This window comes from Paenibacillus sp. CCS19 (genome assembly GCF_033239625.1).
GTDB lineage: Bacteria > Bacillota > Bacilli > Paenibacillales > Paenibacillaceae > Paenibacillus_T.
In genome coordinates this window covers 346,030-403,700 of the sequence record NZ_BTCK01000001.1, presented here as the reverse complement: position 1 = coordinate 403,700, position 57,671 = coordinate 346,030, and the positions used below count along the sequence as shown (strand labels likewise).

53 protein-coding genes, 1 pseudogene and 1 other annotated feature (2 of these 55 only partly in view) are annotated in these 57,671 nt (G+C 49.8%); of the genes and pseudogenes, 8 read left to right on the top strand and 46 right to left on the bottom strand.

The window, feature by feature from the left end:
* On the bottom strand, nt 1-638 hold the 5' portion of the coding sequence (locus SBI19_RS01920) for an arylsulfotransferase family protein (protein WP_317964509.1). The gene continues 841 nt to the left of window position 1, outside the view; the window shows 638 of its 1,479 coding nt (coding positions 1-638); it begins with the start codon at nt 636-638; its stop codon lies beyond the left edge, outside the window.
* 131 nt (nt 639-769) lie between these two features.
* Complete coding sequence (locus SBI19_RS01915; protein WP_317964508.1) at nt 770-1,525, bottom strand: cyclase family protein; 756 nt, start codon at nt 1,523-1,525, stop codon at nt 770-772.
* A 215-nt stretch (nt 1,526-1,740) separates the two neighbouring features.
* Here SBI19_RS01915 and SBI19_RS01910 point away from each other — a divergent pair, with 215 nt between their 5' ends.
* Nucleotides 1,741-3,363, top strand: coding sequence for a phytoene desaturase family protein (locus SBI19_RS01910; protein ID WP_317964507.1), 1,623 nt, complete (start codon nt 1,741-1,743; stop codon nt 3,361-3,363).
* A gap of 60 nt (nt 3,364-3,423) precedes the next feature.
* Here the strand turns inward: SBI19_RS01910 and SBI19_RS01905 are convergent, their stop codons facing one another.
* From SBI19_RS01905 to SBI19_RS01885, 5 genes are all read right to left on the bottom strand, one after another.
* The gene (locus SBI19_RS01905; RefSeq protein ID WP_317964506.1) at nt 3,424-4,551 is read right to left on the bottom strand and encodes a Ger(x)C family spore germination protein; all 1,128 of its coding nucleotides are present in this window, start codon (nt 4,549-4,551) and stop codon (nt 3,424-3,426) included.
* Nucleotides 4,548-5,648: a GerAB/ArcD/ProY family transporter gene (locus tag SBI19_RS01900; RefSeq protein WP_317964505.1), complete on the bottom strand. Its 1,101-nt coding sequence runs from the start codon at nt 5,646-5,648 to the stop codon at nt 4,548-4,550. The genes SBI19_RS01905 and SBI19_RS01900 overlap by 4 nt, the downstream gene beginning before the upstream one ends.
* Complete coding sequence (locus tag SBI19_RS01895) at nt 5,645-7,084, bottom strand: spore germination protein (protein ID WP_317964504.1); 1,440 nt, start codon at nt 7,082-7,084, stop codon at nt 5,645-5,647. Before SBI19_RS01895 ends, SBI19_RS01900 begins: the two co-directional genes overlap by 4 nt.
* A 139-nt stretch (nt 7,085-7,223) precedes the next feature.
* Entirely contained in the window at nt 7,224-8,006 is a 783-nt protein-coding gene (locus SBI19_RS01890; protein WP_317964503.1) for an alpha/beta fold hydrolase, read from the bottom strand.
* A gap of 112 nt (nt 8,007-8,118) precedes the next feature.
* Nucleotides 8,119-8,598 carry a DUF2798 domain-containing protein gene (locus SBI19_RS01885; RefSeq protein WP_483312217.1) on the bottom strand — a complete coding sequence of 160 codons (480 nt, stop codon included), beginning with the start codon at nt 8,596-8,598 and terminating at the stop codon, nt 8,119-8,121.
* 116 nt (nt 8,599-8,714) lie between these two features.
* On the opposite strand from SBI19_RS01885, the gene SBI19_RS01880 reads away from it, so the two are divergent.
* Both SBI19_RS01880 and SBI19_RS01875 read left to right on the top strand, forming a co-directional pair.
* Nucleotides 8,715-8,936 (top strand): hypothetical protein, encoded by a 222-nt coding sequence (locus SBI19_RS01880; protein ID WP_317964501.1) that lies wholly within the window; start codon nt 8,715-8,717, stop codon nt 8,934-8,936.
* Between the two features lie 438 nt (nt 8,937-9,374).
* Nucleotides 9,375-10,289, top strand: coding sequence for a tyrosine-type recombinase/integrase (locus SBI19_RS01875; protein WP_317964500.1), 915 nt, complete (start codon nt 9,375-9,377; stop codon nt 10,287-10,289).
* A gap of 161 nt (nt 10,290-10,450) precedes the next feature.
* Here SBI19_RS01875 and SBI19_RS01870 read toward each other — a convergent pair whose 3' ends face one another.
* The 6 genes from SBI19_RS01870 to SBI19_RS01845 all read right to left on the bottom strand — a co-directional run bounded on the left by SBI19_RS01870 (nt 10,451) and on the right by SBI19_RS01845 (nt 15,290).
* Nucleotides 10,451-11,491, bottom strand: coding sequence for an NADH:flavin oxidoreductase (locus SBI19_RS01870; protein ID WP_317964499.1), 1,041 nt, complete (start codon nt 11,489-11,491; stop codon nt 10,451-10,453).
* 43 nt (nt 11,492-11,534) lie between these two features.
* Nucleotides 11,535-12,557, bottom strand: coding sequence for an NADH:flavin oxidoreductase/NADH oxidase (locus SBI19_RS01865; RefSeq protein WP_317964498.1), 1,023 nt, complete (start codon nt 12,555-12,557; stop codon nt 11,535-11,537).
* Between the two features lie 148 nt (nt 12,558-12,705).
* Complete coding sequence (locus tag SBI19_RS01860) at nt 12,706-13,131, bottom strand: MarR family winged helix-turn-helix transcriptional regulator (protein WP_317964497.1); 426 nt, start codon at nt 13,129-13,131, stop codon at nt 12,706-12,708.
* 135 nt (nt 13,132-13,266) lie between these two features.
* A complete protein-coding gene (locus tag SBI19_RS01855; RefSeq protein WP_317964496.1) occupies nt 13,267-14,124 on the bottom strand; it encodes an SDR family oxidoreductase in 858 nt (285 codons plus the stop codon).
* 25 nt (nt 14,125-14,149) lie between these two features.
* Complete coding sequence (locus tag SBI19_RS01850; protein ID WP_317964495.1) at nt 14,150-14,917, bottom strand: DODA-type extradiol aromatic ring-opening family dioxygenase; 768 nt, start codon at nt 14,915-14,917, stop codon at nt 14,150-14,152.
* Between the two features lie 19 nt (nt 14,918-14,936).
* Nucleotides 14,937-15,290, bottom strand: a complete 354-nt coding sequence (locus SBI19_RS01845) for a DoxX family protein (protein WP_317964494.1) — start codon at nt 15,288-15,290, stop codon at nt 14,937-14,939.
* 161 nt (nt 15,291-15,451) lie between these two features.
* On the opposite strand from SBI19_RS01845, the gene SBI19_RS01840 reads away from it, so the two are divergent.
* Both SBI19_RS01840 and SBI19_RS01835 read left to right on the top strand, forming a co-directional pair.
* Complete coding sequence (locus tag SBI19_RS01840) at nt 15,452-15,823, top strand: winged helix-turn-helix transcriptional regulator (protein WP_317964493.1); 372 nt, start codon at nt 15,452-15,454, stop codon at nt 15,821-15,823.
* Nucleotides 15,824-15,961: 138 nt separating this feature from the next.
* Nucleotides 15,962-16,570: a hypothetical protein gene (locus tag SBI19_RS01835; RefSeq protein ID WP_317964492.1), complete on the top strand. Its 609-nt coding sequence runs from the start codon at nt 15,962-15,964 to the stop codon at nt 16,568-16,570.
* A 62-nt stretch (nt 16,571-16,632) separates the two neighbouring features.
* Here SBI19_RS01835 and SBI19_RS01830 read toward each other — a convergent pair whose 3' ends face one another.
* The 3 genes from SBI19_RS01830 to SBI19_RS01820 are packed head-to-tail and all read right to left on the bottom strand — an operon-like array spanning nt 16,633 to nt 20,388.
* A complete protein-coding gene (locus SBI19_RS01830) occupies nt 16,633-17,217 on the bottom strand; it encodes a GNAT family N-acetyltransferase (RefSeq protein WP_317964491.1) in 585 nt (194 codons plus the stop codon).
* 59 nt (nt 17,218-17,276) lie between these two features.
* Nucleotides 17,277-18,596 (bottom strand): VOC family protein, encoded by a 1,320-nt coding sequence (locus SBI19_RS01825; protein WP_317964490.1) that lies wholly within the window; start codon nt 18,594-18,596, stop codon nt 17,277-17,279.
* Nucleotides 18,597-18,612: 16 nt separating this feature from the next.
* Entirely contained in the window at nt 18,613-20,388 is a 1,776-nt protein-coding gene (locus SBI19_RS01820) for an RNA polymerase sigma factor (RefSeq protein ID WP_317964489.1), read from the bottom strand.
* 223 nt (nt 20,389-20,611) lie between these two features.
* On the opposite strand from SBI19_RS01820, the gene SBI19_RS01815 reads away from it, so the two are divergent.
* Entirely contained in the window at nt 20,612-21,037 is a 426-nt protein-coding gene (locus SBI19_RS01815; RefSeq protein WP_317964488.1) for a hypothetical protein, read from the top strand.
* Between the two features lie 360 nt (nt 21,038-21,397).
* Here SBI19_RS01815 and SBI19_RS01810 read toward each other — a convergent pair whose 3' ends face one another.
* From SBI19_RS01810 to SBI19_RS01735, 17 genes are all read right to left on the bottom strand, one after another.
* Entirely contained in the window at nt 21,398-22,099 is a 702-nt protein-coding gene (locus tag SBI19_RS01810) for a response regulator (RefSeq protein ID WP_317964487.1), read from the bottom strand.
* Entirely contained in the window at nt 22,096-23,619 is a 1,524-nt protein-coding gene (locus SBI19_RS01805; protein ID WP_317964590.1) for an ATP-binding protein, read from the bottom strand. The genes SBI19_RS01810 and SBI19_RS01805 overlap by 4 nt, the downstream gene beginning before the upstream one ends.
* Before the next feature lie 35 nt (nt 23,620-23,654).
* On the bottom strand, nt 23,655-25,967 hold the full coding sequence (locus SBI19_RS01800; protein ID WP_317964486.1) for a universal stress protein: 2,313 nt from the start codon (nt 25,965-25,967) through the stop codon (nt 23,655-23,657).
* A gap of 100 nt (nt 25,968-26,067) precedes the next feature.
* On the bottom strand, nt 26,068-26,643 hold the full coding sequence (gene kdpC / locus SBI19_RS01795) for a potassium-transporting ATPase subunit KdpC (RefSeq protein ID WP_317964485.1): 576 nt from the start codon (nt 26,641-26,643) through the stop codon (nt 26,068-26,070).
* Between the two features lie 20 nt (nt 26,644-26,663).
* Nucleotides 26,664-28,694 (bottom strand): potassium-transporting ATPase subunit KdpB, encoded by a 2,031-nt coding sequence (gene kdpB, locus SBI19_RS01790; protein ID WP_317964484.1) that lies wholly within the window; start codon nt 28,692-28,694, stop codon nt 26,664-26,666.
* A 27-nt stretch (nt 28,695-28,721) separates the two neighbouring features.
* Nucleotides 28,722-30,401, bottom strand: coding sequence for a potassium-transporting ATPase subunit KdpA (gene kdpA / locus SBI19_RS01785; protein ID WP_317964483.1), 1,680 nt, complete (start codon nt 30,399-30,401; stop codon nt 28,722-28,724).
* Between the two features lie 18 nt (nt 30,402-30,419).
* Nucleotides 30,420-30,497, bottom strand: a complete 78-nt coding sequence (locus SBI19_RS29545; protein ID WP_350340444.1) for a potassium-transporting ATPase subunit F — start codon at nt 30,495-30,497, stop codon at nt 30,420-30,422.
* 353 nt (nt 30,498-30,850) lie between these two features.
* Entirely contained in the window at nt 30,851-31,276 is a 426-nt protein-coding gene (locus SBI19_RS01780) for a hypothetical protein (RefSeq protein ID WP_317964482.1), read from the bottom strand.
* Nucleotides 31,277-31,409: 133 nt separating this feature from the next.
* Nucleotides 31,410-32,621, bottom strand: coding sequence for an MFS transporter (locus tag SBI19_RS01775; protein ID WP_317964481.1), 1,212 nt, complete (start codon nt 32,619-32,621; stop codon nt 31,410-31,412).
* Between the two features lie 288 nt (nt 32,622-32,909).
* A complete protein-coding gene (locus SBI19_RS01770; protein WP_317964480.1) occupies nt 32,910-33,197 on the bottom strand; it encodes a DUF3817 domain-containing protein in 288 nt (95 codons plus the stop codon).
* 49 nt (nt 33,198-33,246) lie between these two features.
* Nucleotides 33,247-34,155, bottom strand: coding sequence for an aldo/keto reductase (locus SBI19_RS01765; protein ID WP_317964479.1), 909 nt, complete (start codon nt 34,153-34,155; stop codon nt 33,247-33,249).
* A 21-nt stretch (nt 34,156-34,176) separates the two neighbouring features.
* Nucleotides 34,177-34,665, bottom strand: a complete 489-nt coding sequence (gene coaD / locus SBI19_RS01760) for a pantetheine-phosphate adenylyltransferase (protein ID WP_317964478.1) — start codon at nt 34,663-34,665, stop codon at nt 34,177-34,179.
* 1 nt (nt 34,666) lies between these two features.
* Nucleotides 34,667-35,176, bottom strand: a complete 510-nt coding sequence (locus tag SBI19_RS01755; RefSeq protein ID WP_317964477.1) for a phosphoesterase — start codon at nt 35,174-35,176, stop codon at nt 34,667-34,669.
* 145 nt (nt 35,177-35,321) lie between these two features.
* Nucleotides 35,322-36,593 carry an erythromycin esterase family protein gene (locus SBI19_RS01750; RefSeq protein WP_317964476.1) on the bottom strand — a complete coding sequence of 424 codons (1,272 nt, stop codon included), beginning with the start codon at nt 36,591-36,593 and terminating at the stop codon, nt 35,322-35,324.
* A 139-nt stretch (nt 36,594-36,732) separates the two neighbouring features.
* On the bottom strand, nt 36,733-37,821 hold the full coding sequence (gene asd / locus SBI19_RS01745) for an aspartate-semialdehyde dehydrogenase (RefSeq protein WP_317964475.1): 1,089 nt from the start codon (nt 37,819-37,821) through the stop codon (nt 36,733-36,735).
* Between the two features lie 153 nt (nt 37,822-37,974).
* Nucleotides 37,975-38,239 (bottom strand) — a binding site (T-box leader).
* A 110-nt stretch (nt 38,240-38,349) separates the two neighbouring features.
* Entirely contained in the window at nt 38,350-38,844 is a 495-nt protein-coding gene (locus SBI19_RS01740; protein ID WP_317964474.1) for a hypothetical protein, read from the bottom strand.
* A gap of 55 nt (nt 38,845-38,899) precedes the next feature.
* Complete coding sequence (locus SBI19_RS01735) at nt 38,900-39,793, bottom strand: TetR/AcrR family transcriptional regulator (protein WP_317964473.1); 894 nt, start codon at nt 39,791-39,793, stop codon at nt 38,900-38,902.
* A gap of 189 nt (nt 39,794-39,982) precedes the next feature.
* On the opposite strand from SBI19_RS01735, the gene SBI19_RS01730 reads away from it, so the two are divergent.
* Nucleotides 39,983-41,335 (top strand): MATE family efflux transporter, encoded by a 1,353-nt coding sequence (locus SBI19_RS01730; RefSeq protein WP_317964472.1) that lies wholly within the window; start codon nt 39,983-39,985, stop codon nt 41,333-41,335.
* A 189-nt stretch (nt 41,336-41,524) separates the two neighbouring features.
* Here SBI19_RS01730 and SBI19_RS01725 read toward each other — a convergent pair whose 3' ends face one another.
* The 11 genes from SBI19_RS01725 to SBI19_RS01675 all read right to left on the bottom strand — a co-directional run bounded on the left by SBI19_RS01725 (nt 41,525) and on the right by SBI19_RS01675 (nt 54,246).
* A complete protein-coding gene (locus SBI19_RS01725; RefSeq protein ID WP_317964471.1) occupies nt 41,525-42,994 on the bottom strand; it encodes a protein adenylyltransferase SelO in 1,470 nt (489 codons plus the stop codon).
* Nucleotides 42,995-43,088: 94 nt separating this feature from the next.
* Nucleotides 43,089-43,958: a tetratricopeptide repeat protein gene (locus tag SBI19_RS01720; protein ID WP_317964470.1), complete on the bottom strand. Its 870-nt coding sequence runs from the start codon at nt 43,956-43,958 to the stop codon at nt 43,089-43,091.
* 28 nt (nt 43,959-43,986) lie between these two features.
* A complete protein-coding gene (locus SBI19_RS01715) occupies nt 43,987-44,943 on the bottom strand; it encodes an ATP-binding protein (protein ID WP_317964469.1) in 957 nt (318 codons plus the stop codon).
* A 163-nt stretch (nt 44,944-45,106) separates the two neighbouring features.
* Nucleotides 45,107-46,318, bottom strand: a complete 1,212-nt coding sequence (locus tag SBI19_RS01710; protein WP_317964468.1) for an MFS transporter — start codon at nt 46,316-46,318, stop codon at nt 45,107-45,109.
* A gap of 54 nt (nt 46,319-46,372) precedes the next feature.
* A complete protein-coding gene (locus tag SBI19_RS01705) occupies nt 46,373-47,023 on the bottom strand; it encodes an SDR family NAD(P)-dependent oxidoreductase (protein ID WP_317964467.1) in 651 nt (216 codons plus the stop codon).
* A gap of 14 nt (nt 47,024-47,037) precedes the next feature.
* On the bottom strand, nt 47,038-48,738 hold the full coding sequence (locus SBI19_RS01700) for an ABC transporter substrate-binding protein (protein ID WP_317964466.1): 1,701 nt from the start codon (nt 48,736-48,738) through the stop codon (nt 47,038-47,040).
* A gap of 75 nt (nt 48,739-48,813) precedes the next feature.
* Nucleotides 48,814-49,782, bottom strand: coding sequence for an oligopeptide ABC transporter permease (opp4C, locus tag SBI19_RS01695; RefSeq protein ID WP_317964465.1), 969 nt, complete (start codon nt 49,780-49,782; stop codon nt 48,814-48,816).
* Between the two features lie 11 nt (nt 49,783-49,793).
* Nucleotides 49,794-50,744, bottom strand: coding sequence for an ABC transporter permease (locus SBI19_RS01690; RefSeq protein WP_317964464.1), 951 nt, complete (start codon nt 50,742-50,744; stop codon nt 49,794-49,796).
* Between the two features lie 36 nt (nt 50,745-50,780).
* Nucleotides 50,781-51,797 (bottom strand): ABC transporter ATP-binding protein, encoded by a 1,017-nt coding sequence (locus SBI19_RS01685; RefSeq protein ID WP_317964463.1) that lies wholly within the window; start codon nt 51,795-51,797, stop codon nt 50,781-50,783.
* On the bottom strand, nt 51,794-52,816 hold the full coding sequence (locus tag SBI19_RS01680; protein ID WP_317964462.1) for an ABC transporter ATP-binding protein: 1,023 nt from the start codon (nt 52,814-52,816) through the stop codon (nt 51,794-51,796). The genes SBI19_RS01685 and SBI19_RS01680 overlap by 4 nt, the downstream gene beginning before the upstream one ends.
* Nucleotides 52,813-54,246, bottom strand: coding sequence for an amidohydrolase (locus SBI19_RS01675; RefSeq protein ID WP_317964461.1), 1,434 nt, complete (start codon nt 54,244-54,246; stop codon nt 52,813-52,815). Before SBI19_RS01675 ends, SBI19_RS01680 begins: the two co-directional genes overlap by 4 nt.
* Before the next feature lie 515 nt (nt 54,247-54,761).
* On the opposite strand from SBI19_RS01675, the pseudogene SBI19_RS29540 reads away from it, so the two are divergent.
* Nucleotides 54,762-54,974: pseudogene (locus tag SBI19_RS29540) on the top strand (hypothetical protein); the annotation flags it as partial.
* Here SBI19_RS29540 and SBI19_RS01670 read toward each other — a convergent pair.
* Together SBI19_RS01670 and SBI19_RS01665 are read right to left on the bottom strand one after the other, a co-directional pair.
* Entirely contained in the window at nt 54,902-56,647 is a 1,746-nt protein-coding gene (locus SBI19_RS01670) for a class I mannose-6-phosphate isomerase (protein WP_317964460.1), read from the bottom strand. The pseudogene SBI19_RS29540 and the gene SBI19_RS01670 sit on opposite strands and share 73 nt — an antisense overlap.
* Before the next feature lie 68 nt (nt 56,648-56,715).
* Nucleotides 56,716-57,671, bottom strand: partial view of a glycoside hydrolase family 38 N-terminal domain-containing protein gene (locus SBI19_RS01665; RefSeq protein ID WP_317964459.1) — the end only. The gene runs 1,408 nt beyond the window's last position; the window shows 956 of its 2,364 coding nt (coding positions 1,409-2,364); its start codon lies off the right edge, out of view; the stop codon is at nt 56,716-56,718.

The following is a 57,671-nucleotide window of genomic DNA, read 5'->3' as shown; positions in this document are numbered from 1 at the left end:
GCTGCCGACGATGCGGGAAGCATCGAATCTGCAGGGTCAACATGAGTAAGTACATCCCAGAAGAACACAAGCTGTCCCGTCTCTAGATCAATTTCCTGCACGGAGTAATTATCGAAGAAACCATTCGCCGGTCCGCCATATGGCGTCAAATCGCCTGGCACTTGCTTTAATGCGGTGAGCAAGGCGGTATTCCGCTTCGTAATGGTAAACTCATGCAGATCGGATGTATAGCCGTTCTGAGCGGATACCTTATGATTCACATGGTAGTTCTGATCGAATATCAAGTAGAACGCACCAGGCTCAGCATCGCCATCCGGCAAATTCGGATTAGCCGATTGCGTGCCCGATATGGTCCCTTCCCACATCGTAAGTACGGGCTTGCCTTTATATAACTGAACTCGAAAGTCTGCATTCTGAACGAATCGATTCGGCAGCGGCCTGAACCAGACCGGATTTCCTGCCTGATCCATAATAAGTGAACCTGTCTGTCCAATCATCTCTGCTCCGAAGAAGGTGTAAGGTGAGACGAATAGAAACCCTGGTGCCGTTCCAGACTTCTTCACCTTGATCATCACTTGCATCGGATGCAAGTTCGGAGCTGAGACGAAGCTCCATGCGCCATTCACCGTGATCGTCATTATCGCATGTCCTCCCTATCGCCCGATACATCGATCTTTAACCTATGTGTATCGCATGCCAGGTGGATTCATGACACACAAAAAGCCGCGGGTAAGCGCGGCTTTCACTCTTTTGCTTCTTCTTATCATTATTATTCGAAAATCGCTACAGGCCGCGCCCAGCCGCCGCTTGCCTTCTCCACTTTGACCGGGAAGCAGCTGATCTTGAACCCGAATGGCTGAGGCAGCTGATCGAGATTCGCCAGCTTCTCGATCTGACAGTACTCACGGTCCTTGCCGACGTAGTGGGCAGCCCACAGCACGCCTTCTTTCGGTTCTTTCTTGAATGCATCCGCTTGCAGGTTGAGCGGAATATCCCATCCCCAGCCATCGGTTCCGACCACTTTGATTCCCTGATCGAGCAGCCACAACGTGGCTTCAGCGGAAACGCCTGCATGCAAGAACGCATAATGCTCATGATACAGCCGCTTGTCTGCATCGCTGCGGATCAGGACGATATCGAACGGCTTCAACGTATAACCGATCCGGTTCAGTTCACCGATAAGGTCTTCCGTCGTAATCTCGTAACCTGGCGGTTTCGAGCTGAAATCAAGGACAACGCCATCTGAATAAAACCATTCCAACGGCAGCTCGTCGATCGTTCTTGCCGGCTTTCCTTCCGATGTCGGCCAATAATGCCATGGCGCATCGACATGAGTCCCGGCATGCGTGTTTAAGGTGACAGTCTCCGTCGCCCATGCTTTGCTTTCCGGGAAGTCTGCTGGATTCAAGCCGAGAATTGCGGCAGCCTGCTTAGCGCCATCTTCATGACTCGCATATTCAATCCGTGCTGGCAGCGGCTCACGAATGCTCGGACTAATCGGTACACTCAAATCTATTAATTTCATACTCATCTGCTCTCCCTTACTTGCACGAATAATGAATTCGAAGCGACATAATTGCCTATGACCGCATCTATTCTATTATTGTTCCACATGAGGACGCAACAGTTATTTCCAACATCTCTAGATAAAGATCAAATGAACGACAAGATGCGCCATCGTTCGCCGATCCGTTGCGCTACACTGGAATTGTTTATCGGCTAGTCCATTTGGGGGAGGTTATGATGTTGAAGCAGTACGATGTGATTATGATCGGAAGCGGCCACAACGCCCTTGTAGCAGCTGCTTATTTGACCCGTGCTGGAAGAAGCGTACTGCTGCTGGAGCGCAATGATCGGCCAGGCGGGTTTCTGCGAACGGAGGAGTTGACGCTGCCCGGATTCAAACATGACGTCTACGCGGCTGCGCATCCATTGTTCTTGACAGGTCCAGCGTACGCTGACTTCAAGGAGGCGCTCGAGGCTCGAGGACTTCGCTACATAAACACTGATTTGCCAACAGGCGTATCTATGGAGTCTGGTGAGACGGCCGTATTTCCGCGCTCAGGCGAAGCGCTGGCAGCAGAAACGGAACGATTGGCACCTGGTGATGGCGCCGCATTAGGCAGAATCTTCGAAGCTTTCGCTCCGTATGCAGGCGATGTATTCGAGCTGTTCAATCTCGATCTGACCAGCAAGCGCGCATCCTTGATTATCGACAAACTGCTGCATAAGAATAATCCTAACGGTCACGGCGCATCTGGCCATCAAGCTTCTCTCTCCGCCTTCTCAGCTTACCTATTCTCCACAGCCCGCCAAGCGGTCAATGAGTTGAAATCCCCAGTAACCAGGGCGATGCTTGCATCATGGGTCACCCATCTTGGCCGTACGCCGGATGAAGTCGGCAGCGGCGTTTGGGTTCCGCTTACAGCTATGGCGTTAATGGGCGGCGGTATGCCCATTCCAGAAGGCGGTGCAGAGAAGCTGGCATCTTCACTTGCGCAGCTCGTCATCGATCAAGGCGGCACGATCATTACAGGTACGCAAGCCGAGCGGATCGTCGTTAAGAATGGCAAGGCGGTGGCTGTTCGTACTGCTGAAGGTGAAGAATATCATGCAAGACATGCTGTTGTTGCTTCGACCGGCCCTGACCAGCTCTATCTGAAGCTGCTTGCCGATGAGCCGACCCCTGCCGAGATTGCGACACAAGCGAAACAATTCCGTTATGGCAGGGGCTGTGTACAAATCCATCTTGCGCTGAGCGAACCGCCTCAATGGCCGGATGCCCGCTTCAATCAAGTCGGACAGCCGCATCTGACGGACAGTCTGGATGGCTTCACGCAAGCGATCGCGCAAGGGATGGCCGATCTGCTGCCAGCGAAACCAACGTTTACGGTCGACTGTTCGACGAATCTGGACCCGACTCGGGCGCCTGCTGGCAAAGCCATCATGCGTCTGCAAGTACTCGAAGTACCTTGCCGACCGCGTGGAGATGCTGCTGGTTTGATTGAGGTTGGCGATGGATCGTGGACGCCGGAGCTTACCGAACGATTCGCGGAACGAGTCATCAATGTCGTTGCCAAGCATATCCCGAACATTCCAAGCGCGATCATTGGGAAGTATGTCGTCACCCCTGACACGATCGCCCGTTATAATTTGAACGCCGGCCCAGGGGATCCGTATGGCGGCGCGCATGATCTCGCGCAAAGCTATCTGTTCCGCCCCCTCCCTGCACAACCAAGCCATCAGACATCGATTCCGAATCTGTACTTGCTTGGTGCGGCGACTTGGCCTGGACATGGCATTAATGGAGGATCGGGCTATATTGTAGCGCAGAAGCTGCTGGCGGGAGATAAATTCGTTTGATCAAACCGATGTTTCTGAAACACAAAGAGGAGCGGCGCGCTTAGGCAGCCTGCTCCTCTTCTATTGATACAGCTCGAAGCCGTCCGTGTTCAGTATTTGAATCTCAAATTTCGGCACGATCGTCATATTCGGATAGTCTTTACGCCAGTCCAGCGTCTTCCACAGCTTAGGATGATACGCCTTAATATGCTTGCCGACTCCGAGCACATCACAGTTTGCTTCTTGTGCCGTATGGATCATTTCTGCAGCTAGCTGTTCGAATCGCTTGCTTAGCAGCTTCTCCATTTTCACCGCATAATTCGGCTTCATTGTATCGATGTTATCCCCGATATCAAACACGTTGATTTTCAGCTTCACGCCAACTGTCACCTTCGGCAATCGACCGGAGCCCTGCTGCGTGCGCTCGCTTCTAATAACATCTTTGACCGAGAATCCGTAAGTGATATTGCGAATGCCGCTTTCACTGTCTTGAATGCTTCCTGTAATTCGCTGCCTGCCCTGATCATTCCCAAGCACGAACATCAGCATCCGCAGTTGTTCGGTCGTTAATTGTTTGCCAGTGTATTTGCCAGAATGGAACAACATAGCGCCTTCGATCTGAAACTTCATTTCTTTATAACGAACCAGTGGAAGCGGATAATCCTCAAGCGGTTCATCAGCCGATGCGATAAACTCCAGCATGGATACATTTCTGATTACGCCATTGGATTGCAAGCTTTTAATAAAGTTGTTGAGCTTCTCGATCGGTGCTTTCCGATTGCTTGTCTTATATTTAGTAAGCTCATCCATATCGCCAGCAAACACGATGACAGGCGTATTGATCGATGTATAAGGCGCGTGCAGCAAAAATTTGAGCTCTTCAACCGGCTTATCGGATACGAACGATTTGCTCATGAGGAAAGCACGCGTGCTCACTGCCAAGAATGGACCTTGATCCATGTACTCCGTCTTCCCTACTGCTTCAATGACACTTGGTCCCATTAATGTTGTTCGCTCTGCAATCGGCTCCCCTTCTCCCTTTCCTGCCGACTTGAGCGATGTCACAATGAGATCAACGGTGATGTTCTTCGTCTTCTCGTCGCGGTCAATCCCAATGACATCGATCATCTGAAGGTCACGAAGAGGCAGCCTGTCCCAGCAGCCCGTCAGCAGCAGCAATGAGGTGATGCCGAGTGCCGCACGCTTCATTTGGCAAACCCGCCTTTACCCCGCACCAACGAACAACATAACAATAGTACCGGTGCGATGACAACGATAATGCCTGTTGCATAGTTATGAAATACCGTGAATCGAATGACACGTTCCCGATTCTCTCCCCACAATCCTGCAACGAAGCACACCCCAGCCAACAGCCAGACAAGCATCGAATGTTTGTGAATTTCCTTGCGCGAAACAAAAGCGAGATATCTTGCAGATAGAAACAGATAGACATAAACGGTAACAGTGACGACAGCAAGCCAAATCGTCATAAACAGAATATCCAAGCTCTGAACAACCGGCCAATTGAACTGCCGAAGGATGTACATCATCGGTTCTGCTATTGCGTTCAATTGACTCTCACTGAATTTATACATCACGATCAGCGATACGATGACATAAAACAAAGTCGTCACGCCATTGGCGACCGTCATGGCGATTACGATATCCCTTCGCTTCCGATACTTGACATAAGGAAACACATATAACAGCAGTTCATAACCTGCGAACAGCCATAATGATGGAAGCGAATCTCTCACGATTGCGCCGATACCATGGTTGCCGATCGGGAGAAGATGTCGATAATCCCCTTTGCCTGAACCGCTAATCAGGACAATAGCAGCAGATACAAGGAACATGAACATGATGGATTGCGTGACAACAGCAATGGAACGAAGCTGCGATGAAGCAATATAGGCAGCAATCGCAAACGATAAGCCGAGAATGACATACCATGGAGTCGTCAGCAGCATCCATCGTTCGATCACGTCTGTATAAGATACAACGACCACTAAGCAAGATTCCGCACAGTACGCGGCAAACATTAAATTGAGCACAGCTCCAATCGGTTTTCCAAGCAAAGTGGACATGTACTGCGGGAGCGATTGGTCGGCGAATCGCTTTCCTAACCAGTAGATGACCATGATTACCGTTTGCGCGATAAGTCCCCCTACAATGACGGACATCCAAGCATCATGGCCGGCATGGCGGGATTCGTGAAACGGAATCGACAACACATGAACGCCGACTTGTGTTAGAAAGACGAGGCAAACCAGCTGTTGTGTGGATATCTGCTTCAGATGGATCATTTCTCCCAGCCCCTTGGGTTTCGAATTCTAACTTTATTGCGCGTTAGGCTCTCCTTCGCCCGAGTCTTCAATCGCCATAGCGGCGCTCGCAATAACGTATCACGCATAGATCCGGCATTTAAACCGGTGTAGAAATACGGCACACCCATCATATGCATACGTGAAAGATGAGCGAGCAGGAACAGATAAGCAAACTCTAGTCCGAGCAATCCCAGGACAGCCGACATGAAGATGAACGGATACGGCAGCAGCCTCGCTGCACTGCTCATCTCATACGACGGAATGATGAACGATGCTAAGCCCGTGAAAGCAACAACGACGACCATCGTGTTGGATACCAAATTCGACTGCACGACAACCGTACCGATGACAATACCGCCAACGACGCCGATCGTTTGACCAATCGGACTCGGCAGCCGTATGGTAGCTTCCCTTAATATCTCAAGAATCAGCAGCATCAATATCGCTTCCAGCACTGCAGGAAGTGCGATGAATTGCATAGAGCTTTGCAGCGTAAGCGCTATGCTGAAGGGCAGAATGCGCGGGTCGAAAGTGACCATCGCAACATAAGCGCCTGGAAGACTGATTGCGATCATAAAACAGAAGATGCGGAGAACCCGAAAGGTGCTGCCAAGCAGCCAGTTGATCTGATAATCATCAGGGCTCTGGAAGAATGCCCAGAACGAAACGGGAAGAATAAGGCTGTCCGGTGATCCATTCGTTAGAATCGCAATCTTCCCATCCATCAAATAGGACCTTACCCGATCCGGCCGCTCGGTGACGAGCATCTGCGGAAACAACGAGAACGACTTCTCCTCCACTAGCTCTTGAATAAACCCAGGCGCTTCGACATAATCGATATCGATACTCCCGATCCGGCGATCCAGCTCCTGCAGAATATGCTCGTTCGCGATCGACTTCAAATAAAGGACAGCAACCTTCGTATTCGAGATGCGGCCGAGATTGTAATATTTCACGACAAGATCAGGAGAAGCCAACAGCTTCCGCATCAGATTAAGGTTCGTATCCAAATTCTCGATTAGTGCTTCGTTCGAACCGCGCAAAACCCGTTCATTAACAGGAATATTAATAGAACGTTCCTTACTAAGTGCTGTACCTAGTATGTAGAGCGTTGATTCCCCTTCGATCTGGATGAGCGTTTTCCCTTCAATTAATGCCGTTAATGCTTCAGACAGCAGTACCGTTTCGCTTGACTGAAGAACGGAAACCGCCTCTCGAATCGCTGCATTCGTATGGACGAATAAAGGCTTTATAATATGTTCTTGTACAATTGCATAATCAATCATCGTATCAAGGTAAAACAGTCGATACTGACGACTGCCAACTGTTAAATCTGTCGTCTGGAAGTCCGAACTGTTAGACAGCAGCTCCTGCAACGTTCGCGTGTTGTTTGCAATAAGGCTCTCCGATCGCAAATAAACTCACTCCCTTTCTTGGAAGAATAAGTATCCTTATTGTTCCCAAGACAAGGCTTAGTATCCGATTATGCGATCAAAATGTTACGTAAAACAAAACAGGTTGCTGATATCGAATCAGCAACCTGTTTTGTTTCATTTACTTTACAAACTGCTGCAGCAGCTGGTTGAGCTTGTCGCGTTCGCAATAGAAGGATCCGTGCCCGCTGTAATGGAACGGCACCAGCTGCGAATTGCGGATTTTGCGATGCATCTCTTCCGCTTGGCTGAACGGAATAACCTTATCATGCGTGCCATGTACGATGAGCGTCGGCACGTTAATTCTACCCAGATCCGCTTCAAGATTGAATTCACTCAGCATTTTGATGATCGCAGCAGTAGACCAACCGGCTGCTTGCATCCCCGTCTGGAAGAACCAATCCGCGAACGGCGGCGATATATATTGGAAGAAGAACATATCGGTAATGTCTCGCATCATTTTCGGACGGTCATTGAGTGACTCGTTCAGCAGCTGCGCAGCCGTTTGCTTCGTAAACCCCGTCGGGACGGCGGCGTCGATCAGAATGAGATGAGATAATCCATAATTGTTGTAACGTGATGCGTACTTCACAGCGATCGCACCGCCAGTAGAGTGCCCGGCGAGCGCAAAATGGTTAAGTTTCAACGCCTCGACAACCATGCGGATATCATCCGCAAGACGCTCCAGGTTGTAGCCGTGATAAGGTTTATCGGAATCACCGAATCCGCGCCAATCGATGCCGATCACGCGATATCCTTTGCCAGGCAGCACGTTGAATTGGTATTCGAATTGCTTGTGACTAAGCGGCCAGCCGTGCAGGAACACAATCGTTTTACTGCCGCCAGGATTCAAATCCTCAACAAACAGCTTCACGCCCGGTTCGACATTAACATAATATCCCATACGAATTCCCCCGTTCACTCATCCAGCATTCCTAGTCATGATACTCACCTAGATGCCAGTGGGTGACTGCCTACGCAGAATTACGCTTCGGAGGACAAATATAAACTCCAATTTAGTTAACAATGCTTGCTGAGATGCGCCCTTTCACCCATTTTGCAAACACAAATCGTACAGTCGGGCCCACGATCAACAGCTGCAGCGAAAGTGCGAAGAAGAAATTGTAGAAGTACAGGGTGAAATAGGTGCGGAAGAACGATTCGCCATGAAGTCCATTCGTTAGCAAACCATACAGTGACATTAGCGTAACCATTCCAAATACCATGCAGAATGCAAGCGATACAAAGACATACAGCTTCTTCGACTTATCATACGGGAGCGAAAATGCGACTTTCTTTGCAACTGGTCCAACAACGAACGCTTCCAATACGAATGCAACGGCGAAGCACAATAGAAACTGAAGAAACAGTTCTACACCGGACATCGAGTCAAGCGCATCGTGCCGAACCAGATTATACGTCATCATGAAAATAACCATTCCTAAACACATCATCATTCCGAAAACCGCTTCTTCTTTCTTTGTTGTAGGCAACATCATCATCCTCTCTTATTTACCTTTGTAATTATAGAGATCAGAAATCGCGCGCATAAGTGAACAAGTTGTGAATTTTCACGTATAGCGAATGAGATCCGCTGGCAGCGAGAGAACGCGTGCAGATTCCGCACGCAAGCGTCACGACTCGTATTTTCCAGACGATTGGCGGTGCATTCGGTTCTTCCGTGCTGGCAACGGTTATAGCAAGTCGAATGTCTGCACATAACACGCCAATTGCTAATGCCTATCAGAGTGCCTTCTGGTGGTCCATTGGCTTAGCCGTTGTTGCTATTATTCCGACATTAATGTTGGCTAAACCGAAGAAGATTGAAGTTTAATAAGCGATTGTTGTGCTTAATGATCAACTATGTTAAGAAGCGCCTTGCCGATCATTCCGGTCTTACGCCTGTATCATCGGTTATGGCGCTTTTTTCCTTGAACAAGAATGGATAAACAGAGTAGAGACACTTCATTTTATTAGTTTACATAATATATATTAAGTTAACTTTATTGCGCCCCACACTCCCTAAACCCGATTTAAATACGCCAATAACAATTTTTTTAGCGATTTAGGAAGGTTTTATGTCCTCTGCCGTCGAAAATGTATACCTTCTGAACTGCATTAAATCCACATTTAATGCGGTTAGTGTTTAAATCGATAATTTATTCACGTCACGAATCATATAGCGACTCGTTTGACGCGTTTTTCGACCCTTTTGTCCCAATATGAGGAAATACGTCGCAGCAGGATTCTACATAAAGGAAGGTATGACGGCATGAGTACACTGGACAACCATGAAGAGCAATTAGACATGTATTTAATCTGGCTCAAGGACCGCGGATACTCGCAAGATACGCAGCATGGCTACATGCACGATGTTCGCGCCTTTCTCCGCAGTCATCCCGATAAGCCGATCAACCTGCTTCGCAAAATCGATGTGATGAGCCATCTGACCAAAGTTCGGATGAACGGCGCTGGAGATCGCGCGCGTAACCGGTCGCTATCCGCCATTCGGCTGTTCTTCAAAGTCATGATCGAATTCGAGCAGTTGGAGACGAATCCCGCAATGGACGTTCCGAAGTCGAAGGTGGAGAAGAATAAAGTGCCTGCCTATATGGAACCGGAGGACTTGGGGAAGTTGCTGGAGGTTGTCGATAGCCGCTACCGATTAAGAGATATTGCGATCCTATCGCTGATGGCCTACTGCGGGCTTAGAGTCGGTGAAATTCATCGATTGAATCTGAACGATTTTCAAGTGCAAGCAGGACAATTAGCAATTCTGGGCAAAGGCAGGAAGTGGCGCTACATCCCCCTCCCTGCTTCACTGATTACCTTATTGAATGATTGTCTCTCCGAACGGATTGAACCGCGCCGCAATCAAGAGAATGCCTTCTTCGTATCGCGTCTTGGCAGACGAATGTCCAAGCGTGCCATACAGGATGTATGCGAGAAGTCACTTGACTCCTTCCGGGAACAGCATCCCGATTACCAGGACATGCCGCTCTCTTCCCATAAGCTGCGACACTCCTTCGCGACGAATCTGCTCGCAACCGGCCGAGTGGATTTACGAACCTTGCAGGAACTGCTCGGGCATGAAGATATATCGACGACCCAGATTTATACCCACGTATCCGATCATGCGAAGAAAGAAGCGATGACATCGATTCAGCCGCTGCTTCCGAGTTATTAAGTGAAGGTCTCTTCTATCTGAGAAATGGAAATGGGCATTATTGTAAGGTTGAAATATAGTTAACTTAATATATATTATGTAAACTAGATCATATCAACAAAGCCGACCCATAAGGTCGGCTTTGTTGAGTCTCTATGTGATCTTCCGTTAGGAAGTTATCTTTATGAAAGTGTCTTCAGCGATTCTGGCGTGAAAGGAATCAACTCATCTGTGCGACCGCTGGAGATTTTGGCCACCCAAGCAGGATCAACCAATAATGCTCGCCCGATCGCGATAAGATCGAACTCCCCTTTCGCAAACCGCGGAACCAATCCTTCAATGCCTGCCGCATTGGCCCCTTTCCCCTCTGCGAATAGTGTCGTTACGTCTCCATCTAACCCAATCGAACCAACCGTTATCGTCGGTTTGCCTGTAAGCTGTTTCACCCATCCCGCAAGATTCAAATCCGAACCTTCAAATTCAGGCTGCCAGAATCGACGTGTCGAGCAATGGAAAATATCGACGCCCGCTTCCACCATTGGTTGGAGGAACAACTGCAGTTCATCCGGCGTTGACACTAACTTCGCTGTGTAATCGACGCCCTTCCACTGCGAAATACGCAGCACGATTGGGAAATCCGGGCCAACTTCACGGCGGCATGCCTTGATAACTTCTTGTGCGAATCGAGTACGTGCAACCAAGCTGCCTCCGTAACGATCGGTACGTTGATTGGTTTGTTCCCAGAAGAATTGATCAATTAGATAACCGTGTGCACCGTGAAGTTCGATGCCATCAAATCCAATGCGCTTGGCATCCGCTGCGGCTTGCGCGAATGCTGCAATGATCGCTTCGATCTCGGATTCCGAGTAATCATTAACGTTTCCCCGCGCTCCCATATGCCAGATTTGCGGAATGATTTTACCGCCGGCAGCATGAACTTCAGCCACTACGTTGGCCCAGCCGTTTAATGCCTCTTCGCCATAGAAGAAAGGGACATTCTTCTGATTCGAGGAATCCGCATGCTGGATTACGGTACCTTCTGTAATTATCAAGCCAACGTTATTCTCAGCTCTGCGGCGATAATAAGCAGCAACATCTGCTCCAGGAACACCATTCGGCGACATGTTACGGGTCATCGGCGCCATAACTGTTCGGTTCTTCAGCGTAAGATTGCCCAAAGTGAACGAAGTAAATAACGGCTGTAAGGATGTAGTCGTTGTCATCGTAATCCTCCCTTAATCGAACAAGTTATTGGGTATTATTTAATCAGAAACCAAAACGATATTGTGCCGGAATCGAAGCTTCTTTATTCAATCGAGCAGCTGCTTCCAACGTCCAGTATGGGTTTCTAAGCAGGCCTCTGCCTACTGCCACCAGATCTGCATCGTCATTGCCAATAACCGCGTTCGCCAGAATCGGATCATCCAATCTTCCGACTGCGATAACCGGAATATCGAGTGCTTGCTTGATTGCACGCGCTAATGGCACCTGGTATCCAGCATGCGTTCCCGGTCTGCCGAATGCTGCGATTTGTCCTTCGCCGCCGGACGACACATGAATCATGTCTACTCCTGCTTGCTTGTATTCCTTAGCTATCTTAATGCTCGCTTCAATGTCATATCCACCTTCTACGTACTCTTTGGCGGAAATGCGCATGACGAGAGGCATGTTCTCAGGCATTACCGACTTGGCAGCTAAAATAACTTCACGGCCGAATCGCGTCAGGTCTTGACCGTATTCGTCTTCTCGTTTATTCGTGAGTGGAGAATGGAATTGGTGAATCAAATAGCCGTGCGCACCATGAAGCTCGATCGTATCGACTCCAGCTTTCACTGCACGAGCAGTCGCTGCCCGGAATTTCTCCACCATCTCTTGTATTTCTTCTGTCGTTAGAGCACGAGGCACTTTGGATTTCTCATCAAATGCTATTGCTGAAGGTGCGACAGGCACTGCGGCATCCTCTGCTTTGCGGCCGGCATGCGCGATTTGAATGCCGACTTTGGCGCCATAGTCGTGGCAAGCATCAACGATTCGTTTCAGCGCTGGAATCTGCTCGTCAAACCATAAGCCTAAATCAAAATCACTAATACGACCGTCCGGCTCCACATCCGTCATTTCTATTATGATCAAACCAGCTCCGCCAATAGCACGGCTAACATAGTGCATATAATGCCAATCGGTGGCGATCCCGTCCTTCTTCTCAACCGAATATTGACACATAGGCGGCATGACAACGCGATTCTTCAATTCCAAATCCTTAATCTTATAAGTACTGAACAGATCCTCCATCGGTTATGCATCTCTCCAATCCTATATCTCTATATATGCATGCGCAAGCATATATATGAACGAATCATTTAGAAGCATGCGCATGCATCTAAATTATCGTAATCTTTGTGTGATGTCAAGTCCCTTTCAATAAGAGTTGTTCGATCGATCAGAACAACCTGTGAACAAGACTCGCGAATTCAGCTTGAAGGCCTTCCCTTTGCAGCTCCGATTGAAGAACTTGATTAAAGGTCTTCAGCGCACGCTGAAATTTGTCTTCGCCAATCTCCGTAATTTGGGTGTAGATCCCTCTGCGATCATTCTCGCACATATGTCTATGCAATGCGCCGCAATCATTGGCCTCCATTCGCACCACAAGTCTGGAGGTTGCACTTTGGCTTAAGCCTATCATCTCCTGCAAGGACTGCAGCCGCAATTTCTTTTCTTCCGACTGAGAGATGAAATACAACACGCTGAACTCCTTCAAGGACAGGCCGTATTCCTGTTGAAGCGCCTGCTCCAATTTATCCGTGATGCTGGAATATAGCTGAGATAAAGATAACCATACTGTTATAGGTTCATTGTTATTGTCCATTGCTGTCACGCCCAATCTATACCGAGTATTATCCTATCGTTTATCCCATTGTATCAATCAGGAGTTGAACGGTCAAAACCATATTCATAACAAAAAAAAAGAATGCCACACGTCATGCGGCATTCAGCGTTTAACTTATGGCTGGCCCAGCAGTTGACGAATCGCCTCATCCAGCGGTGTCGTCGGATGACCGAGCACACGCTCGAAATCACTGTTCTCTACCTCTAACTCGCCTTCGCCAATCTGCGTTTGCAGCGAGGCTAGGAACCCGCTCACTGCTTCCGGCAGTCCTGCTTGCTGCAAAATCTGGCTATAGGCTGCTCCATCGGCATACTGAACCTGTACCTCGCGATTCGTCGCTTCTGCGAAGATCTTCGAGAGTTCCGCTTGCGTAAGCAGCTTGCCGGACAATTCATAGAGCGTACGGTCATGGCCTTCCCCTGCTAGTACGCGAGCCGCTGCTTCAGCGAAGTCGCGGCGAGTCGCCCAGCCGATCTTCCCTTCACCTGAAGCGATGATCCAAGGTGCGCCGCTCTGTACCGCTTGGAACGTGCTCAGCTCATTCTCGAGATACCAGTTGTTCCGAAGGATCGAATATGGAATGCCTGATGCGATAATCGCTTCTTCCGTTGCGCGATGGTCGGCTGCCAAGCTGAGCTTGCTCGTCGATGCTTTCGGTGCGCTCGTGTAAACGATGAAGCTTACTTTCTTCTCTCTCGCAGCTTCGATGACAGCCTTATGCTGCTGCACACGATTCGCCATGTCATCGGTCGAAATCAAGAGCACGCGATCGATGCCTTCGAATGCGGTGAGCAAAGAATCGGTATCATTAAAGTTCGCTGTGCGAACGTCCACGCCAAGCGCTTGAAGATGCTCCGCCTTCTTCGGATCACGTACGCTAACTGCAATACGATCTGCGGGCACTAACTTCAGCAATTGCTCGACGACAAGTGAACCAAGTTGGCCGGTACCGCCGGTTACAAGCAGTTTCATTGTTATCCCTCACCTTACCATAATTTTAGAATTGAATCGAAAATGTAGTTCCGCTGCCATGCTCGATCGTGTCGAACAAAACGCGAGGCGTTCCTGTCGGAGAGCCGCTTCCCAATGCGATGAGCAGTGGGACAAAATGCTCCGCTCTCGGAACTGCACGTGCCGCGTGCGGCGCTAGTTCTGCATACTTGCTTAATGCTTCTATGTCTCGCGCCAAAGCTTTGTCACGAACCCAGTCTCTGAATGCGATAACCCACTCGCGCGGCGGTGCGTCCTTATTGCGATCAAACTCATTAAAGTTGTGGCTGATGAAGCCGCTGCCGATCACGAGTATCCCCTCCCGCTCCAGCCCTTGCAAGGCTTCGCCGATGGCGATCTGCTGTCTTGCCGGCAGGAACGGATTGACCGATACGGGGACGATCGGAATATCCGCTTCGGGATAAGCATGCATCATGATCGGGAATACGCCATGATCAAGGCCGCGATAACGAGTTTGAACCGGAATATGGCGCTGCTTGAGACGCTCTTCGACGATAGAGGCGACGATCTTGGAGCCTCGTGCGGGATATTGAACCTGATAGAATGACGCAGGGAATCCATAATAATCGTAGACCATGTCGTGAACATCATCGGTTGCAGCAATGGTCGTGATCTCATTTTCAAAATGCGCAGAGAAAATAACGATCGCCTTCGGACGATGCTGTTGACCGAATTGCTTGAGGAACCGAGTAAAGTCCGACTGCTCGAATATCGTAAACGGTGAACCGTGCGCGAGAAATACAGGCGATAGCATCGCTTACCTTGCCTCCCTATTAGAAACGACCAATTGCAATGAATACGAACAGAGCGAGCATAATAATATTGATTACAATGCCTTGCTTCTCGCCGCGTCTTGCGTGGAACGCTGCTGCCAGAACCATAATAATACCAAGGCCTACAGCCGACAACGGTGTCAGTACCGGCGCGATATCTAGTGCCCACGGCAGAACGAGACCAATACCGCCGAGCAGTTCAGCTATACCGATGAAGTTGACGAATCCTTTGGAATACTCCTTCACCCATGGCAGCGATGATCTCGCTTTCTCGTAGTTCAACGATTTCATCATACCCGCCATAATAAACGCTAATGCCATTAGACCTTGCGCAATCCATAATGCAATATTCATCTTACTGTGCACGCCCCTTAAGTTGTGGTGTTGTATTCTTTCATTCCCTAGCGCTATAATAAGCTCTAGGCTCAAACGTCGGAAGTAGGCACTTCAAATAAACATAGTATCCATTTGGAAACCTTAGATAGAACGCGGGATTATGGAGGTAATAAGCACAGATGAAAGATCAAGAGAATTGTTCGATTGAGACGTCATTAGAGATTCTCGTCGGCAAGTGGAAACCTGTTATTTTGTATCAATTATTCACGAATGGTACGCTGCGGTTTAGCGAACTGCAGAAAGCGATCCCTGGCATTACGAAGAAAATGCTGACGGCGCAGTTGCGCGAGCTGGAGTATCACGATATCGTGCATCGCAAAGTATATCTGCAAATCCCCCCCAAGGTCGAATATTCGATTACCGAATACGGTCAGGGCATTACGCCCCTTGTTCAATCGATCAGTGAATGGGGTCAGGCACATGTGAAGCATCTCGCCGAGATTTACGGCGATGACCGAGTGCCGAGGCAAGCAGCAGAGCAAGTTGAATAACAAGAAGCGCGATCGTAAGAAGCTGCCGTGTTCGGCATTTTTCTTGCGATCGCGCTTTTTATTATTAAGAGGGTTTGTGAATAACTAGCAACAATTTCTGCTTGGCTGTCGTCATACCTCTAAGAAGGAGGCGGTCGTTTGATCAGGATCATATGCTCATTCATGGTGATATTGCTCGTCCTATCAGGGTGCTCATCGCAATCACGATCGGAATCAGAATCGAAATCAACGATCGATAATAATGCCGCCCCGAAGGAAACGATACCGCAAGAACCCAATAAACAAGAAACCGTTAAACCAGACACGGTCAAGTTCATCTTGCCGGCAACGATGCCGGAAGACTTCAACTTCAAAATCAGCTATGGCTATGGCGAAGTACAGAAGAATGTCATTGATACTTACACGGGCCAGGTAACCAAAGACCTCATCGCGAAAGGAACGGCAACAGCAGACTTCTCTTTCACTTCCGAGGAGCTAAGCAGCATCTACGATAAAATGAAGGGCATCAACTTCGCGCAGGAGAAACAATCAACAGCCGATATTGTCTGCGAACGTACACCGAGCAACGCCGATACATGGCAAGTAACTGCCAATAGCGAGACGGCAACTCTATCGTGGACCGATAAAACGTGCACCTTGACCAAGAATGAGGAGCAATTGCTCGAACTAAGACAATACATTCAACACATCGTCGCGCTTAAGGACTCTTATCAGGCTTTGCCAGAAGCTGAAGGCGGTTATGACTGAATATCGTTTCGATGCGTAAAAGAAAGCTGCCGGCGCTCCCGGCAGCTTTCTTTCTATTCCTTCTATTGTTTCATCCGGCGATACGCCTTCTCATGAAATCGCGTAATGCTCTTGAACAGCTGTTTGCCGTCATCGGGCAGCTTATCGAATGAATCGAAACTGTATGCCATTGCCCGGTACGGCTCAGGCACCCATATGTAATGATGAACATAATCGGTCAGCTCGAAGCCGTTCGACTGCCAGAATCGAATCCGCTGTTCATTCTCTTCCGTCGGCTCCGATTCTACCTCGACAATCAGACCTCGACAGCCATGCTGCCGTAAAGCCCATTGCTTGATCTGATCCAGAAGCAGCCGCCCCATTCCGGTGCCGCGAGCATTCGCGCGGACAGCAATATAGTCTACGATTAGCGCATTGACTTGCGTATCGATTCCTGTTAGCGCCATTCCGACCATCTCAGCCCCCTGCGTCAGCGTGTGCAGCTGACACATTTTTTTCCCGAACATGCCTTGGATAATGGTTCGGCTCTTCTTCCCATCCAGCGGGAAGGCTTCTTCATAGATGTGTTCTGCTGCCTGCCAGCGTTCTACGTTCCACTCATCCGTAACATGGTAAGTCCAATCGTGCATGTCCTTCCCCGCTCTCACGTTGTTCTAACTTCTACACTCATTGTAACCGAGCAGCGGAGTATAATCACAATTATTAACTAACAGGTGAACACATTGATCCGATTGCCGTCCGGATCGTACACATGATAGGCTCTGCCCTCGATGTCTGAAACCTTCGCCCCCGCAGTCTGCCAGCGCTTATAGGATTGCTCGAACCGATGCGGCTCTACATAGAAGTACATCCTTGTCGCTGGCAGCACATGCCGTTCGATTCGGTCTTCAACGTTCTGTTCTTCCAGCCATACGGCAGGCTCCCGCACCCCATTGAATCTCCACAGCCCCATCATTAAATCAGCACCCTGCTTAGAACGTCGGGCGTTCCGGCGCATTCCTAGATGCTTGGCATACCATTCCCTTGCCTGCTTCACATTCGATACGGTAATCACCGGAACCGTGAACCCCACGGTGCCCGCCGTCGAGCCATCTAACGATTCATCCTTCATAACCGTAAGGCATGTACCGAACGGATCGAACAGATCAAATCGCTCAACCCCGCTTAATCCTGTCACGATGGGAGTCGTCCGAACGCCTTGCTGGATAAGAAAGTGTCTGGTCGCCTGCAAATTGCCCGTTTTCAATACAAATCGCGCCCCGTCCTTCTTGCCCCAATCAACGCCGAAGTGACCGCTCTCTTGCGGACTGCTTACGATGCCGATCGCTCCTTTGCCATGACGGAACTCCAGCAATGTACCTTGCAGCGTCTCATGAATCGGGCTAATGCGAGAATGACGCTGTATATCCATCCTTAGAAACTTACAGTACCAATCAACCGCTTCTTGATGAAGCTCTTGCGGTACAGCGATGTGGCACTCATCGAATTCAAATAACAATGGCTTCGGCTTCGGGGGCGCCGGCTCGACCTCAACGCCTTGTACGTGAAACGAGCGGACCGTAACCTTCGAACGAAAGGCTGGGCCTATGGCCGCTTGCCCTGAAACACGTCCGAACTTACCCTCGATATGCAGTCGCTCTTCTCCGTTCACGATCAGCTTCATATAGGAAGGCTCTACGATCCAGACGAATGATACCCATTCGCCGACGGGCACACGTCCAGCGCCAAGCTGATGACAGGTCTTCCCCTTTGCTGGTTCGGTCGCTCGCAGATGGTCGTAATTGCGCTCCCAGTTAAATATGAACTGCGCTTTCGCGAATTTGATCCGAATGTTGCTCGAATCTGTCATCGCGACCACTTCTATTCTGACCGGAACTTGATAAGCCTTGGGCGTCCATACGTATCGATTATCCATCTGTTCACCCGAATCCAGTACATAACCTTCCTCCGTCCTCGCAGCGATGTCATTTCCTTCTGCCATCCTCATTAATAAATCTGACGTTGAAGCATGCAGCTCCATACTCATGGCTATATCCCTCTCCCTACATATAATAAGCGCGAAATGGATCGGTCACGATTGCCGGTACATGGGCACGCGAGCTCATTTGCTCCAACCGTTCAGCAATACGTTCCAACATCTGAACTCCTTCTCTCTCTGCCTTCTGCATCGATTCCAGCCATTTAATCGCTTGGGCGGCAGCGGCAGGGTCAGTCGGTTCTCCACCGGATGGGGAAGGAAATTGAACCGCTAATTCGCCTAAGGCATCGTAAACGTTTGCATATTGGGACGCTGCCTGATCCAACAAGGCTGCAATCTCTTGATTGTGCTTCGATTCATGCATCCGCCATTCAGAGGACAGCTCTTGCAGGCAAAGGGCTGCATGTTTTCTCCCTTCCCTTATCACCTCAATTGTGTATGCATGCCCAAGCGGCTCGATTGCTTGCTCGCGGAACGCGTTGATCCATGTGTCATAGGCAGCTAAGCCATTCACATAACCTGCGAACGTCCGATCCCCGCCTCTCGCATGACGACTTACCATCTTGCAGAGCCGCCAGAGCATATCCGAACGGCTCATCAGCTCATCGCCGGCAAATCCAAGTACGAACAGCGATCTCGTCTGCAGCCGTCCCAACTGATCGTAACGGACCTTCGCTTCCGATTGGCTGTCCATGCCATCGAATTGCTGGGATGCATCATCATATCCGTAGATCATACCGAACTCGCTGTTAATCAGTTCCCACACCATCGCTGGCACGCCTGCATCCACCGAATCCTGAATGAGAGCAATCGATCTGGTGAGCAGATTAGGATCAGGCGGCTCGAAGTCGAACGCCTCGACATAGCTGACACGTATACCGAGATTAAGCATCCCATTCGTAATGAGATAATTGCGGTCAATCATGTTTGTACTGGACATATCGATCCGTGACTTCTCAAGGTTCAGAATGAACGCTCCTGTTAGAAACCCATCCACATACGGCAGCGACAGCTGCGGATGCCTTGCTCTAACGAATCGATATAAGCTCTCTGTTCCTGACAAAATAGAACCTCCGGCAACCCACAGCGGCGCCGGGTCAAGTCGATTATGCTTCATGCGGCCATCCTCCAAACGCTGACGAATATGGGCACGAATCAGAAAATTGAGGCGCTCCTCCTGCACCTTGCGGCGCGATCGCGATATCACCTTGTACACATTGCCTACGCTGATCTCGAACAGCTCTGCAATTTCCTGCGGCGAACATTCCTCGAAGAAATACGATTCGAAGATTCGTTTCTCCCTCGGCGTTAGAACCCGAAGAAAGGCACGAATGACGCTGTACCATTCCCGCCGCTCCAGTCGAAGCTGCGGGTCGTCGCCGCCCCTACGCTCAGCAGGCATAGCCGAACGAGCAATGAGGAAGTCCATAATGCTGTTAATGTCATTCACGTTCACATCGCAATGGAATAAGCTCGTCTGCTGCAAGGCCGTCATGGGCATCTCCTTGCCATACTGCCCGCCTCGCCGAATTCGCATCAGCGCTTGATTCCGAACGATCGCCTTGAACCAGCCGAGAAATCGCTGATCGTTCGCAAGCGTATTCAGATTCAGAAATGCGCGAATGAGCGCATCCTGCACGATATCCTCCGACAGATGCGGATCTTTCGATATGCGTGATGCCCATGTGAATGCTTTCATCCGATGACGCTGCACAAGCTCATCGAATGCAGTCTTATCGCCGCTGCGCGCTCGTACGATCAAAGTCTGATCATTCTCCGAATCGATTCTGTTGACGGACTCAGATTCCGATGCTAAAGCAGCTGTTTCGTTATCAAGCAATCGGCTGCACCTCTCTGCTTCATAATTGTGCCTCATATAGGAAGATGCCTCAGCACCGTCGTTTCTGACATCATATAGGTGATTTTTTTAAGACGCTATTAACAAATAAGATAATATATCCTTCGGGACATTGTATAGTATGTAAATCTATGGATGGTTCAGTGCAACCTATTGCTTTGTTTACCGTCTTTTAGGTATAACCCTATCATTATCGCGGAGGTGAATGATGAGAAAACTGTTTATTATTGTCATGCTGATGTTTATATGTTGTATATCCGCTGCTTGCAGTCATAAGGAACCAACCGTTGCGACAATTGAAACGACCGTGATCTACCATCTCAGTAAGCAGGATGGTCAGGTCTACAAGGTCTTCAGAACGATCGAAGAACCAGCGGGCGTAAGGAAGGTCTCGGAACTACTGGATAAGGTGCGTTGGGAGAATGCAATCGTGTCCATGTCCCGTATGCCAGATTATAAAATTCGAACGGAGAATACAGACCCGAACGTCAGTCTCGTCAGAAATAATTATGATTTCTGGCTATCGCCTAAAGGAGATTACTTCGAAGTTGTTATAGAGGGGTTCTCCAAATACGGAAAGATGTCTCCGAAGGATTCAATGGAACTTCTTGCTATTGTAGCGGCGAAGTGACTTCAAGCTTCAAAGCTCGTCTTCCTGACAACCATACCTACATAAACAATATCAAGGTGGTGATCGCCATATTTTTGAATAAAACCTCATTACTGCTTTCATTCATCGTCGGGCTCTTATTCATAGGCTTTGGCGCATTGCCGGCTCTATTCGCCTATCCGTTCAGTGACAGCCCCAATTCTGGACCGTCCAATAGTTGGGAGCTTATCCTTATGATTGCTTACGATCAATGGGTGTTTAGTCTAATAATCGGCATCGGAATTTGTGGATTCGTTATTTACACCTATCTTAAGCAGCGCAATAGATACCAATCCTAAATCAAGAAGAAGGTTGTCGGATTACCGACAACCTTCTCTATTTTTAATCCTGCGATTGAAACCTGTAGCCAATCCCCGGCTCTGTCACTATGAAACGTGGACGCGTTGAATCTTCCTCCAGCTTCTTGCGAAGATGACCAATGTAAACGCGCAAATAATGAGCTTCCGTCTCGGTGTAATGGCCGCCCCACACTTGCTGCAGCAGTTGACGCTGCGTGATGACCTTCCCTGCGTTCGATGCAAGAATTTTTAGAAGATCATATTCCGTTGGCGTCAGCTTCACCCGCTGGCCTTTCGACTCAACCAAACGACGAGCAAGATCGATCGTTAGCGGACCGAATCGAAGAATCGGCTCCGTGACGGATTTCGCGACATGACGGAGCGACACCCTTATGCGAGCGACTAGTTCGCCCATGCCGAATGGCTTCGTGACATAGTCGTCAGCCCCGCTGTCCAGCGCAACAATTTTGTCCTCTTCCCGATCTTTCGCAGTAAGGACGATAATAGGCAAGCTGGTCCATTCACGAATGCGGCGCATCACCTCGAGTCCTGGCATATCCGGCAGCCCGAGGTCCAACACAATTAAGTCTGGCGGGTGCATGGATGCCAGCGCAATGCCTTCCTCCCCCGTCGACGCCTCTTCGATATCAAAATGATGAGCCGTCAGCGTTACTCGGAGCAGCTTGCGAATCTGCGGTTCATCGTCAATGACCAGTATTCTGGCTCCCTTATCTGTCGCAGTCATGCCCGTTCCATTCCTTCCTCTTCCATTACGGTTGTTTCATTATGAATCGGCAGCCTGATAACGATCTTCGCGCCATGTTCGTTCTCGCTATCTTGTGCCTCGATCGTACCGCTATGTAGATCAATAATTCCACGACAAATCGCGAGCCCAAGCCCTGTCCCTGTCAGATGCCCCGTTCTAGCCGATCGATAGAACTTATCGAAAATCCGTTCGCGATCCGCTGCAGCAATGCCTAACCCTTGGTCAGTGATCGTCAGGGTGAGGCGATCATCACTAACGTTCGCTCGGATCGTAATCGTACTGTAATCCGGCGAATATTTGATCGCATTGCTGACGACATTCGTCAATGCTTGCTCGAGCAGCACTTCATCGCCTTGAATGAGCGGCACATCATCCGGAAGCTCCACGTGCACCTCCCGATGCTGCAGGCCTTCCTCCACTTGCTTCCGTACAACCCCGATCATATCCTCGATGTCGCACCATTTGGAACGCAGCTTCAGCATGCCACTCTCCAGCTGGACGATGCCGAGCAGATTCGAAACAAGGCGATTCATGCGCAACGCGCCTTCTCGCATCGTCGTCAAGAGCTCCATCCGATCTTCCGCCGAGAACAAGCTGTCTCCCTCGATCAGTGCACCCGCCGATCCGATTAACGCGGCGAGCGGCGTACGTAATTCATGCGAAACAGAATCAAGAATAGCCGTACGGATCCGCTCCGATTCTGCGGTCAGATGCGCCAGCTTCGCTTCCTCGCTCAGCTTAACCCGCACAATAGCACTGGCGGCAAGGCCTCCCAACGCCTCTAGGAATCGCATCTGATCGACAGTGAGCGCAACCGTGCCTAGATTAACACCTAGTACACCGTGGATCTCGTCTTCTGTGCGAAGCGGGATATATAAGCCCGGCGTCTCGCCAAGCATAGACGTCCCCCTTCCAGCCATTCTTCCCTGCTCATACGCCCAATTGGCGATGACAAGCTCCGCTTCCCCGCTGCCCCATAGAGAGGTAACAGAGGAAGCAGCCGCCACAGACACTTCATCGTCTTTGTTCGCAGGCAAATAAATTGCAGCCTCCGTATGAAAGCTGTCCGATACTTGGTTAGTAACGTTATGCAGCAGCGCTTGAATATCAGTGAAGGCGCTTAATTGCTTGCTGATCGCATAGAGCGACGCGGTCTGCGTCTCCTTCTGCTTCGAATATTGCAGCTCGCTCTTCAACCTAGCCGCAAGACTCGCCGTCAATGCGGCAACCGTGAAGAATACGATGAAGGAAATCAGATATCGAAGATCCGACACCGAGAAGCTTAAGAACGGCGGGACGAAGAAGAAGTCGAACGCCAATACGCCAAGTCCCGCTGCGCAATACGAAACTCCTTTTCCCCAATATACGGCACTCAATAGAACGGGAAGCAAATAAATAAGTGCAATGTTTGCCGGATCAAACGATAATCCCAAATCTTTGAAAATAAAGGTAAGCAGCGCGATCGCCAGCGTTACCCCTGCATATGCCCAATATCGCACCAACCGATCACATCCTATTTCACTGTCCAGCTTGATCATATCTCAGAACGGGCCGTCACGAGAACATCAAGATGTCGGCCTTGCTGCACGATCGTCTTAATGACAGAACGGCGGAACCAATCGAGCCTCCACCTTCTTGATGATTGTCCGACAAGCATTTGGGTACAACCCAGCGAGTTAGCCCGCTCCAATAGGGCATCGGCTATTCGACGTCTTGATCTCTCAAACGTCTGCTCGAAACTGCCGCCAAGTCGTTCTGTCAATTGCTGAATCGCCTCTAGACGCTTCTGCTCCTTCACCGTCAACTGCTTCGCTGGATGCACATGCATGACATGCCACTGTGCCTTCATCCGATGCGCCAGCCGAAATCCTTGCCGAATTAATCGCTCCGCATGAGGTGAGAGCGTGACCGCCACGAATATGCGTTCCTCTCCACGCCATGGGCCCCGCAGTGAACGACTGTGATCTCGTGCTTCAAGCCGTTCATCCACATCATCCGCTATCTCCCGCAGCACTAGCTCACGAAGAGCGATCAGATTGCCCGTTCGGAAAAAATGACCCAGCGCCTGATCGATCTTCTCAGCGGCATATATTCGCCCTTCACGCATTCGCTGCTGCAGCGCCGTTGGGGCAACATCGACGAGTTCCACCTGATCGGCGGACTGCAGCACACGGTCTGGAACGGTCTCTCTTACTCGAATGCCAGTAATTTGTTCAACGGAATCATTCAAACTCTCCAAATGCTGCACGTTCACCGTCGTAATGACCGATATCCCTGCATCCAGAAGCTCCATTACGTCTTCATATCGTTTGCGATTCGGCACGCCGGGCACGTTCGTATGCGCCAATTCATCAATTAGCACGACTTCTGGATTGCGTTCAACAATAGTACGTACGTCGAGCTCACGCAGCTTCGATCCTCGATAGGCAATCTCGGCCTCTGGAATGATCTGCAGACTTCCGATCTGCGCGGCGGTTTCGGGTCTCCCATGCGTTTCGAGCAGACCGATCACGACATCAATTCCTTTGCGCAGAAGCGCATTCCCTTCGCGCAGCATCGTATAGGTCTTGCCAACCCCGGGCGCAGCCCCGATATATACTTTGAACGTCCCGCGTTTGAGCGCTCCAATCTCCCGTTCTACCTCTTGTTCGCTCAACCGCTTGTAGCTGGGCGAGGTTCGACGCGACGCACTCGACGTTTCGAGATGTTGTTCGCCATTCCGATTCGCGTTCTCCGATACGAACAGTACATCCGCGTTCCGAACGCTGCCAAGAATCCCGTTCACGATCGAGCCGTACATTATCTCCCGCCATCGACTGTGCTTGGAATGACCAAGTACGATGCGAGTAACGCCGAATTTGGCAGCATATCTGCTAAGCAGCTTAGGAATTTGCCTGCGACCGCTGAAGGGAAGCTCGTGACTATGCGCACCGAGACGATCAGATAATTTTACCATGATCCGCTTGAACATACTTTCTTCTTTCGTCAGAACGCCATGCTCTTTGACGAAAGTAATGACATTCAGCTCACCATTCAATCGCTTGGCAATTTGATGGCCTCGACGGATGTAAGCGGGACTGCTCCCGCGGTATTGCACGCAGACAATGACCCGTTCCGTTGCACCTGAAGGTCCTGTTAAACCGTGCGCTTCCCTATGCTTCTCCAAGGAGCCATTAACGTCCTCTGCCATTAGGCGCAATGCGAGTTCTCGAAGGACACCTAGGTTTCCTCGTTCCCACACCGAAGCATCCTTAACGCCGTTTACATTTCCTTCGCTGAACCGCTGCAGCAGCGTCTCCGGCGATACATCAATGAGTCGCACCTCATCGGCAAGCTCAAGCGTGTCTGCTGGAATTGTATCCTGTGCTCGTATCCCGGTCAATTGCTGCGCAAGTCGTGTTACCTCTTCGAGCTCATACACATTAACGGTCGTTATGACACTGATTCCATTGCTGAGCAAAAACTGAATATCCTGCAGACGTGTTGCATGCTTCGCTTCAGGCCGATTCCGATGAGCCAGCCCGTCAACAAGGACGACTTCTGGATTCCGTTCGATCAGCGCATCTAGATTTAAATCCTTCTGCTCCACTTCGTTACGGTACCAGCGAATGCTTGGCACCCTCTCGAGTGTTCCAAGCTTCTCAGCCGTTTCCGGACGTTTCATCGTCGAGACCGCACAGATGACAACATCGATGCCTTCAGCTTGCAGTGATTGGCCTTCCAGCAGCATGTGATACGTCTTGCCGGACCCGTTCACTGCGCCAATATAGATCTTCAGCCAGCCCTGCTGGAGCTTCTGCAATGAAGCGAGAATCTGTTCGGGCGTCTTCCGTCTGAACGAATCCATCGTTATGCTCCTCTCTAGATGCGGATAAGGATGAGATCAATATCATGAAGCTAAACGCGAATCAACCCCGCCTATTCCACAGAATAGACAGGGCAGACTCTTATTTCGTTAACAGCTGTTTCAACGCAAGATTAAGCTCCAGCACATGGACACGAGGTTCACCGAAGATACCAAGATCACGACCTTCTGTATACTGCTTCACCAAATCATGCAGCTGCTCTTGTGAGATCCCGGTTAATTTGCTGATTCGAGGGATTTGCACCTCAGCCGATGCGGGCGTTATATGCGGATCGAGACCTGAACCCGAATTCGTAACTAGCGCTATCGGAAGCTCGCTTATCGGTACATCTGGATTTGCCTTCTTCCATGCTTCAATCGAATCTGTTGTTCGGCGCAGCATTTCCGGATTCGAAGGCCCGTAGTTGTTCGAGCCCGATCCTGCTCCGTTGTAATCGATGCTCGATACTCGCCCTTGGAAGTAAGAGGGATCATCATAATGCTGACCGATGAGTGCGGATCCCGTAACCTTTCCTTCCGCATTGAGCACGAGACTTCCATTCGCCTGGTGCGGCATGAATAACTGAGCAAGGCCGGTGCAGAGAAGCGGATAACCAATTCCACAAAGCAAGATAAACACGACGCTTGCACGAATCGCAGTGATTGCATTATTCATCATCTTATTTCCGTCCTTTCGATCTAGACCCATAGATGAACGACTAGGTCAATCAGCTTAATGCCGACGAATGGCGCAATAATACCGCCGAGCCCATAGACCGTCATATTACGTCCGAGCAGCTTCATCGCACTCATCGGCTTGTATGCGATCCCTTTCATCGCGAGAGGAATAAGCAGCGGTATGATGATGGCGTTGAAAATTAAGGCCGACAATATGGCGGAACTTGGCGAACCGAGATTCATAATGTTCAGTCCCGTCATCTCCGGGATTGCAATTGTGAACATCGCGGGAATGATGGCGAAATATTTGGCCACGTCATTCGCAATACTGAACGTCGTCAGCGCGCCTCGGGTCATAAGCAGCTGCTTGCCGATCGAGACCACCTCGATAATCTTCGAAGGGTCCGAGTCGAGATCGACCATGTTCGCCGCTTCCTTCGCAGCGATCGTACCGCTGTTCATGGCGAGCCCGACATCGGCCTGCGCCAATGCAGGCGCATCATTCGTTCCGTCACCGGTCATTGCAACGAGTTTTCCTTCCGCTTGCTCGCGGCGAATGACGGCGATCTTGTCCTCGGGCTTGCTCTCCGCTATGAAATCATCCACGCCAGCCTCCAGCGCGATAGTCGCCGCAGTCAGCGGGTTATCACCGGTACACATGATCGTCTTGATCCCCATCTTGCGCAGCTGTTCGAACCGCTCGCGCATGCCAGGCTTCACGGTATCTTTCAAATAGATTAAGCCGACGATTCGATTGTCGATTGCTACCGCAAGCGGTGTACCGCCCTTCGATGCAATGGCATTGCTCTTCTCGTCAAGGTCAGCAGGAATCGTTCCTCCTAGCTCCTTGACCCACTGCTTCACTGCATCAGTGGCACCTTTACGCACTCGCCGTCCATCCCTTAAATCAATACCGCTCATACGGGTCTCCGCCTTGAACGGGATGAATTCCGCCTCATCCGCGATTGATGGATCTAAATCATATTGCACCGAGCGCATCAACTCGATGACGGACTGGCCCTCTGGCGTTTCATCCTTCACCGAGCTGATCGCCGCCCACAGGCCAACGGTCTCCAGCGATTCTTTGCCGACAGGGAAGAAAGCACTCGCCATCCGATTACCGAATGTGATCGTTCCGGTCTTATCAAGAATCATCGTGTTAATGTCGCCTGCGGCTTCAACCGCCTTGCCGGACATCGCGATTACATTGAATTGCGTGACCCGATCCATCCCTGCGATACCGATGGCGGACAGCAGCCCGCCGATTGTAGTGGGAATAAGGCAGACGAGCAGCGCGATAAGCACTGGCGCTTCAAGATCTACACCCGCATAGCGTGCAATCGGCGCAAGTGTGACGACAACGATGAGGAAGATAAGCGTCAAGCTGATGAGCAGCGTGTTCAACGCAAGCTCATTCGGCGTTTTTTGCCGCTGCGCGCCTTCAACAAGGACTATCATCCGGTCGAGGAATGATTCACCAGGATCGCTGGTGATCTGGACGACAATCTGGTCGCTGACGACACGCGTACCGCCAGTTACAGCGCTGAAGTCTCCTCCTGCTTCCTTAATAACAGGTGCCGATTCGCCAGTGATCGCTGATTCATCGACAGACGCCAAGCCTTCGATCACTTCTCCGTCTCCTGGAATCATCTCCCCTTGCGAGACGATTACGATATCGCCTTTGCGAAGCTCAGTCGAAGATACAACCTTGATGCCGCTGAATGTCCGCTTATTGGCGGATAGCTGTTGTTTGGACTTCTTGAGTGAATCAGCTTGCGCTTTGCCTCTTCCTTCCGCAAGTGCCTCCGCGAAGTTCGCGAACAGAACCGTGACAAGCAGAATGAGGAAGACAGTCAAGTTAAAGCCTACATGTCCGCTGGAACCCATAAATTCTGGCAGCAGTACCGTTAGCAGTACGATGAACGTACCGACTTCTACGACGAACATGACGGGATTCTTCATCATCGTAATCGGATTCAGTTTCTTGAAGCTGTCCAATATGGCATCCTTGAGAATGGATGATGTCAGCATAGATTTTCGGGTTGATTGCATAACGATTAGGTCACCTCGTCCTTCATTTTAACCAAGTGTCAGATGCTCTGCGATTGGTCCAAGCGCAATGGCAGGCAGGAAAGTCAACGCGCCGATGATGAGTACGGTTCCGATCAGTATACCGACGAACCAACGATTATCCGTACGCAGCGTACCAATCGTCTCCGGCACCCCTTGCTTACGAGCGAAAGATCCAGCAACGGCGAGCATTGCGATCATGGAGACATAACGTCCGAGCAGCATAACGAGGCCTGTCGTGATATTCCAGAACGAAGTATTATCCGCCAAGCCTTCGAAGCCGGAGCCGTTGTTCGCCGCTGATGACGTGTACTCATAGAGCACCTGCGAGATGCCATGGAATCCCGCATTGCTGATCGCGCCGCTGCCCAGATCGGTTAAGAATGCAATCGCCGTAGGTCCGAGAATGATGAGCGGATGGATCAGAATAGCGATGGCGATGAGCTTCATCTCTCGAGGCTCGATTTTCCGGCCGAGAAATTCAGGCGTACGACCTACCATCAGACCCGCGATGAAAACACCTATAATGGCATACATAAGCATGTTCATTAGACCAGCGCCTTTGCCCCCGAATACGCAGTTGAGCATCATCTCAGCCAATGGGACTAATCCGCCAAGCGGTGTCAGCGTGTCATGCATGTTGTTGACCGTTCCGGTCGTAGCGGCTGTCGTTACAGCTGTGAACAGAGCCGATTGCGGAATGCCGAACCGGACTTCTTTCCCTTCCATGCTGCCCTGCGATGCGTCGATGCCGAGCTCGTTCATCACGGGATTGCCGTACAGCTCTGACGTATACACCGTTGCAAGGAATACGAGGAACAACGCCATCATCGCACTGAATATAACCCAGCCCTGCTTGCGATTGCGGGCGAATCGTCCATACGTATATGGAAGTGCAGCCGGAAGTGCCCACATGGACAAAATCTCAATGACATTCGTCAATGGATTCGGATTCTCGAAGGGATGCGCCGAGTTGGCACCGAAGAAGCCGCCGCCGTTCGTGCCAAGATGCTTAATCGATTCGAGTGAGGCGACCGGACCGATCGCGATATTTTGCACAGCGCCCTCGAGGGTCGTCACTGTTAATGTCGATTGCAGCGTCTGCGGCACATGGAGGGCAACCAGAATCATCGTTACTACAATCGCCGCCGGCAGGAATATCCGCGTGTGCGCCTTCACGAAATCGATGAAGAAGTTGCCGATCGTATTGCCTCTGCTTGTAATACCGCGTATGAATGCGATCGCAGCAGAGAAGCCTGTTGCTGCGGATGTGAACATCATCATCATAATGACCGCCATCTGCGCGAAGTAGGACAAGCCCGATTCCCCGCTATAGTGCTGCAAGTTCGTGTTCGTAATGAAGCTGATGACCGTATTGAACGAAAGCGTCTCCTCCATCGCGCCTACGTCGTTCGGATTGAACGGCAGTATGGACTGCATGCGCAGGATCAGGTAACTGATCAGTGCAAGCGCTGCGTTCGTAAGCAGCAACGCACCGGCGTATTTCTTCCAAGACATTCCCTCTCGATGGCGAAGCCCGATCAATCGATAGATGACTCGTTCAACTGGACCGAAGATGCGATCCGTCTTATTCGATTCATTCGAGAAAACATGATAAACGTACGTTCCAAGCGGCTTAACGAGTAATACAAGCACCACTAGGACGACGGCAATTTGCAAGATGCCCATCCGACATCCTCCTTTTGTCTAGAATCGCTCTGGATAAATGAGTGCAAAGACTAAATAGATGAAGATCAGAACGGCAGAGCCCAATATGACAATCATGATGTTTCCTCTCCTTCCCCATCCACCACGCGGCTGCACCATTGGACGAAACCATAGAACAGTCCGAACGTGCATGCGAGGAGTACGACCATGCCAACGTCAATCATCTCTTTCAACCTCCAATTGTTCTCTCGCGAACAGTTTCCAGTTGTTCACTTGCTACAGTGCAATCATAGAACGGGATTGGATAAATCGTGGGTAAAGATAACCCCTCTCGGTATAAAAAAAGTATAAAAATCGAGCCTTTTCGCCAACGTCGCGCTTAGTTCATCGTCAATGGATAACAAAAAAACGTCAGCCTCGGACTTCATACAAGTCCTTGACTGCCGCTGTTTGGCGTTTCGTTTGTGCTGTCAGTTAAACAAATCCTTCAACGTAAAATTCGTATCGATAAAATAAGTATGACCCTCATGACTCCAGAATACGCCGAAAGCAGGACGATCACTAAAGAAGCTAACCGTGGTTGAAACCTCTTCGCCGTAGTAAAACATCATTCTTGCGTCCGGTCCAATCTCCATCACTACATCGCTAACGTCTTCCCTCTTCGCTTCATTAATGGATTGCGTAATTCTATCGATTCGCACTTGATCCGTTATTCGAGCTGTCTGCTCGCTCTTGAAATTTGTCGTCACTTTAATACTAGTAACATTGCCTGTAATGACAGGCTCTCGATGAACCAGAGAATTCGTTGTATTCGGCTTGCAGCCGATTAAGGCAAACATGATCAGGATAGAAACCCAAACTTTTATCAGCACACTCACCATCCTTCCTAACTTCATACACGTTTCTCCTATGTTGATTAAACGACGCCATCTTCTCCAATGTTTCAAGTGAACAAACCCGTTGTACTAATAAAATAAAGAGGCCGCCAATTCGGCAGCCTCTGCATAGATCCACTAACAATGGCGGCAATCAGCCTGCGGCAGTGTTATTGTTCGCTTGCTTCCGTCTCACCCTTACGAGCGGAAGCAGCATCAATGCGCCTATAACGATTAACACTCCGCTTAGTTCAAACACCGCTAGCAGCGAGAATGCTTTCTTAAGCACCCCCGATAAGAACATCCCCAGTACCATCATCCCCATGAAGATCGGCATGATGGCACCCGATACACGACCCATGTAGGCCATCTCGGTATTCCTTACGATAAGCGTCTGGATACCACCTTGAATGCACGGATAAACCAATCCGCTTATGAAGACCAGAATGAGTGAAAGCCAAATCATCGTCGATGCTCCAATGGCAACCGTACATACCGCCGAAACTAGCAGACCGAACATAAGCAGCAACTGAGGCTTCACCTTCTTCGCAATACTCATGATGACCGCTCCTCCTACAAGCATCGCAGCACCGCTCGTCATCACCACCCACTGCAGGAACGACTTCTCTAGTCCTAGCTGTTCGATAACGATAAAGATTTGAAGCGGCTGCGTCACGCCTGATGCGAGACCGACCACCCCGAAAGTAAGTCCTAGCGTGCGAAGCGTGGGGTTGGAAGTAATATAGCTCATCCCTGCTTTAAGCTCCTTGTAGAAGCTGCCCGATGCGTCCGTCCGCTTCTCCTCGATATCTCTTGGAAGCGTTGCAAGAATGATCGATGCACTGAAGAACAATATCGCTGTAATAATAAGCGATGCATGAATGCCGAGCTGGATGTAAATAAACGTCCCGACGACTGGACCAAGCACCATGAAGATCGCTACGAGTGTCTGATACATCGCCATCACACGCTGCAGTTGATCACCTGGCACATGCTGTTTGTACAGCTTCATGGCGGATGGCTGCGAGAATTGCGATAAGCTCGCGGACACGAAAGAACCAACAAGCAGCGATACCCATCCCCCATAAATAAGCGCAATCAGCACCGCGACAACCGATAATGCAGACAGTCGATCACTCCATACCATCGTACGCTTCGGCTGCCAACGATCGGCGACCGTTCCGCCAATGAGCGCGAACAAGAAGATCGGCGCGAACTCCGCAGCCGATATGAGCGACACGTCAACTGCATTGTTATGTGTGATGTCTGTCACATAGAGCAGGACGGCATAATTCCGAATCCAAATCCCAAGATGCAGCAGCAGCCTCGACAGGAAGATCGTTCGGACGTAACGATTGGACCACATGTTGAACAACAACTCCTCATTTACTTATTTACTAAATTACTAATTTACTAAATTAATTTAGCTTGAATTTGCGCTCCCGTCAATCCCAAATGTTGTAACCAAGGTCTGCATGCATGCAAAAGAACCTTATCCTTCGCGCGAAATGCGCGGCAGATAAGGTTCTTCAAATTTGTTATCGCCTTAGATTGAATCAGATTAAACGGTCTATCCGAACACGTTCTCTCCTCTCGGCTTGGCGCCACAACAGGAAAGTTGAAGTGTATCCATTCACATGATGTGTTGTTCTTGTTAATCTCGTTTGATGCGTCGGTCGAATAGGAAAGGGCCAAAAGGCAAAAATGCCGCAATAATCCCGCCAATTACACGCAGCAGACGCCAACGGAATCGTATTGCCATGCCAGCAATTGCCAACAAATAAAGCGCGAACAGAAAGCCATGAATAATGCCGACTATCGTTACGAATTCCGGCCGATCCGCCATATACTTCAGAGGCATTGCAATGCAGAGCAATGTTAAGAATGACAAGCCTTCCAAATAACTGATCCATGTAAACAATCGTAATGAAGTTTGCTGCACGTTAAAACTCTCCCCGTATGTTCGTCTTGTTGCTGCTGTTATTCACCCATTATCTATGAGCAGTGTACGTATTCGGTCTTGTGATCGCACGAACGGCCGCAATCATCTCCGTTGTAAGCGGCGGTGCTTCCGCTGCCGATACGTTCAGACGAAGCTGCTCGATGCTGCTTGCTCCTGGAATAACGACGCTAACTGCCGGATCGCTCAGTGAGTAGCGGATCGCGAGCTGAGCCAGCGTGTAATGATCATCCGTCAGCTCCAGCAGCTGCTGTCGAACACGAGGCAGCTCATCCGCCGTGTAATCCAGATAAATACGATCTGCCTTTGCCCCACCACGATCCGTCAGAATACCTCCTGCTAATGGACCACGCGCAATTAATCCGACGCCATGTTCACCGAGCAGCGGCAGCACACTCTCCTCCGCCCTTCTGTCCAGCATGCTGTACTGATTCATTACGCTTACAATGTTCGAACGCTTGACGTACTCGCGAATGACATTCGGACGTATCGACGAGATACCGTAATGACGAATAAGGCCTTCCTTCTTAAGCGTCTCGAAGGCGTCAATCGTCTCGTCGATCGGGTCATCCAGCATGCCGCCATGCAGCTGATACAGATCGATATAGTCGGTTCCGAGTCTGCGCAAACTCTCTTTTACCGCATCAAGTATGTATGCCTTTGACGGGTCCCATGACCATCCATCCTGACCTTCAATACGGCGGTTGCCTACTTTGGTTGCAAGAACAATCTCGTTGCGGCGATGACGAATCGCTTGTCCAACAAGCTCCTCGTTGCGACCTGCATCGTACAGATCAGCAGTATCCAAGAAGTTGATACCGAGCGACAATGCCTCGTCAATGATTGATACGGCCTTGTTCTCCTCCGTTCCGAGAGACATGCAGCCAAGTCCAATTTCACTGACATACAGGTCCGATCGACCTAATTGATTTTGTTTCATTATTTGCTTTCCTCCATGCAGCTAATTTCGTAAAGATTGAATGAATGCAACCATCTGGTTATACGCATCAGGATTCATATAGTCTCTGGCTTTATCGATTTTGTTCGATTGTATGAACATCCGCACGAGCGAGCTGCTCGTCTGAATATCCTTCGTATACGGAGACAAATAGATCGTGTCCGCATTCGACGTGCTTCTCATGTATTGCTCCAGTTGCAGCTCGTATTCGAGGTCAGTTGAATTGCGTATGCCCCGAATAACAGCGGCAATGCCATTGTCATTGACATAGTCTGCCGTAATGCCCTCGAACGGGACGACGACCGCATTCGTCATATGAGCAATCGACAGCTTCACGAGCTCTGTCCGCTGCTCGATGGTGAACTGATGCTTCTTGCTGCGATTATTAGCGATTACGACGTGCACCTCATCGAACAGATGGCCCGCCCGTTCAATGACTGAGATATGACCAAGCGTGACAGGATCGAAGCTTCCGGCGTATACGACCTTCATCCTACTGCTCCTCGCTTGGCACGACGCTGTCTCGGATCTGCTCGAACGTCAACGGCGTATAGTCCCAATGCTCGACGCTCACATTGAAGTAGTTGATTCCTTCATACTTCTGCGAATGAATGTGGCCATGGACATTCACATACGGCATGTGGAAATTCATATACATCGGTTCATGGGACAGGAAGAAGAAATCCTTATAAATAATCGGGTATTCGCTCACCTCATCGAAGCCTGCATCAAGCCACCAAGCTCTGGAGCGGCCCCGATCATGATTGCCGAGAATAAGAATTTTGTACCCGTTCAAGCGCGACACAATCGCCTGCGTTTTCTCTTTATTCAAGAACGAGAAATCGCCGAGGTGGAACACTTTATCCTGCTTGCCGACAACGGCATTCCACTTCTCGATCATGACTTCGTTCATTTCGTCGACATCCTTGAATGGCCGCGATTCGAAATCAATAATATGTTTATGACCAAAATGATGATCCGATATGAAAAATACTTTCGACATGAACGCCCACTCCTCTACCATTCATCAGAATCTCTCGCAATCTTGTAAACTAGCGTATACGAGTATCCATGAATTAGCAATATATCACCTCAGCTATAAAATAAGAAAAAGCCGCGTTTGAAGCGGCTTTAAACCCTTATTACAATTACGTGTGAACCACTTCTCTCGACAACGGCGACAATGCATTTGTCTCATCAAAATAAATAAACGCATCATACCGCTGCGTCATGACAGACGGTACATAATTCCCACGCTCACGCTCGGGATGGTATACCACGCCAATTGCTCGGTGTCCGACCGTCACCTCATCAAGAATCGATGGCTCTGTACCTCTGAACAGCAGCAGCTTATCCGCGGAACTGACCCGATGCAGCAGCTCCTCCCAGCTCTTCGCCATCGCTCGAGGCACCGGCATCACTTCCAGCTCCATCCCCCACGATCGTCCAGCAATAACGGTACCCGCATACGTTCCGTAGCCGATTGCGAATACCTTGTCCCCGTATTTCTCCCGCAACAGCTGTCCTACATTAACCATTCCGTCCTCGGCCATATCCGTTGCCCTCGCATCGCCGATATGCGTATTATGCTCCCACACAATCGCACGGGCACCATCTCCATGGAACGCCATCAACCGTTCGAGCGCCGTCACCATATGGCGATCCCGAACGTTCCATGAATGAGCGTCATGACGGATCATCGTCGTGTAATACGACTCTGCGCCAGCAACAGCCAACGCATTCATCTCGGCGCTGAACAGGCTCTCCCGATCTTCTGGCCCGGCATGCTGCCACTTATCCTGCAGCCTGCGCAGCAGCGCAATAACCTCATCTTCACAGCCTTCTCCGAACAGAGCTGAGGATGCCCCGTATCGCTGCTCATCCCGTCCATGCGGCTCGAAACATTCGAAAGCGCGCTTCGCCGCTTCGAGATCGGCGCCTGGCTTTGACTCAAGGTAATCTAACAAAGCCACCATCGATTCCCACATGCTGTACATATCGATGCCGTAGAAGCCGACCTTATCTTCTTCCGTCTTGTTGGCGTTATATTCCCGAAGCCACTCTGCAAGCTCGACAATTTCCCGATTGGCCCACATCCAAGACGGCCAACGTTCGAAGTCACGCAGCGCTTGTTGCGCGCTTGTAACGCTGTCGTCCAAACCCTTCACATATCGATTCAGCGTATAGCAAGCAGGCCAATCTCCTTCAACTGCAATGAACCGAAATCCTTGCTCCGCGATCAGCCGTTTCGATATTGCCGCACGATCGGTGTAGAACTCTGACGTACCGTGCGAGGCTTCGCCGAGCAGCACGAAAGTCGCTTCCTTCACATGTTCAAGCAATATAGAAGTGCTTGCATCATCTGCTCTCGTATAAGGCATCGCAAGCTTGCGTATGGCTTCCAGCACATCTTTTTCCATCACATTCGCTCCTTCACAGTGCCCGATCTCTGCCTAGATTTCCTTGTGAAGTTTGTACCGAAGTCATACATCCTATACAGCACGCAAAAAAAGCAAGCGCCTGAATCAATCAGGTCGCTTGCTCTTGTATAACCAGCTATTAAGCTTTTGGTTGAATGTAGCCTTCGGCCTTGAGCAGCTCTGCGATCAGAACCGCGCCGCCAGCTGCGCCGCGAAGCGTGTTGTGCGAGAGGCCAACGAATTTGAAATCGTACAGCGAGTCTTCGCGCAGACGACCCACGGATACGCCCATGCCGTTCTCGATGTTGCGGTCGAGCTTCGTTTGTGGACGGTTTTCTTCTTCGAAGTACGTGATGAATTGCTTCGGTGCGCTTGGCAGCTCGAGCTCTTGCGGACGACCTTTGAAGTTTGCCCAACGGCTCAGAATTTCTTCCTTCGTTGGTGCATTCTCGAATTTCACGAATACCGTCGCCAAGTGACCGTCCGTTACCGGTACGCGGATACACTGCGTCGTGATTTGCGGTTCGCTTGCTTTGACGATTTGACCGTCTTCTACGCTGCCCCAGATGCGAAGCGGCTCTTGCTCGCTTTTCTCTTCTTCGCCGCCAATGTAAGGGATAACGTTGTCGAGCATTTCAGGCCAGTCCGTGAAGTTCTTGCCCGCACCGGAGATCGCTTGGTATGTCGAAGCAACGACTGTCTTCGGTTTGAAGTCGAGCAGCGCGTTCAGCGCTGGCACGTAGCTTTGGATCGAGCAGTTCGGTTTAACCGCGATGAAGCCCGTCGACGTACCGAGACGTTTGCGCTGCGCTTCGATAACCTCGAGGTGGCTCGGGTTGATTTCCGGAATAACCATCGGCACGTCAGCCGTCCAGCGGTGAGCCGAGTTGTTCGATACGACTGGCGTACCCGTCTTCGCGTAAGCTTCTTCCAACGCTTTGATTTCGTCTTTCTTCATATCTACCGCGCAGAAAATAAAGTCAACGCCGCTTGCCACTTCTTCTACTTTCGAAGCGTCTTGTACGACGATTTGCTTAACAGCGTCCGGAATCGGCGTTTCCAGCTTCCAGCGGCCTTGTACGGATTGCTCGTACGTTTTGCCTGCGGAGCCTGCGCTTGCTGCGATGGACGTTACTTCGAACCATGGGTGATTATTCAGAAGTTCCACGAAACGTTGACCCACCATGCCCGTTCCGCCAACGATACCAACTTTCAATTTGTTTGCCATTTATCGTTCAATCCTTTCCTTTATACACAAGTATGATATGGAGTTCATTTCGATTCTGGACCACATTCGACATTCTCAATGTCTTCATTGTAGACTATTCGGTATTGCGCTGGAACAACAAAAAAATCCCACCCCCAAGACTTATATTAAAGTCTTAGGGATGAGATTATATTCTCATGGTACCACCCTAGATTCGCTGCAACGTCACCGTTGTCAGCCTCGTCGAGTACGGCATTGCAATCGCAAAGCTTATACTCCAGCTCTGTAACAGGAGCTCCTGTCACGCCACCCCTATCCAAGATAGTTCCGACGTGCTGCTCTGAGCCTTTTTTCGATAAACAGCGCTTTGCTCCTTTCCAGCTGCCGGAGCTCTCTGTGTAAGCCTTCGTTTATCTACTCTTCTCTTCATCGCATTTAATATTGGCTATAGCGTATCAAATTTTTACCGTCTGGTAAACCATTTTTTGAAAAAATATTTCATCACCTTAATCTTTCTTGTCGAAAGTCAGGCTAACCCGAACTCATTGATTAATGACTGAATGAGAATAACACTTCTCCGGAAGTCGCATCGACAACGACATTATTTTCGGTGAAAATAACACGTTCTGCGTCGCTGCCAGCAACATTACCGCCCGCTGCCGGAAACGACACACCCGTGAACGTCACGATATAGACAGGCGTATCGCGCAGTCCATTCACTTTCAGCTTATCGTTCTTGCGAATGGCTGATTCGGAGAAGGATTGAATCGGTGCCGTTATCAGTTGATACTCCACCTTTATGCTCTTTGCCATTGAAGATAAGGGAAAATAGGTAGATGCTGATTGGATTGCATCCTTCTCCGACGTAACAGCTCGCTCCTTCGGTTTATGCAGCATTATGTTAGAATTGGCAAGAAACTGTGCATCGATCGAAGTGTCAGCTTCTTCGTAAGTGTCATTCGACTGATCAGCTTTGGCTGCTGACACAACGGGAATAGCTAGAAGCGCAGTGAAAACCAGCAACAGAACCATTTTTCTCAACACTTCGCTTTGCCCTCCTTTTCCAACTCTCCACTTTCACCACTGCATGAAGACTGATTCACCCTAATGGTTCAAACCCCAGTTTTCTTAATGTATCCATGTAGACGACTAATTCATTCGATTGTTTAAGCTCATCTACATTCATCAAGGTATTAAGAGCGTTTGATACGACAGCCTTCCGCGGATTGTCAGACACCGCTTCATCCTGTACGAATTGTAATAAATCGATGGCGAATTGTTTATGCTCACTGCTTCCAGCGGATTTCTCAATTAATTTCTTCAAATTGCCTGTACTCAGCGCGAGATCGTTGTAAGGAAAATTGGTTTGTTCTCCGCTTAATAAAGTCTGTTCAAACTCTTCATTGTCGAAGAGTTTTATGTGTTTATGTTTGAGAGATGACAGTACTTCTTCACCGAGACTAAAACAATAATCGCATATCTCGTACATGGATTTCGGTCGTTTGATCATCGCGTTAATTTGACTGGCATTATGTAACGTTTCGGTCAACAACATCGTAGCATCCGCAAGATAATCCCGATATTCAGGAAAAATCTGTCCCAGCCTTACATATAACCAAGACACCCATTGCTGCCTGATATCTTTGAGAAAAGCATGAATTTCGTTATCGTTGGAAACGACAGCATCCATAATCAGAGCGTTGATGTTATTCTCTACGCGATAGGTCATCATCACTTCCAGCTGACGAATGAAAAGCTCCTTGTTCGTTTCCTCCTCACCAATTAAGAGCCGATCACGATCCGCATACATTCGTTCTTCCGAATACAGCAGCGCTTCCCGAAGCAGCTCTCCCTTTGTTTGAAAATGTTTATAGAAAGTGCCCCTTGATATATTGGATTGGTCCAAAATGTCCTGAATCGACGTGGCGTGATAACCCTGTTCAATGAAGAGACGGATTGCCGTAGTTATAATATCCGATTTCTTAACCTGCATCGTGATCCCCCTTTCAGTCATTATAACAGTTTGTACAGCAAATACATAAATAAACTCGATGTATATTTTCTTATTGATTTTTCATTCAAGCAAGTTTAATATAAACCTCGTGAACTGTCAGTTCAATTTTAGACCGACTGTATATACAATGTCTAAAATCCAAACTATATAAGGATCGTGGTGACCAACATGAATACTGAAAACCTTCATTACTTTGAGAAAGCACCAATCGCCAAGGCCGTCGCACACTTCGCTGTGCCGATGATGCTGGGCATGTCCATGTCTGTCGTTTATTCCATCTTAAACGCCTTTTTCCTCGGTACGCTTAACAATACAGCGATGTTAACCGCACTCGCGTTAACCTTGCCGTTATTTGCAGCCATTATGGCGCTGGGCAACTTGATTGGCATCGGCAGCAGTGCATTCATCTCCCGATTGCTTGGTGATAGACAATACGATGACGTAAAACATGTCTCCTCCTTCGCCTTCTACAGCAGTTTAGCGCTCGGACTTATCTTGATGGCTGCAGGCCTCCCATTAATCGATTCAATCGTTCGTGGCTTAGGTGCGACGCCAGACTCCTTCAGCTTTACGAAGGACTATGTCACGATTATGATTATCGGTTCGCCATTCATCGTCTTATTCTTCACGCTGGAGAATATCGTACGCTCGGAGGGTGCAGCAATAACGTCTATGATCGGTATGATCTTGAGTGTGGTCGTTAATATTATTCTCGATACACTCGTTATCTTCGTCTTCCATTGGGGCATTATTGGCGTTGCGTCTGCTACGATCATTGCGAATTTTGCTGCGAGTGCATTCTACGTCTTCCATATTAAGTCTAAGAGCCAATTCTTAACGGTGTCCATCCGGTGGTTCAAGACGAATAAGGTGATTCTCAGCAATGTATTCAAAATCGGGGTTCCCGTATTTATTATGAGTATCTTCCTAGGTGCAATGTCGCTCATCTTCAATCGTTATCTGGTCGAATATGGGGAGCAAGCCGTCGCCGGCTTCGGCATTTCATCAAGGTTACTGCAGTTTCCTGAGGTTATATTAATGGGTTTATGCGAGGGCGTCGTACCGCTCATTGCCTTCTCTTATACAGCGAACAAACTGCGTATGAAGCACACCATTTCTTTTACAATAAAAGCGATCTTGGCTTTAGCAGTCATGTTCGGCGTTATCGTCTATCTGATCTCCGATCACTTAATCGGCCTGTTCACGAATGACCCGCAATTAATTGAAATGGGCAGCTATATTCTGCATGTAACGTTCTTATCGTTGTTCATTACCGGGATGACTTCGTTGTTCACAGGGATATTCCAAGCAACAGCGCAAGGAACCGCCGCATTCGTCATGTCCATTATTCAAGGCATTACCCTGATTCCGGTGTTGTTCATCGCCAATCGAATAAACGGCTTCCACGGAGTCGTCTGGTCCCTCGTCATTTCAGATGTCGTCGCGTTCCTGGTTGGTGCCGTTATGCTGTATGTCCTACGGAACAAGCTGCAGCCGGACTTGGAACAACTCGCTCAGTAGAGGGAGAAAGGCGATCCACTCCCCCACACATCTGTTCTAGTGCGGCATTATAATCCATAATAGGTAACATAATTTATAATATGTAACTTAGATTGCTTCCTATTAGGAAACCCTCTCGCCTTGAGATATTAGACAATCAATGGACAACACAAAGAAGAAGGCCAATGTATCCGGCCTTCTTCTTTGTTCTTAAGTTCCGCAGAACGTCCGATAATTACAGTTCTGCTGCTCGGGCAGAACGGCATATTCAACCTGCTCTGCTGAATGCGCGAACGGATGCGCCAGCGCATTCAGCAGCCTCTCCATTACACTGTAATCGCCGTTCTTGACGGCTGCATCCAGCGCTTCCTCCACCCGATGATTGCGAGGAATGACAGCAGGGTTACTGCGCCGCATCAACTGATGCGCATCATCCAGCGTTGCAGCCTGCCGCCCTCTTCGCACCAGCCAGCGATCCAGCCATGCAGCGAAATCCTCATGTTCAGCAAGCGGAAGTCCATCGAATCGGTCGAACGTAAGCGCGACGAACGTATTCGTATAATCTGCCTTCGTCTTCTGCATCATCGCGAGCAGCTCTTGGATCAGCGCTTCATCCTCTTGCTCTGTATCTGCCAGTCCCAGTTTAGCGCGCATGCCTGCAAGCCAATGCTGGTGGTATCGATCCATATAATGCTCGAGCACGTCCTGAGCAAGCCGCACGGCTTCGTCATCATCCTCGTGCAGCAGCGGCAGCAGCGCCTCCGCAAGTCGTGCAAGATTCCATGCGCCTATACGCGGCTGATTGCCGTACGCATAACGGCCTTGCGTATCGATCGAGCTGAATACCGTCGCCGAGTCGAACGCATCCATGAATGCACATGGCCCGTAATCGATCGTCTCGCCGCTGATCGCCATATTATCGGTGTTCATGACGCCATGAATGAAGCCGACCAGCTGCCATTTCGCAATTAATGCCGCTTGCCGCTCAGCAACCTTCCGCAGCAGCACGAGATAACGATTGTCCCCTTCCTCAGTATCCACCTCTGCAAAATGTCGCTGCAGCGCATAGTCCGCAAGCTCGCGAAGCTCATCTTGCGTTCCCCATTGGGCAGCGAACTGGAATGTGCCCACACGCAGATGACTCGCTGCTACACGCGTCAGCACAGCGCCTGGAAGCGCCGTTTCGCGATAGATCGCTTCACCTGTCGTCACGACCGCAAGACTGCGTGTCGTCGGAATGCCTAGCCCATGCATCGCTTCGCTGATGATATACTCGCGCAGCATCGGCCCGAGTGCCGCTCGCCCATCGCCGCCTCGGGAATATGGCGTCCGGCCGGAGCCTTTGAGCTGAATATCGAACCGTTCACCGTCTGGTGTAATCTGTTCGCCCAGCAGAACAGCACGGCCATCCCCGAGCCGATTGAAGTGACCGAATTGATGTCCGCCGTAAGCTTGAGCAATTGGCTCCGAGCCTTCAGGAAGCGCATTGCCTGCGAATATTGCAGTTCCGTTGGAGCTGCGCAGCACTTCTGCATGCAGCCCAAGCGAAGCTGCCAGCGGCTCATTGACAACAACAATCGCAGGGTCCTCCACTTCAGTCGGACTCACCTTAGCAAATAAGTTATCAGGGAGACGGGCATAGCTATTGTCGAAGTTCCATCCTGCCTTTGTATTGGTCATCGTATCTCCTTCTTGAAGCCCTTGTTCGAAACCCACGCTAACCTCATTTAGTATGGGCAGTACTATGGACACTTATTTCGCGCCGTGCTTCTTCTCAAGCACCTCTGCGGCCCCAGCCGAATACGCGAACATGCACAATGCCTTTGGTAATCCAATGCGTTGCGACATACAGTACGATGAACCCAAGCAATAATGGTCGGAAAATAATGCCGGCTATCACCCACGTGATGAGAACTTGCCACGGTTGCATCTTTCTCAGAATTCGTGTTGGCCACAGCACAATACGATAAAGAAGCTGACTCTGCTGCAGCGCCGCCAAATATTCATCCCGGTACTGCTTCTCTTCCGGATTGATCCGAACGACGGTCCTCATATACGTTTCTTGAAGCTTATAGTCACCGCGAAGTCCCGCTGCCCAAGCCAAATAGAGTAAGATTTGAGGATTCTCGCTATCGTATTTAATCGCCTGACGATCCAATCGAGCGCTCTCAGCCATATTGTTCAGCAATGCTTCGGTATAGCTGAGTATTGCTAATAAGATGGGAGATTCCGCATTAATCTCAAGGGCTTGCAGAATCTTCTCCTTCGCTTCCTTGAATTTGCCTTTCTTGTTCAACAGATTGGCATGATAGAAGTGATAGCTCGTCTCATACGGATCGATTCGTTGCGCTTCAGGCAATGCCTCGTAGAATGCAGCCTCATCCTGACGTTCATAATAAACAACAATCCGTACATACCACGCCACTTGATGATCGGGATCACGCTTCAGCGCTTCATCAGACCAGTGCAGCGCCTTCTCGGTATCGCTCATACCCAAGTAGATTTGCCCAAGCAACGCGAACAAATCTGGATCTTCCGGCTGTTCTCGAAGCAGCTGTTCCACTTCTTGAAGCGCTTCTTTATATCTTCGCCACTCAATCAGTTGATACACCGCGCGCAGCGCTTGAACTTTCGAATCGTACACGACCTGCTGGCTCCTCTCTAGATCATTGCTACTTAACCCCATGCTTCTTCATATAATCCAGAATAATCTGGTAGTCCTTATTCACATCGCTGAATGTCGCGTAATTGCGAGCAGTGGAGAACCATTCCAATGTCGTTGCTTTACGTGATTTCAGGGCAGCCTTCAGATCATTCTGAGTGACAGGTTCGATCTCGCCTGATTCGAACATTCTCTCCATTGCGGATTCTACGGCATCTTGAATAACCTGTTCGAGATCTGCGCCGGAGAATAACTTCGTATCCGCGGCAATCTTCTTCAGATCGACTGATCCGAGCGGCTTGCCAGCGAGTTTAAGCTGCAAGATCGTTTCCCGTTCAGCCTCTTCTGGCGGCGGTACAAATACGAGATGATTGAACCGGCCTGGACGACGCAATGCGGAATCCAGATACCACGGCGTATTCGTCGCACCGATCACGAATACATTGTCATTCTGTGATTGCAAACCGTCGAGCTCCAGCAGCAGCTGGTTCACAAGCATCCGATCGTGATGCTGACGCATTTGATGACGAGAACCGCCCATGGCATCCAGTTCGTCGATGAAGATTACACAAGGTTTATTCAACCGCGCCTTTTCGAAAATATCATGCAAATTATGCTCGCTCTGACCTGCCCACATCGACAGAATCGCTTGAAGCTCGATATGCATGAAATTGGCATCGATCTCACCGGCTACCGCGCGCGCGAGGAATGTCTTACCGCAGCCCGGAGGACCGTATAATAATAGACTTCCGCCCGCCTCTCTTCCGTAAGCAGCGAACATCTCCGGTTGTTTGAGCGGAAGAATGAAGTTCATTCGAATCTTCTTCTTAACTTCTTCCAGCCCGCCGACATCGGCGAAAGTTTCCTTCGGCTTGTCGGATTCGACCAGCGAATGATCATCTTTATTGAATTGAATAAGCTTCATATTTTTACGCCTGCGCTCTGCAAGTTCATCATGATCCGACATGTTATTCGCTCCTTTAATTCTCGATTCTAAGGGCAATTCCATAAATTCACTTATCCTCATATTACAATAGAAGCACCTATCTTCTCTACCAATTCTATCAAAAGAAGACCGAGCAGCATTCTGCTCGGCCTCTTTATTCAACGATACGATTGTCACCATTCTCTCATGTGTCGCTGCTCGCCGCATGCTGCTCATGTACGATCGGTTTGAACAACATCGCTCCTCTAACCGACCATGCAGCTGCTAACAAGGCAATGCCCGTTAACAAGAATACATACGGAATACCGATCCAACCGCCGAGAATGCCGCCAAGCAATGGTCCTACCACAATGCCGAATTGATTGGCGGATTGGCTCAGACTGACTGCCCGGCCTCGGAAATTGTGATCCACATGCTGAATAATGAGCGCATTAAGCGCCGGAAACACGGCAGCGAAGAACAATCCGTAGCTGAATCGCAGCAAGCCGAAGCCAATCAGATTGTGTACGAACATCTGAAGCAAATTGCCTAGGCCGCCGCCAATCAAGCCGATGAACAGCGTTCTGCTATAGCCGATTCGCCCGCCTATTCTCCCCCAGCGCGACCCCATTATGACCGTCGCTGCACCAACTGCAGAGAAGACGATGCCCGAGCTTAACGTTGCTCGGCTTGCGCTGCCGCCAAGATGAACGACATAAATCGTAATTAGCGGCTCCAGGATAAGCACGGAAGTCGAGACAAGCATAATGAGCCCGAAAATGCGCAACAGCTTCGGATTGGATGCAGCCCGCTTCACATCCTGTATGACACTCGTACGTTCTGTCGACCGACGGCGATGAATCTCCTTCACACCTAGCACGATCAACGCGGAGATCAAAGTGATGATGGCAGAAGCAATGAAGCAGCCGCGCAAGCCTACCCATTGAGACAAGACGCCTCCCGCAAGCGGACCGATAATGCTCCCCGCCGCTGTCGAGGTCGATATAACGCCGAGCGCATATCCGACATGCTTCTCCGGCGTATTCGTTCCGACGAAGGTGATTGAAGCAGGACTGAAGCCCGCCATGAGTCCTTGGAATATCCGCACCATAATGAAAGTGATAGGATCATAGACGAAGAAATTCGCCAGATGCGCCAGCGCGAGTCCGACGCCTGAACGGAACAGCATAAGCTTGCTTCCATATCGGTCCGCGAGCGATCCCCAGAACGGCGCACACAACCCGCTGATTAGGAAACTGATCGAGATCGATACCCCTGCCCACACTTCCAGTCCGCTCTCAATTCCTAAGTCTTGGTTCAGGAACAGGGGGAAGAACGGAACGGACAGCGTGTAAGACATATGATTGAGGAATAAACCGATCCATAAGATGTATAAGTTACGCTTCCATAGTTCCAAGCACTGCTCCCCCATTCGGTCATGCTGCTCTATTGCTTTTATGATTACGAGACATTATGCGTATACGAATTCGGTCTGATCGCGTCGTTGATACAGCTCCCAATACTTATTGGCGATTTCATCCGGATCGTAAGCCGTTCCTTTCGCAACATAGCCGCTGATCGTGACCGTACCTACATAGATGTTGTCAGGCTGCAGCTCTTGCGCGAGTGACAAGGCAAGCGATCGTACGCCCGCTTTGCCGATCGACAAGGATGCATATTCTGGATTAGGCGAGAGAGCCAATCCGCCTCCCGTAATAAGAATCGTGCCTTCCTTGCGAGCACGGAAAGCAGGAATGACCGCTTTGACGCTCGACAAAGCACCCACAACATTCACTTTGAACTCGTCGATTAGCTGCTGTTCGTCTAGAGAAGAAATGGCGGCTCTCGAGATGTAGGCTGCATTATACAACAATACGTCCGGCGTGCCGAATTGCTCGCGAATGTGCTGGAATGCCTCGGCGATCGAATCCGGCTTCGAAGCATCTGCAGCAACTGTATACGTTTCTACTGATTGATCGTGAAGCTCGCTTGCGAGCACCTCGAGCGATAGCGGATTGCGAGCGACGAGTACGACGCGGAAGCCGTTGGAACCAAATTTGCGTGCTACTGCCGAACTAACGCCTGGACCTGCACCGACGATAACGAGAACTTGCTGACTCATAGTAATCGCTCCTTTTAATTTGTGGTCAAATCCCACTCATTCACATTATTGAACGTGCCTAAGTTGAGCGGCTTGCCGCCTACTACCAGGTTAGATACCGCTTGAAGTCTTTTCTCCGAATAGATGCTGAGCGTCGGAAGATCATCATGCAAGATTTGCTGCAATTGATTGTAAATCTCGTGACGTTTGGCCGGATCCGATTCAGTTGAGCCCTTGGTGATCAGCTCGTCGGCCTGCGGGTTATTGTAGTGAATGAAGTTGTTCGCGTTATCGCTCTTGAACAACGAGAAATAGTTGCTTGGTTCGATGTAATAGTCACGGTTGAAGATGGTCAGATCGTATTCGTCCTTGAGCACCTTCTGAATGAGCGTGCTGAAGTCGAATTTCTGCACTTCCACCTTTAAGCCGGCATCCTTCAAGTTCTGAACGAGTATGTCCGAGGCTTGCTCGCGGATTTTATTGCCCGCAGGCACGAGGAATCGAAGAGTCTTGTTCGAATCCCAGCCCGCTTCCTTCAGCAGCGCTTTCGCTTTGTCCGGATCGTAAGTAACCAGTTGAATATCCTTGTTATAGTAAGGATTGTCGCTTGGAACACTGCCATCAATCACGTCTGCCTGCCCTTTAAGCAGCTGCTCGACAATAAGCTGACGGTTGAGCGCATAAGCAATCGCTTGTCGAACTTTAACGTCATTGATCGTCTTATTGTTAAAGAACAGCTCCGCAGGCTCGGAAGGACCGCTCGAATCCACCGTTACATTAGTGAGCGCCTTCACCTTCTCATAGTCTGTGATCGGAATAAGTCCGACCGGCAGCGAGTTCATTTGAATGTCTCCCGTCTGCAGCTGGGCGATCAGGTTCGTCGCCGGCAGTACTTTGACGTAGATTTTGTCCAGCTTCGCAACTGGTCGGTAGTAGTTGTCGTTGCGTACAACCTCTGTATATTGATCCTTCTTGAAGTCCGCGAACTTGAAGGCGCCGATCGTCACTTCCGGCTTTTGAAAATACGCGTTCGTCGCCAGCTGGTCCGGGGCCACATCCTTCAACACATGTTCAGGAATGAAATACACCTTCGTCGCGAACGTCTCCTTGAAAATGTTCGGGTCGATCGGCGTCTTCGTTTTCACCTCGAATGTATGCTCATCGACAATCTTCAGACCTGACAGCTCGGTTTGTCCCTCCTCCAACTTGCCGGCATCGTTCGTTCCTTCGATAAAGTTCAATCGGAACGAGCTCTCCACCTTCGGATTGAGCGCCGTTAGCAGCGTGAACCGAACATCCGCTGTCGTGAAGGGCTGACCGTCATTCCACACCGCATTCGGATTCAGCTTTACTACATAAGTTTGATTGTCAGTCGTCTCCACGGATTCTGCCAGCTTCGGCAGAAACTCGAAGGACGTATTAATATCAAGCAGCGCATCGTTGATCAATGCCAATACGGTTCTGGACGCGGAATCGCCCTGATCATTAATCTGGTTAAGCGTAGGAGGCGAATTCACGATACCGATCGTAACAACCTTATCCTTAGCAGGGGTTGTAGATGCAGCATTCGTGGCGGCGTCCGTCTTCGCAGGTGCATCGGCAGCAGTCTTCGCAGTATCCTTGCTCTCCGTCTGTTCGGAGCTTGCTTGCTTGTCGTTATCGCTGCCGCAGGCAGATACGAGAACGAGCAGTGCAGTGATCAACGTAAGCGTGAATAAGCGTAACGAAAATTTCAACGGGGATTCCTCCTTGTTTGGTGCAGATGGTCGGTGAAGTCTTTTTAATTGTGATAATCAATGAGTCAAATGTCGTCAGCTCTTCGGATCGAGCGCATCGCGCAGTCCATCGCCGACGAAGTTGATCGCCAGCACCGTAATTAAAAGCATCGTTCCAGCCGGCACCCATAGCCATGGCTGATCGGTCAACACGGTCAGTGATTGCGCGTCGCTGAGCATATTGCCCCAGCTTGCAGTCGGCGGCTGAACACCCATGCCGAGAAAGCTAAGTCCCGCCTCGCTCATAATAGCGCTCGCTATGCCGAAGGTGGCATTAACGATGATCGGTCCCATCGCGTTCGGCAGCAGATGTCGGAACCAGATGCGCGGTGCGCTGTAGCCTAGCGCCCGACCCGCTTTAATATAATCCAACTGTTTAAGCGATAAGACGCTGCTTCTGACAAGACGAGCGACCGCAGGCCAAGAGAACAGCGCCAGGACCATAATAATCGTCGTAAGACTAGCGCCGATGGCACTGACGACGACCAGAATAACCATTAGGAACGGAAAAGCCATGAACATATCCGTTACTCGCATAACGATCATATCGAGCCATCCGCCAACGTAAGCAGAGATAAGTCCGACGAGTGTGCCGAATGCGACATATAATCCAACGGTCGAGAAACCAACGATCAAGGAGACGCGCGACGCTGCAATAAGACGGCTCAGCACGTCTCGGCCAACTTGATCGGTGCCGAGCCAATGGTCTGCAGACGGCGCCGCTGAGAATGCGGCTGTCACAGCATATGGCGAATGCGGTGTAAGCAGCGGTGCAAATATGCCGCACACGATGAGCAGCAAGGTAACCAGCAGCCCGATAACGGCGAGTCGATGCTTGGAGAAGCGTCCTGCCACCTGTCGAAGGTAGCCTGCCGATGGATGAATCTCAATATCGTTGCCCGATATAGAATCGTCTGCATCCAAGCGCTGACGCAGTCCAGCCGCGGATGGTGAATTCGCTTCAGCGACTGTTGTATGATGCAGTTCTAGTTCGCTAGCACGCATTTGCTCCACCCTCATCTGTACTGGATTCGCGGATCAGCAATCGAATAAAGAATGTCCGTAATGAGATTCGATGCCAGAACAATAACAGCAGCTACGAGATTCAATGCCATCAAGGTCGGATAATCCCGCGACAGAATGGATTGCATCGTCAGTTGGCCGATGCCTGGCCATTGGAAGATTTGCTCGACTAGAATGCTGCCTCCCAGCAGGACTGGAATCTCGGTTCCGAATACGGTGAGAATCGGCAGCAGTGCATTGCGGAGTGCATGCTTGTAGATCACAAGCGATTCATGGACGCCCTTCGCTCTTGCCGTACGCAAATATTCTTGTCCAAGCACATCCAGCATGCTGGCACGTATGTAACGGATTTTCTTCCCGACAATGCCCACAGCGAGAACGGCAGCAGGCAGAATGAGATGACGCAGCGTATCGCCGATGCCGCCGCCTTCGCCTAACGTGCTCATCCCTCCTGTCGGCAGCCAATGTACCTTCAGCGTAAACAGGTAGATCAATCCAAGCCCAAGGAAAAATGGCGGGATCGACAGCCCGATGAATGCAAGTCCAGTCATCGTATGATCGAATGCCGTGTTATGTCGTACAGCACTCGCAATCCCTAGTGGTATTGCGATAAGCAGCCCTATTATCAGTGCTGTGAGAGCAAGCAGAACGGTTGGCCCGATACGTTCGCCGATGATCGATGCAACCGGTGCGTATGAGCTGAAAGAGTATCCCAGCTGTCCATGAAACAAGCCGAATATCCACTGCCAATACTGCACGGCGAATGAGCTGTTCAAGCCGAGCATTTCTTTCTTTGCCTGCAGCAATTCAGGCGGCGTGTTCGGATCGATCAGCATATCGACCGGATTGCCCGGCGCCAACTTCATAATCATGAAGCTGATGATCGTAATACCGAATAGAACGGGAATCGAAATCATCAATCGCCTGGTAATGTAGGGCAGCATACGATTCTCTCATCCTCCTTTCTAATTGCCATGTGCTTACCAGAGCGGATAATGGCATGCAGCAGCGTGAGCAGTTCCTTGGAGCTGCGGCTCCTCTTCGCGGCACTTCGCCTGTGCATAAGGGCAGCGTGTATGGAAGCGGCAACCATTAGGCGGGTTAACTGGATTAGGCGCCTCGCCGTCAAGCAGCGCTTTATGTCTTGATCGCAGTTGAGGATGATGGACCGGATTCGCATCCAGCAGCAATCGGGTATAAGGATGCTTCGGTTTCTCGAAGAGACTATTCTTGTCACCGAGCTCAACAATCCGCCCTAGATACATGACGGCAATCCGCGTACTGATGTAACGGACTGCGCCAAGGCCGTGAGCGATGAACACATACGTTAAGCCGAGCTCCTTCTGCAGATCCTGCAACAAATTGAGAATTTGGGCTTGAATCGATACGTCTAGCGCCGATACAGGTTCATCGCATACGATGAGCTTAGGCCTCACCGACAGCGCGCGTGCAATGCCGATTCGCTGTCGTTGTCCGCCTGAGAACTCGTGCGGAAATCGATCCTTGCTCGATCGCGGCAGTCCGACCAGATCCAGCAGCCGATCAATCTCTCCCTCAACCGCTGACTTATCGGTCAGCCTATGTGCGAGCAAGGGCTCCGCCAGCAGCTCGCCGACGCGCTGACGCGGATTCAACGAAGCATACGGATCTTGGAAGATCATTTGCATTTGCGTCCGCAGCGGTTTCATCCGTCTATCCGAGAACTTCGTAATCTCCGCTTCATCGAACCAGATACGACCATCATGAATATCTTCAAGACGCAGCAGCGTTCTGCCGATCGTCGATTTGCCGCAGCCCGACTCTCCTACTAGACCCAGTGTCTCTCCTGCATAGATATCCAATGTCACACCGTCAACAGCACGGACGTATTCCTTCGTTCGGTTTAGAACCCCGCCTCGTATCGGATAGTACGTTTTCACTTTATCCAGCCGAGCGATCGTCGCCGATCGATGAGCTTCGTGTGCGTCATGCAAGTCATGCGCCAGCGTGCTTGTCATACGGATGCACCTCCTGCTGGCTCAAGTTTCGAATTCCCTGATGTGTCAGCAAGCCAGCAACGTACGAGACGATTGTCACCTGCTGGCGCAAGCGAAGGCGGAGTTTGCCTGCAAATCTCTGTCGCATAGGCACAACGAGGGTGAAATCGGCATCCTTGCGGCAGGCGGTTCAATGCAGGGACCGTACCCGCTATCGATGCCAGTCTGTCTGGTCGCTCACCATCATGTGAATGCACGGAGGGTATTGCTTTCATTAAGCCTTGCGTATAGGGGTGCATGGGTTGATCAAATAGCGAATCTACATCCGCCTGCTCGACAATCTGGCCTGCATACATAACCACAACCTTATCTGCCATCTCAGCCACAACGCCCAAATCATGGGTGATAAGAAGAATGCTCGTTCCACTTTCCTCTTGCAGCGTCTTCAGCAGCGCCAAGATTTGAGCTTGCACCGTAACATCCAATGCCGTCGTCGGCTCATCGGCAATGAGCAGTTGCGGTTTGCTTGCGATAGCCATTGCAATGACTACACGCTGGCGCATTCCGCCCGACAACGCATGCGGATAGTCATGCATGACTGACTCCGGCCGTGGAATCCCAACACGCCTCAGCAGCTCTACTGCATATTCGCGCGCATCTCTTCCTCTTCGCTTCGAATGCAGCTTGATAACCTCCAGCAGTTGATGACCGACGGTGAAGACGGGATTCAACGCTGTCATCGGCTCTTGGAATATGATTGCGATATCCTTCCCTCGAATGCGCCGAAGCTCCTTCTCGGATTTACGCAGCAAATTATCGCCCTTCAGCCGAATCTCTCCTTGCTGAATAAAGCCGTTCTTCCCAAGCAGCCGAAGGATCGATTGTGACGCGACACTCTTGCCGCTCCCCGATTCGCCTACAATGCAAATCGTCTCTCCTTCGGATGCGGTAAGCGTAAGATCGTCGACTGCTGTCATCTCGCCGCCATCCGTACGGAAACCGACTGACAGACGATCAATGGCAAGCAGCGGCGATGTCATCGGGTAACCTCAACAGGTTGCGTCTTCAGGATCGGCGGTTGAGCTTCTGTCGGAATGGCCGGAATATACACACTGTCGCGTGTCGTTTGCCGGAACTCCTCTTTCGCTCGCTTCAGCGTCTCCTCCCCGGTCGTGAACAGCTCATATGCAGCAAGCGCTAACAGCTTGGCGGCATACTGCATCCCTTTCCGTCCGATCGAGGAACCGAACGCAGCAGTAGCCTGCCAGGTATGAACTTGAATGCCGACTGGCGCACAGGTTGTCGTTATCGTGCCTACCGGTGTAATCCATGACACATCACCTAGGTCAGTCGATCCTCCAAGCGTGACACCGATTGGTTTCCACCTTGCGAAACCGGTCGGAAGTGGTCCCTCTTCACCAAGTCCAAGCCGTTCGGTCTGATGCTTGGCTTGGCGCAGTGCAGTCGGATCCAAGGTGTCCGTTAGCTGCTTCGCCCATTTACGTTCCTCCACGGTAAAATCAATCGCTCCAGCTTCTTCCCATTGCGCAACGAGCAGATCATTGAGCGTCTCGTTAGGTTTAAAATCATAGGCGCCGGCTTTGATATCCCATGTCACGCTTGTTTCTGTCATAAGCGCTGCGCCGCGCGCAATATTAAGCAAGCGCTCAAGCAGACTATCCACTTGTTCACGATTCGCACCACGCAGGAAATACCATACGCTTGCTTGATCCGGGACGATATTCGGCGCTACGCCCCCGTTCGTTATCGTGTAATGGATACGCGATCCGTCAGGAACATGCTCCCGCAAATAATTGGCGCCGACATTCATCAGCTCCACTGCATCGAGCGCGCTTCTGCCCAGGTGCGGCGCGGCTCCGGCATGTGCGGTACGACCTTGAAAATAGAACTCAACCGACGTAAGCGCCGATGTTCCGGCGGAAACAGCTAAGTTGGACGATCCGGGATGCCAAGTCAGCGCAGCATCAAGGTCATGGAATACGCCTTCTCTTGCCATGAACGTCTTGCCGGACAGCACTTCCTCGGCAGGACAGCCGTAATAACGAATCGTACCTGTCAATCCCTCTTCTAACAGTCGGTCTGCTGCAGCGATAGCCGCCTCTACACCAGCCGTTCCGAGCAAATTATGGCCGCATCCATGCCCGGGACCGTTATGGACGACAGGTTCAGGTACGGTGTTGACTTGTTGAGACAATCCTGGAAGCGCGTCGTATTCTCCGATAAACCCAATAATCGGTGAGCCGCTTCCATATTCAGCGATGAATGCGGTCGGAATGCCACCCACTTGGCTTGCGATACGGAATCCGGCCTGCTGAAGAACAGCAATTTGCGCTTCGGATGCGAAACGCTCCTCATATGCTGTCTCCGGGTGCGCCCAGATTTGATCGGCTAATTGGTCGAAGCTTGCTTGATTTTCTTCAATCCACTGCACAATTTGCTGCTTGCTCATGACCAGCCTCCTCTATCGTATGTTCATATTCACAATTACTTTAATTCGCATCAGGATAGTGGAATTTAAGTTGAACATAATCTATCATCACCTATCTCTTTAGTCAATAAATCCCAATATAGGATTGTTTGATCGTTCGATTCATGAATTCAATCGATCTCATTCCAGCCCCTAGCAGAGCTTGTAGCCGCCTGTTATCACGCCATCAATCCCACTCGCAGATTGAGATATTGGAAGGTATATGTAGTCGAATTATTGCAATGAATAATTATCCAACAGATAACTAAATGAAACATTTATTTACAGTTGATAACACCTTCGCCATAAAGCTTTTATGATAAATAAGAGGCTGCACGCACAAGGTTTGAACGACCTTTATGTGTGCAACCTCTTCTTGTCAACAACCAATCATCCGCAGTCATCATCCTAACAACGTCTGGCGACGCTTATGTCGTTAACGCGAATGCCATCCAAATTAACATCACTTCGTACTAACCGATGCCCTCCCTGCTGGCCTTTCCTTCGTGACAGGCAGCGTAACTGTCGGGAGCACTCCTCGACCAACCTATAAGATTACGGCAGGCGCTCCACTGGGACAGCTTAAAGCACGCCGGGATCTACGTAGAGGCTTTATACAGCTATATAATAGATATATTTACGCTCTAACATATGCTTTAATCGTAGCTAGTCTTTTACCTTCTTCGAAACCAAACGGGCGAATGGTATAACTTGAAATTGAGGCAGGCATAATGAAGGTTTCCGCAAAATGTATAACAAACGGAGTAAATGACTCGTCAGGACTCTCCACGATGGCTGATTCTCCTTCAACCAGATTTAATACCTGTACGCTTCCGTTTCCTGTATGCTCGACTTTCTCCGAGAACCAATGACGGTGTGTTTCAATAAATTGAAATTCATGCAACCCTGTTCTTTCTTCAATCCATCCATTCCCTGCATCAATCCTTTCAACTTTATTCACCAGATTTTGTTCAACCCAGGAGGTCGTTCTATCCCATTGGATGACTTGAGCTCCATGAGCAATATGGACAGGACGAGGTTTGCCATCTAACCCGCACCGATCCCAATCCCATAATTTGAAAGTAAAAATATAAGGTGTGGCACTTATCTCAAGCACTACACAATCGGAGGCGGCACAATGAATGGTGCCGGCAGGGATTAAAAAGTGATCATGTTTACGAGCAGGAAAGGCATTTATGTAATGGTCTACTGGGAATGAACCAATCCTCTGTTGGGCTAACGTTAGATCTTCTATCATTTGTTCTGGGGAAGCAAGCTCTGTCAAACCAAGATATACGGCCGCATCTGTCTTTGATTCTATAATGTAATAGCTCTCATCTTGGGTATATGACATGCCGAATTGCTCTTGGATATACCCGACTGTCGGATGCACTTGAAGGCTTAATGGCTGTCCCTCCAGTGTATCCAGAAAATCAAATCGAATCGGAAATTCTGCACCGAATCGAGCATACACTCTTTCGCCTAGCAGCGCTTTCGGATGCAGATACACCAGATTGATGGCTGGCGATTCGATTCTGATTGATCCGTAATCAAGATAAAGACTGTTCTCTTCCGGCACACCATCGAATCCCCAAGCATAGGAATATTCTTTGGCAGGAAGATTCATATGCTTCTCTAGCCAACGACCTCCCCATACTCCTGGATCAAAATAGGGTACTAGCCGAAATGGCTGACTGGTCAATTGTTTTAAACCGCTCACATAGGCATTCCAACTTACCATCTTCGGATCATGACCTGAATTTGTATCAAGATAATAATCGATTTTGTTGAACAAAGACCGTTTTAACCGATCTGCCATTCTCCAATCATGGAAATACCCTCGTTTATACTTCTTAAGGATGTCTTCCCTCTCGTTATCTGCATGCCAATTTCCGAATTCATTTGTCCGATATCTCTGCTGGATCTCCCATCTAGCTAAATCTGCATAAATCAGAATATCGCCTTCCGCTACAAGTGAAGCGCCAAAACCTATTATTACAACTATCCCTTCTCGAACAGCATTGAACTTCTCTTGTATTTCGTTTATTTTCTCGCTATCATACATCTCTTCTATGCGGAAAGGCGTCATAAACCCTAACACCCGATCATCCGTCAAGTAACGGTCTAACAACGTATTTATCTCATTGATTGATTTGCAGGCGTGTTCAGCATGAAAGATTGCAGAGATAGGTAAGTGTCGTTTAAGACCTTCAATTATTTCTTCATGTCTTACACTCGGATAACATTCAATGACTAGCGTTGTTTTTCTGTTACGATGAATCTGATTATTCAGTACAGTAGAAATCTTCGCATAGCCCCGCTGAGCGTCATTGTCGAAACCACTAATTACAGTTGACGGCTCCTTATCGTAATTTGAGAACATATCATCACCTACATTTTTTTGATCTTTTCTTGAAAATAAAAAGCCGCACTTTCGCGCGGCCTTGGTTTCTACGATCTAACCGTGACAAAAGGAGCTAAGAGTTCATGCAATCCGGCAAGTGCTTGATTAGGATCTGAATAGTTCTTACCGCATGACAATTGGTAGTTGAACTCATAATGGCCTTCGCAAGTTGCTTTGAAGTTGGTTTCCCACTTGTTATTGGTCAGCCAAGAATATAGAGTTCCCTTAGGAACGCGTTTCGAATCGTAACTCCATAGGTTTAAACCGCCAATGTGAATCATTGGAGCATCCGGCGTCCCAATAATTACACCAGTGGACGTTCCAACTAATGCTGCCCCTGCTTGAACCATGTAGTAGTCTCGGCACGTATTGGGCAGCTGGTCAATTCCAGGTCGAATAGCTGCTCCTGCCTTGTCTATATACCATTGGCCTCCTGGGAGATCCATAGGAAACGACACATACATCCCTTCCGGATCGGTTACTAGATCTTTCGTCAACCTCACCTGAATATCGATTGAGGGAAGTTGCTTGTAAAAGGTGAAGTTCACTTGATAAATAGAGGCACCGGCAACTCGGTATGTAAAGCGCTGTATATGAAATACCTCACCGGACTCGATGGTTTCAGATGACATGCAGCGGCCACCATGTTTCTCATCTCGTGGGACCTTTCTTGCACGTGACATAAACCCAGCAGCCTCTCCACGCTGGCCGCCCGGAAATACTTGATAGACAGGTGACCCCAAGGGAGGTTCATCCACCTTGAGCAATTGCTGATCGGAGGACTTATCGATAAGCGAAACAATGCCGCCCCTCTCATTCCATCTAATCGAATAGAAAGGATTTTCGAAGCCGTCATGCATGCTGTTAAGGCCACTGCAGGTTGTTGATTCTGCTTTCACTTTTATTGGTTTGACAAACAGCTTCCTTTCTTGATGTCCGTCAAGTTCTAAAGCGACTGCGACTGCTTTGCCTCGCTTCGAAGTCGAAATCTGATGAGGATAGC

Coding starts and splice junctions, on each gene's coding strand:
- SBI19_RS01915 (WP_317964508.1), bottom strand. CDS start 1,525: ATGAAATTAATAGATTTGAGTGTACCGATTAGTCCGAGCATTCGTGAG.
- SBI19_RS01910 (WP_317964507.1), top strand. CDS start 1,741: ATGATGTTGAAGCAGTACGATGTGATTATGATCGGAAGCGGCCACAAC.
- SBI19_RS01905 (WP_317964506.1), bottom strand. CDS start 4,551: ATGAAGCGTGCGGCACTCGGCATCACCTCATTGCTGCTGCTGACGGGC.
- SBI19_RS01900 (WP_317964505.1), bottom strand. CDS start 5,648: ATGATCCATCTGAAGCAGATATCCACACAACAGCTGGTTTGCCTCGTC.
- SBI19_RS01890 (WP_317964503.1), bottom strand. CDS start 8,006: ATGGGATATTATGTTAATGTCGAACCGGGCGTGAAGCTGTTTGTTGAG.
- SBI19_RS01885 (WP_483312217.1), bottom strand. CDS start 8,598: ATGTTGCCTACAACAAAGAAAGAAGAAGCGGTTTTCGGAATGATGATG.
- SBI19_RS01875 (WP_317964500.1), top strand. CDS start 9,375: ATGAGTACACTGGACAACCATGAAGAGCAATTAGACATGTATTTAATC.
- SBI19_RS01870 (WP_317964499.1), bottom strand. CDS start 11,491: ATGACAACGACTACATCCTTACAGCCGTTATTTACTTCGTTCACTTTG.
- SBI19_RS01865 (WP_317964498.1), bottom strand. CDS start 12,557: ATGGAGGATCTGTTCAGTACTTATAAGATTAAGGATTTGGAATTGAAG.
- SBI19_RS01860 (WP_317964497.1), bottom strand. CDS start 13,131: ATGGACAATAACAATGAACCTATAACAGTATGGTTATCTTTATCTCAG.
- SBI19_RS01855 (WP_317964496.1), bottom strand. CDS start 14,124: ATGAAACTGCTTGTAACCGGCGGTACCGGCCAACTTGGTTCACTTGTC.
- SBI19_RS01850 (WP_317964495.1), bottom strand. CDS start 14,917: ATGCTATCGCCTGTATTTCTCGCGCACGGTTCACCGTTTACGATATTC.
- SBI19_RS01845 (WP_317964494.1), bottom strand. CDS start 15,290: ATGAATATTGCATTATGGATTGCGCAAGGTCTAATGGCATTAGCGTTT.
- SBI19_RS01840 (WP_317964493.1), top strand. CDS start 15,452: ATGAAAGATCAAGAGAATTGTTCGATTGAGACGTCATTAGAGATTCTC.
- SBI19_RS01825 (WP_317964490.1), bottom strand. CDS start 18,596: ATGAGTATGGAGCTGCATGCTTCAACGTCAGATTTATTAATGAGGATG.
- SBI19_RS01815 (WP_317964488.1), top strand. CDS start 20,612: ATGATGAGAAAACTGTTTATTATTGTCATGCTGATGTTTATATGTTGT.
- SBI19_RS01810 (WP_317964487.1), bottom strand. CDS start 22,099: ATGACTGCGACAGATAAGGGAGCCAGAATACTGGTCATTGACGATGAA.
- SBI19_RS01800 (WP_317964486.1), bottom strand. CDS start 25,967: ATGGATTCGTTCAGACGGAAGACGCCCGAACAGATTCTCGCTTCATTG.
- kdpC (WP_317964485.1), bottom strand. CDS start 26,643: ATGATGAATAATGCAATCACTGCGATTCGTGCAAGCGTCGTGTTTATC.
- kdpB (WP_317964484.1), bottom strand. CDS start 28,694: ATGCAATCAACCCGAAAATCTATGCTGACATCATCCATTCTCAAGGAT.
- kdpA (WP_317964483.1), bottom strand. CDS start 30,401: ATGGGCATCTTGCAAATTGCCGTCGTCCTAGTGGTGCTTGTATTACTC.
- SBI19_RS29545 (WP_350340444.1), bottom strand. CDS start 30,497: ATGATTGTCATATTGGGCTCTGCCGTTCTGATCTTCATCTATTTAGTC.
- SBI19_RS01780 (WP_317964482.1), bottom strand. CDS start 31,276: ATGAAGTTAGGAAGGATGGTGAGTGTGCTGATAAAAGTTTGGGTTTCT.
- SBI19_RS01775 (WP_317964481.1), bottom strand. CDS start 32,621: ATGTGGTCCAATCGTTACGTCCGAACGATCTTCCTGTCGAGGCTGCTG.
- SBI19_RS01765 (WP_317964479.1), bottom strand. CDS start 34,155: ATGAAACAAAATCAATTAGGTCGATCGGACCTGTATGTCAGTGAAATT.
- coaD (WP_317964478.1), bottom strand. CDS start 34,665: ATGAAGGTCGTATACGCCGGAAGCTTCGATCCTGTCACGCTTGGTCAT.
- SBI19_RS01755 (WP_317964477.1), bottom strand. CDS start 35,176: ATGTCGAAAGTATTTTTCATATCGGATCATCATTTTGGTCATAAACAT.
- SBI19_RS01750 (WP_317964476.1), bottom strand. CDS start 36,593: ATGGAAAAAGATGTGCTGGAAGCCATACGCAAGCTTGCGATGCCTTAT.
- asd (WP_317964475.1), bottom strand. CDS start 37,821: ATGGCAAACAAATTGAAAGTTGGTATCGTTGGCGGAACGGGCATGGTG.
- SBI19_RS01735 (WP_317964473.1), bottom strand. CDS start 39,793: ATGCAGGTTAAGAAATCGGATATTATAACTACGGCAATCCGTCTCTTC.
- SBI19_RS01730 (WP_317964472.1), top strand. CDS start 39,983: ATGAATACTGAAAACCTTCATTACTTTGAGAAAGCACCAATCGCCAAG.
- SBI19_RS01725 (WP_317964471.1), bottom strand. CDS start 42,994: ATGACCAATACAAAGGCAGGATGGAACTTCGACAATAGCTATGCCCGT.
- SBI19_RS01715 (WP_317964469.1), bottom strand. CDS start 44,943: ATGTCGGATCATGATGAACTTGCAGAGCGCAGGCGTAAAAATATGAAG.
- SBI19_RS01705 (WP_317964467.1), bottom strand. CDS start 47,023: ATGAGTCAGCAAGTTCTCGTTATCGTCGGTGCAGGTCCAGGCGTTAGT.
- opp4C (WP_317964465.1), bottom strand. CDS start 49,782: ATGCGTGCTAGCGAACTAGAACTGCATCATACAACAGTCGCTGAAGCG.
- SBI19_RS01690 (WP_317964464.1), bottom strand. CDS start 50,744: ATGCTGCCCTACATTACCAGGCGATTGATGATTTCGATTCCCGTTCTA.
- SBI19_RS01685 (WP_317964463.1), bottom strand. CDS start 51,797: ATGACAAGCACGCTGGCGCATGACTTGCATGACGCACACGAAGCTCAT.
- SBI19_RS01680 (WP_317964462.1), bottom strand. CDS start 52,816: ATGACATCGCCGCTGCTTGCCATTGATCGTCTGTCAGTCGGTTTCCGT.
- SBI19_RS01675 (WP_317964461.1), bottom strand. CDS start 54,246: ATGAGCAAGCAGCAAATTGTGCAGTGGATTGAAGAAAATCAAGCAAGC.
- SBI19_RS01670 (WP_317964460.1), bottom strand. CDS start 56,647: ATGTTCTCAAATTACGATAAGGAGCCGTCAACTGTAATTAGTGGTTTC.